Source organism: Mesorhizobium sp. IMUNJ 23232 (assembly GCF_044326205.1).
GTDB lineage: Bacteria > Pseudomonadota > Alphaproteobacteria > Rhizobiales > Rhizobiaceae > Kumtagia.
In genome coordinates, this window is record NZ_JBIRCY010000017.1 from 1 (window position 1) to 55,644 (window position 55,644).

The 55,644-nt window shown below is 64.4% G+C and carries 54 protein-coding genes, 1 tRNA gene, 1 other RNA gene and 2 pseudogenes; 30 read left to right on the forward strand and 28 right to left on the reverse strand.

Annotated features, from left to right (window positions below; all coding sequences use genetic code 11):
* Positions 1-21: 21 nt before the first annotated feature.
* The 7 genes and pseudogenes from ACH196_RS14530 to nhaA form a co-directional block, all read left to right on the forward strand.
* Positions 22-1,686: pseudogene (locus tag ACH196_RS14530) on the forward strand (ATP-dependent helicase C-terminal domain-containing protein); the annotation flags it as partial.
* Positions 1,687-1,761: 75 nt separating this feature from the next.
* The gene (locus ACH196_RS14535) at positions 1,762-2,013 is read left to right on the forward strand and encodes a type II toxin-antitoxin system prevent-host-death family antitoxin (protein ID WP_396647621.1); all 252 of its coding nucleotides are present in this window, start codon (positions 1,762-1,764) and stop codon (positions 2,011-2,013) included.
* On the forward strand, positions 2,010-2,420 hold the full coding sequence (locus ACH196_RS14540; RefSeq protein WP_396647622.1) for a hypothetical protein: 411 nt from the start codon (positions 2,010-2,012) through the stop codon (positions 2,418-2,420). Before ACH196_RS14535 ends, ACH196_RS14540 begins: the two co-directional genes overlap by 4 nt.
* An 86-nt stretch (positions 2,421-2,506) precedes the next feature.
* Positions 2,507-3,832, forward strand: coding sequence for an ActS/PrrB/RegB family redox-sensitive histidine kinase (locus ACH196_RS14545; RefSeq protein ID WP_396647623.1), 1,326 nt, complete (start codon positions 2,507-2,509; stop codon positions 3,830-3,832).
* A 63-nt stretch (positions 3,833-3,895) separates the two neighbouring features.
* Positions 3,896-4,459, forward strand: coding sequence for an ActR/PrrA/RegA family redox response regulator transcription factor (locus ACH196_RS14550; RefSeq protein WP_396647624.1), 564 nt, complete (start codon positions 3,896-3,898; stop codon positions 4,457-4,459).
* Between the two features lie 9 nt (positions 4,460-4,468).
* The gene (locus ACH196_RS14555) at positions 4,469-4,786 is read left to right on the forward strand and encodes a HigA family addiction module antitoxin (protein ID WP_396647625.1); all 318 of its coding nucleotides are present in this window, start codon (positions 4,469-4,471) and stop codon (positions 4,784-4,786) included.
* A 115-nt stretch (positions 4,787-4,901) separates the two neighbouring features.
* Positions 4,902-6,101: a Na+/H+ antiporter NhaA gene (gene nhaA, locus ACH196_RS14560; RefSeq protein ID WP_396647626.1), complete on the forward strand. Its 1,200-nt coding sequence runs from the start codon at positions 4,902-4,904 to the stop codon at positions 6,099-6,101.
* A gap of 119 nt (positions 6,102-6,220) precedes the next feature.
* On the opposite strand, the gene ACH196_RS14565 is transcribed toward nhaA, so the two are convergent.
* Positions 6,221-7,093 carry a hypothetical protein gene (locus ACH196_RS14565; protein ID WP_396647627.1) on the reverse strand — a complete coding sequence of 291 codons (873 nt, stop codon included), beginning with the start codon at positions 7,091-7,093 and terminating at the stop codon, positions 6,221-6,223.
* A gap of 403 nt (positions 7,094-7,496) precedes the next feature.
* Positions 7,497-7,997, reverse strand: a complete 501-nt coding sequence (locus ACH196_RS14570) for an MmcB family DNA repair protein (protein WP_396647628.1) — start codon at positions 7,995-7,997, stop codon at positions 7,497-7,499.
* Between the two features lie 280 nt (positions 7,998-8,277).
* On the opposite strand from ACH196_RS14570, the gene ACH196_RS14575 reads away from it, so the two are divergent.
* On the forward strand, positions 8,278-8,898 hold the full coding sequence (locus ACH196_RS14575; RefSeq protein ID WP_396647629.1) for a L,D-transpeptidase: 621 nt from the start codon (positions 8,278-8,280) through the stop codon (positions 8,896-8,898).
* Between the two features lie 125 nt (positions 8,899-9,023).
* Here ACH196_RS14575 and ACH196_RS14580 read toward each other — a convergent pair whose 3' ends face one another.
* From ACH196_RS14580 to ffs, 4 genes are all read right to left on the reverse strand, one after another.
* Positions 9,024-10,124: a cell wall hydrolase gene (locus tag ACH196_RS14580; protein WP_396647630.1), complete on the reverse strand. Its 1,101-nt coding sequence runs from the start codon at positions 10,122-10,124 to the stop codon at positions 9,024-9,026.
* A gap of 268 nt (positions 10,125-10,392) precedes the next feature.
* Positions 10,393-10,716, reverse strand: coding sequence for a YbaB/EbfC family nucleoid-associated protein (locus tag ACH196_RS14585; protein WP_396647631.1), 324 nt, complete (start codon positions 10,714-10,716; stop codon positions 10,393-10,395).
* A 14-nt stretch (positions 10,717-10,730) separates the two neighbouring features.
* Entirely contained in the window at positions 10,731-12,575 is a 1,845-nt protein-coding gene (locus tag ACH196_RS14590; protein WP_396647632.1) for a DNA polymerase III subunit gamma/tau, read from the reverse strand.
* Between the two features lie 114 nt (positions 12,576-12,689).
* Positions 12,690-12,786: signal recognition particle sRNA small type (gene ffs, locus ACH196_RS14595), an RNA gene on the reverse strand.
* A gap of 137 nt (positions 12,787-12,923) precedes the next feature.
* On the opposite strand from ffs, the gene ACH196_RS14600 reads away from it, so the two are divergent.
* From ACH196_RS14600 to ACH196_RS14640, 9 genes are all read left to right on the forward strand, one after another.
* Positions 12,924-13,307, forward strand: a complete 384-nt coding sequence (locus tag ACH196_RS14600; protein WP_396647633.1) for a DUF2750 domain-containing protein — start codon at positions 12,924-12,926, stop codon at positions 13,305-13,307.
* Positions 13,308-13,523: 216 nt separating this feature from the next.
* Positions 13,524-16,328, forward strand: coding sequence for a [protein-PII] uridylyltransferase (locus ACH196_RS14605; RefSeq protein WP_396647634.1), 2,805 nt, complete (start codon positions 13,524-13,526; stop codon positions 16,326-16,328).
* A 166-nt stretch (positions 16,329-16,494) separates the two neighbouring features.
* Positions 16,495-18,084, forward strand: coding sequence for a murein biosynthesis integral membrane protein MurJ (murJ, locus tag ACH196_RS14610; RefSeq protein WP_396647635.1), 1,590 nt, complete (start codon positions 16,495-16,497; stop codon positions 18,082-18,084).
* Positions 18,085-18,214: 130 nt separating this feature from the next.
* Positions 18,215-19,282, forward strand: coding sequence for a tryptophan--tRNA ligase (trpS, locus tag ACH196_RS14615; RefSeq protein ID WP_396647636.1), 1,068 nt, complete (start codon positions 18,215-18,217; stop codon positions 19,280-19,282).
* 97 nt (positions 19,283-19,379) lie between these two features.
* A complete protein-coding gene (locus tag ACH196_RS14620) occupies positions 19,380-19,871 on the forward strand; it encodes a universal stress protein (protein WP_396647637.1) in 492 nt (163 codons plus the stop codon).
* Between the two features lie 110 nt (positions 19,872-19,981).
* Entirely contained in the window at positions 19,982-20,560 is a 579-nt protein-coding gene (locus ACH196_RS14625) for a NifU family protein (protein WP_396647638.1), read from the forward strand.
* A gap of 244 nt (positions 20,561-20,804) precedes the next feature.
* Complete coding sequence (recR, locus tag ACH196_RS14630; RefSeq protein ID WP_396647639.1) at positions 20,805-21,410, forward strand: recombination mediator RecR; 606 nt, start codon at positions 20,805-20,807, stop codon at positions 21,408-21,410.
* Between the two features lie 61 nt (positions 21,411-21,471).
* Positions 21,472-22,692 (forward strand): lytic murein transglycosylase, encoded by a 1,221-nt coding sequence (locus ACH196_RS14635; protein WP_396647734.1) that lies wholly within the window; start codon positions 21,472-21,474, stop codon positions 22,690-22,692.
* Positions 22,689-23,168 carry a GNAT family N-acetyltransferase gene (locus ACH196_RS14640; protein ID WP_396647640.1) on the forward strand — a complete coding sequence of 160 codons (480 nt, stop codon included), beginning with the start codon at positions 22,689-22,691 and terminating at the stop codon, positions 23,166-23,168. Before ACH196_RS14635 ends, ACH196_RS14640 begins: the two co-directional genes overlap by 4 nt.
* Positions 23,169-23,187: 19 nt before the next feature.
* On the opposite strand, the gene ACH196_RS14645 is transcribed toward ACH196_RS14640, so the two are convergent.
* From ACH196_RS14645 to ACH196_RS14655, 3 genes are all read right to left on the reverse strand, one after another.
* Complete coding sequence (locus ACH196_RS14645) at positions 23,188-24,189, reverse strand: LLM class flavin-dependent oxidoreductase (protein WP_396647641.1); 1,002 nt, start codon at positions 24,187-24,189, stop codon at positions 23,188-23,190.
* Between the two features lie 67 nt (positions 24,190-24,256).
* Complete coding sequence (locus ACH196_RS14650; RefSeq protein WP_396647642.1) at positions 24,257-25,411, reverse strand: AI-2E family transporter; 1,155 nt, start codon at positions 25,409-25,411, stop codon at positions 24,257-24,259.
* 83 nt (positions 25,412-25,494) lie between these two features.
* The gene (locus ACH196_RS14655) at positions 25,495-26,553 is read right to left on the reverse strand and encodes an LLM class flavin-dependent oxidoreductase (protein WP_396647643.1); all 1,059 of its coding nucleotides are present in this window, start codon (positions 26,551-26,553) and stop codon (positions 25,495-25,497) included.
* 232 nt (positions 26,554-26,785) lie between these two features.
* On the opposite strand from ACH196_RS14655, the gene ACH196_RS14660 reads away from it, so the two are divergent.
* Positions 26,786-27,202 (forward strand): DUF6481 family protein, encoded by a 417-nt coding sequence (locus ACH196_RS14660; RefSeq protein ID WP_396647644.1) that lies wholly within the window; start codon positions 26,786-26,788, stop codon positions 27,200-27,202.
* Between the two features lie 161 nt (positions 27,203-27,363).
* On the opposite strand, the gene sugE is transcribed toward ACH196_RS14660, so the two are convergent.
* Positions 27,364-27,678, reverse strand: coding sequence for a quaternary ammonium compound efflux SMR transporter SugE (sugE, locus tag ACH196_RS14665; protein WP_396647645.1), 315 nt, complete (start codon positions 27,676-27,678; stop codon positions 27,364-27,366).
* Between the two features lie 146 nt (positions 27,679-27,824).
* Between sugE and ACH196_RS14670 the strand changes: the two are divergent.
* The 4 genes and pseudogenes from ACH196_RS14670 to truA form a co-directional block, all read left to right on the forward strand.
* Positions 27,825-27,911, forward strand: a pseudogene (locus tag ACH196_RS14670) (type II toxin-antitoxin system VapC family toxin); the annotation flags it as partial.
* 77 nt (positions 27,912-27,988) lie between these two features.
* Positions 27,989-28,924 (forward strand): methionyl-tRNA formyltransferase, encoded by a 936-nt coding sequence (gene fmt / locus ACH196_RS14675; RefSeq protein WP_396647646.1) that lies wholly within the window; start codon positions 27,989-27,991, stop codon positions 28,922-28,924.
* Complete coding sequence (locus ACH196_RS14680; protein WP_396647647.1) at positions 28,921-29,421, forward strand: GNAT family N-acetyltransferase; 501 nt, start codon at positions 28,921-28,923, stop codon at positions 29,419-29,421. The genes fmt and ACH196_RS14680 overlap by 4 nt, the downstream gene beginning before the upstream one ends.
* 3 nt (positions 29,422-29,424) lie before the next feature.
* Positions 29,425-30,192: a tRNA pseudouridine(38-40) synthase TruA gene (truA, locus tag ACH196_RS14685; protein WP_396647648.1), complete on the forward strand. Its 768-nt coding sequence runs from the start codon at positions 29,425-29,427 to the stop codon at positions 30,190-30,192.
* On the opposite strand, the gene ACH196_RS14690 is transcribed toward truA, so the two are convergent.
* Positions 30,144-30,752, reverse strand: a complete 609-nt coding sequence (locus tag ACH196_RS14690) for a transporter (RefSeq protein ID WP_396647649.1) — start codon at positions 30,750-30,752, stop codon at positions 30,144-30,146. The genes truA and ACH196_RS14690 overlap by 49 nt on opposite strands.
* Before the next feature lie 4 nt (positions 30,753-30,756).
* Positions 30,757-31,944, reverse strand: coding sequence for a succinyl-diaminopimelate desuccinylase (gene dapE / locus ACH196_RS14695; RefSeq protein WP_396647650.1), 1,188 nt, complete (start codon positions 31,942-31,944; stop codon positions 30,757-30,759).
* 331 nt (positions 31,945-32,275) lie between these two features.
* On the opposite strand from dapE, the gene ACH196_RS14700 reads away from it, so the two are divergent.
* The 3 genes from ACH196_RS14700 (at position 32,276) to ACH196_RS14710 (ending at position 34,295) form a co-directional block, all read left to right on the forward strand.
* Positions 32,276-32,914 (forward strand): DUF6875 domain-containing protein, encoded by a 639-nt coding sequence (locus tag ACH196_RS14700; RefSeq protein ID WP_396647735.1) that lies wholly within the window; start codon positions 32,276-32,278, stop codon positions 32,912-32,914.
* A 65-nt stretch (positions 32,915-32,979) separates the two neighbouring features.
* A complete protein-coding gene (locus tag ACH196_RS14705) occupies positions 32,980-34,104 on the forward strand; it encodes a GNAT family N-acetyltransferase (protein ID WP_396647651.1) in 1,125 nt (374 codons plus the stop codon).
* Between the two features lie 114 nt (positions 34,105-34,218).
* Positions 34,219-34,295: transfer RNA gene (locus ACH196_RS14710), tRNA-Arg, on the forward strand.
* 47 nt (positions 34,296-34,342) lie between these two features.
* Here the strand turns inward: ACH196_RS14710 and ACH196_RS14715 are convergent.
* From ACH196_RS14715 to mutS, 5 genes are all read right to left on the reverse strand, one after another.
* On the reverse strand, positions 34,343-35,035 hold the full coding sequence (locus tag ACH196_RS14715) for a DUF899 family protein (protein WP_396647652.1): 693 nt from the start codon (positions 35,033-35,035) through the stop codon (positions 34,343-34,345).
* A 107-nt stretch (positions 35,036-35,142) separates the two neighbouring features.
* On the reverse strand, positions 35,143-35,667 hold the full coding sequence (locus tag ACH196_RS14720; RefSeq protein ID WP_396647653.1) for an RES family NAD+ phosphorylase: 525 nt from the start codon (positions 35,665-35,667) through the stop codon (positions 35,143-35,145).
* Positions 35,664-36,026, reverse strand: coding sequence for an MbcA/ParS/Xre antitoxin family protein (locus ACH196_RS14725; RefSeq protein ID WP_396647736.1), 363 nt, complete (start codon positions 36,024-36,026; stop codon positions 35,664-35,666). Before ACH196_RS14725 ends, ACH196_RS14720 begins: the two co-directional genes overlap by 4 nt.
* Positions 36,027-36,242: 216 nt before the next feature.
* Positions 36,243-37,694, reverse strand: coding sequence for a DUF6880 family protein (locus ACH196_RS14730; protein ID WP_396647654.1), 1,452 nt, complete (start codon positions 37,692-37,694; stop codon positions 36,243-36,245).
* Between the two features lie 91 nt (positions 37,695-37,785).
* The gene (gene mutS, locus ACH196_RS14735) at positions 37,786-40,524 is read right to left on the reverse strand and encodes a DNA mismatch repair protein MutS (protein WP_396647737.1); all 2,739 of its coding nucleotides are present in this window, start codon (positions 40,522-40,524) and stop codon (positions 37,786-37,788) included.
* A 200-nt stretch (positions 40,525-40,724) separates the two neighbouring features.
* Here mutS and ACH196_RS14740 point away from each other — a divergent pair, with 200 nt between their 5' ends.
* The 4 genes from ACH196_RS14740 to ACH196_RS14755 all read left to right on the forward strand — a co-directional run bounded on the left by ACH196_RS14740 (position 40,725) and on the right by ACH196_RS14755 (position 45,564).
* On the forward strand, positions 40,725-43,007 hold the full coding sequence (locus ACH196_RS14740) for an NADP-dependent malic enzyme (RefSeq protein ID WP_396647655.1): 2,283 nt from the start codon (positions 40,725-40,727) through the stop codon (positions 43,005-43,007).
* 215 nt (positions 43,008-43,222) lie between these two features.
* Complete coding sequence (locus ACH196_RS14745) at positions 43,223-44,029, forward strand: hypothetical protein (protein WP_396647656.1); 807 nt, start codon at positions 43,223-43,225, stop codon at positions 44,027-44,029.
* Positions 44,026-45,105, forward strand: a complete 1,080-nt coding sequence (locus tag ACH196_RS14750; RefSeq protein WP_396647657.1) for a hypothetical protein — start codon at positions 44,026-44,028, stop codon at positions 45,103-45,105. The genes ACH196_RS14745 and ACH196_RS14750 overlap by 4 nt, the downstream gene beginning before the upstream one ends.
* A gap of 207 nt (positions 45,106-45,312) precedes the next feature.
* Positions 45,313-45,564, forward strand: coding sequence for a DUF982 domain-containing protein (locus tag ACH196_RS14755; RefSeq protein WP_396647658.1), 252 nt, complete (start codon positions 45,313-45,315; stop codon positions 45,562-45,564).
* Positions 45,565-45,568: 4 nt separating this feature from the next.
* On the opposite strand, the gene ACH196_RS14760 is transcribed toward ACH196_RS14755, so the two are convergent.
* Positions 45,569-45,721, reverse strand: a complete 153-nt coding sequence (locus ACH196_RS14760) for a hypothetical protein (protein WP_396647659.1) — start codon at positions 45,719-45,721, stop codon at positions 45,569-45,571.
* Between the two features lie 625 nt (positions 45,722-46,346).
* Between ACH196_RS14760 and ACH196_RS14765 the strand changes: the two genes are divergently transcribed.
* Positions 46,347-46,949 (forward strand): hypothetical protein, encoded by a 603-nt coding sequence (locus tag ACH196_RS14765; protein ID WP_396647660.1) that lies wholly within the window; start codon positions 46,347-46,349, stop codon positions 46,947-46,949.
* 4 nt (positions 46,950-46,953) lie between these two features.
* On the opposite strand, the gene ACH196_RS14770 is transcribed toward ACH196_RS14765, so the two are convergent.
* From ACH196_RS14770 to ACH196_RS14815, 10 genes are all read right to left on the reverse strand, one after another.
* The gene (locus ACH196_RS14770) at positions 46,954-47,745 is read right to left on the reverse strand and encodes an SDR family oxidoreductase (protein WP_396647661.1); all 792 of its coding nucleotides are present in this window, start codon (positions 47,743-47,745) and stop codon (positions 46,954-46,956) included.
* Between the two features lie 2 nt (positions 47,746-47,747).
* Positions 47,748-47,870, reverse strand: coding sequence for a hypothetical protein (locus ACH196_RS14775; protein ID WP_396647662.1), 123 nt, complete (start codon positions 47,868-47,870; stop codon positions 47,748-47,750).
* Positions 47,871-47,903: 33 nt separating this feature from the next.
* Positions 47,904-48,536 (reverse strand): dihydroxyacetone kinase subunit DhaL, encoded by a 633-nt coding sequence (gene dhaL, locus ACH196_RS14780; RefSeq protein ID WP_396647663.1) that lies wholly within the window; start codon positions 48,534-48,536, stop codon positions 47,904-47,906.
* 7 nt (positions 48,537-48,543) lie between these two features.
* Positions 48,544-49,548: a dihydroxyacetone kinase subunit DhaK gene (locus tag ACH196_RS14785; protein WP_396647664.1), complete on the reverse strand. Its 1,005-nt coding sequence runs from the start codon at positions 49,546-49,548 to the stop codon at positions 48,544-48,546.
* Positions 49,541-49,744 (reverse strand): hypothetical protein, encoded by a 204-nt coding sequence (locus ACH196_RS14790; RefSeq protein ID WP_396647665.1) that lies wholly within the window; start codon positions 49,742-49,744, stop codon positions 49,541-49,543. Before ACH196_RS14790 ends, ACH196_RS14785 begins: the two co-directional genes overlap by 8 nt.
* Entirely contained in the window at positions 49,741-50,850 is a 1,110-nt protein-coding gene (locus tag ACH196_RS14795) for an ABC transporter ATP-binding protein (RefSeq protein WP_396647666.1), read from the reverse strand. The genes ACH196_RS14790 and ACH196_RS14795 overlap by 4 nt, the downstream gene beginning before the upstream one ends.
* On the reverse strand, positions 50,847-51,935 hold the full coding sequence (locus ACH196_RS14800) for an ABC transporter ATP-binding protein (protein ID WP_396647667.1): 1,089 nt from the start codon (positions 51,933-51,935) through the stop codon (positions 50,847-50,849). The genes ACH196_RS14795 and ACH196_RS14800 overlap by 4 nt, the downstream gene beginning before the upstream one ends.
* Positions 51,935-52,855 (reverse strand): carbohydrate ABC transporter permease, encoded by a 921-nt coding sequence (locus ACH196_RS14805; RefSeq protein WP_396647668.1) that lies wholly within the window; start codon positions 52,853-52,855, stop codon positions 51,935-51,937. The genes ACH196_RS14800 and ACH196_RS14805 overlap by 1 nt, the downstream gene beginning before the upstream one ends.
* A 4-nt stretch (positions 52,856-52,859) precedes the next feature.
* Positions 52,860-53,732, reverse strand: coding sequence for a carbohydrate ABC transporter permease (locus tag ACH196_RS14810; protein WP_396647669.1), 873 nt, complete (start codon positions 53,730-53,732; stop codon positions 52,860-52,862).
* Between the two features lie 242 nt (positions 53,733-53,974).
* Positions 53,975-55,387: an ABC transporter substrate-binding protein gene (locus ACH196_RS14815; protein ID WP_396647670.1), complete on the reverse strand. Its 1,413-nt coding sequence runs from the start codon at positions 55,385-55,387 to the stop codon at positions 53,975-53,977.
* Positions 55,388-55,644: the final 257 nt, after the last annotated feature.

The following is a 55,644-nucleotide window of genomic DNA, read 5'->3' on the forward strand; positions in this document are numbered from 1 at the left end:
CGGAGATGTGTATAAGAGACAGCGATCCGCCTGTGGCGGGCCGAGCAGGCCGCGTCGCTGGCGGCTTACAACACGCCGGAGATCCTGGAAGCCGACCTGTCGTCGCTGCTGCTCGACTGCGCGGCCTTCGGCATCGCCGACCCGCGCGCGCTGTCCTTCCTCGATCCGCCGCCGGCGCCGGCGCTTGCCGAGGCGCGAACGCTGCTGACCGCGCTCGAAGCGCTCGACGAAAGCGGCCGGCTGACCGAAGCGGGTGCCGCAATGCGAAAGCTCGCGCTGCCGGTGCGGCTGGCGCATATGGTGGCGGAGGCGACGCGCAGCGGCGCCGGGCGGGAGGCGGCGGAACTCGCCGTGCTGATCACCGAACGCGGGCTAGGCGGCGATAGTGTAGACCTGGAAAGGCGAGTTTCGCGGTTTCGCGGCGAGAAGTCGCCAAGGGCGGTGGCGGCGAGGCAGTTGGCGGAGAGGCTGGCGCGAGCGTTACCCTCCCCCTTGCGGGGAGGGTCGCGGAGCAACCCGCTCGGAACGAGTGGGATTGCGACGCGGGGTGGGGTCGGCCATGAAGTGCTCCATCCTGAAGCGACCCCACCCCGTCTCGCGATCTCCGCTTCGCTCCGATCGCTCGCCGACTCTCCCCTCAAGGGGGAGGGTGAAGGGCGCGCGCTACCTGAACCGACCCCCTCCGCCCGCTTCCCGGGCACCTCCCCCTCAAGGGGGGAGGAAAGCGCCGGCACCTTCCTCCTCCTCGCCTGGCCGGACCGGGTGGCGAAGGCGCGCGGCGAGCGAGGGCGCTTCGTGTTGGCGAATGGCAGCGGCGCTATGTTGGACGCCGCCGATCCGCTGGCGGGGGAGCAATATCTCGTCGTCGCCGACCTGCAAGGCAAGGCGCAGAACGCGCGGATCACATCTGCTGCCGCCGTAAGCGAGGCCGACATCCGCGCGATGCTCGGCGACCGTCTCGAGCGCCGGCGAAGCACCGAATTCGACGTGGAGCGGCGGGCCGTGCGGACGCGCGAAAGCGTGCGGCTCGGCGCTGTGGTGCTGTCCGAACAACTCCTGCCGCCGCCGAAAGGCACGGAGGCCGACAGCGCGATCCTCGACGCACTGCGCGAGCATGGGCTGTCGCTGCTGCCGTGGAGCAAGGAGGCCGAAACGTTGCGTGCCCGCCTGGAATGGCTGCACACCAATGTCGGCGCACCATGGCCGGATGTCTCCGACGCGGCGCTGACTGGGACGCTGGAGGACTGGCTTCTGCCCTTCCTCAGCGGCGAGGCGTCGTTCGCCCGTATCGACCCTAGCGCGGCGACGCAGGGCTTGCTTTCGCTGCTGCCGCACGATCTCCGTCGCCGGCTCGACCAGGCAGCCCCAACGCATTATCTAGCGCCGTCCGGCAGCAGCGTGCCGATCCGCTACGACGGCGACACGCCAGTACTTTCGATCCGCGTACAGGAACTGTTCGGGTTGACCAAACACCCGGCGGTCGGCGACGGGAAAGTGCCGCTGACGCTGGAGCTCTTGTCGCCGGCGCACCGGCCGATCCAGACGACGCGCGACCTGCCCGCCTTCTGGAAGGGCTCCTGGGCGGACGTTCGCGCCGACATGCGCGGCCGCTATCCGAAACACGTCTGGCCGGAGGACCCGGCGAATGCCGCAGCCACCAGCCGGGCAAAACCGCGCGGGACGTGATGGAGTTGCATCGGAATATCCGGCTTGCGAGAGACTCAGCATTGCTGTATTTTGCAGCAAATTCAGGATTCCGACATGTCCAGCTTTTCGACCAGCGACCTCAGCAGAAAGTCGGGAGACATCATCGCGCAGGCGTTGCGCGCGCCGGTGACGATCACACAGCGCAACAAGCCGCGACTCGTGCTGCTCAGTGTGGAAGATTATCGTGATTTGCTGGCGCGAGCCGACACGCGCCGGAGTGGCACGATCGAGACGATTTCCGACTCGCTGCTGGCCGAGATCGAGATGGCGATTGCGGACTATGAGGCCGAGGACGGCAATCGGTGACCCGGGATGACCTCAGGACGGGTGCCGTCATCCGATATCAGTTCCTTTGGTCACATGAAGCAGGAAGAGGCGAGACCGAGGGGCGCAAGCCGCGTCCGGCCGCAGTCGGCGTGCGCATCCCCAGACAATCAGGCGATGTCCTCCTGTTGTTTCCGATCACCACGAAGCGTCCGCTGGAGACGCGGTTTGCGGTTGAGGTGCCCGAGACGGAAAAGCACCGCGCTGGGCTCGATGCGTTGACGCGCTGCTGGCTCATTCTCGACGAATACAATGAAGATGCAGTCGGACGGTCGTTCTATATCGACCCCTCGCCACCCCTGGGCCATTTCAGCAAGGCTTTCTTCCTCCCCCTCATCAAGCAATTCGTGGCTCGCGCCAGGAAGGCAACGCGCGTCTCGCGGCTTTGAGATTCAGCGCCGTTATGCGAGCGATCCGGCGCAACAGCGCGCAAGATAGCGCTTGGCGCGGCGACCGGCGGGCGTCATAAACCGGCATGATCAAGTCACTCGCCACGCCCGATTTCGAACAGGCTCACCGGCTTCGGCTGAACACGCTGATCCGCCTGCGCTGGCTGGCGGTGGTCGGCCAGAGCGTCACCGTCGTCGTCGTCGCCTACTGGCTGGATTTTCCGCTACCGGTCAGCCTGTGCTTCGCGCTGATTGCCTGCTCGGCCTGGCTGAACCTTTATCTCACCTTCCGCTATCCCTCCGCCCATCGGCTGGCGCCACGTTCGGCGCTGGCGACGCTGCTGTTCGATTCCCTGCAGCTCGCCGGCCTGCTCTTTCTCACCGGCGGTCTCACCAATCCTTTCTCGCTGCTGCTCACGGTGCCGGTGGTCATCTCTGCGACGACGCTGCCGCTGAAGATGACGGCCGTGCTGGGCGGGCTGGTGATGGCAATGGTGAGCGCGTTGGTGTTCTACCATTTCCCGCTGCCGTGGATCGAAGGCGCGGAACTGACCATCCCGTTCGTCTATGTCGCCGGCATGTGGATGGCGGTGTTCTCGTCTATCACCTTCACCGCCGTCTATGCCTGGCGGGTCGCCGAAGAGGCGCGGCTGCTCGCCAATGCGCTTGCCGCCACCGAACTGGTGTTGCAGCGCGAACAGCATCTCTCGGCGCTCGACGGGTTGGCGGCGGCGGCGGCGCACGAACTCGGCACGCCGCTCGCCACCATCACCGTCGTCGCCAAGGAGATGGAGCGGGCGCTGGGCAACGACCCGAAGTTCCGCGAGGACGTCACCCTGCTGCGTTCGCAGAGCGAGCGCTGCCGCGAAATCCTGAAGCGCCTGACCAGCCTGTCGACCGAAAGCGACGAACATCTGGCGCGCCTGCCGCTGACCTCGCTGATCGAGGAGGTGATCGCGCCACACCGCGATTTCGGCATCGCCATCCGCCTGGAGCCGGGTGAGCGTGTCGGCGAGGAGCCGGTCGGCCACCGCAATCCCGGCGTCATCTACGGGCTGGGCAACCTGGTCGAGAACGCGGTCGACTTCGCGGCGGGCGTGGTCACGGTGCGCTGGCGCTGGGACGACACCGCGGTGATCATAGACGTCGTCGACGACGGGCCGGGCTTTCCGCCGGAAATCCTTGACCGCATCGGCGAGCCCTATATGTCGACAAGGCAGGGCGCCGAGCCTGGCGGCGGGCTGGGGCTCGGCCTGTTCATCGCCAAGACTTTGCTGGAACGCTCGGGCGCCACGCTGTCGTTCTTCAACGCCAACCAGCGCGGCCAGGGCGCGGTGGTGCAGGTGGCATGGAGCCGCGAGCAATTCCTCAGCCGGCGAAGCGCCGCGAACGACATGTACGAGACGGCATGAGGTGGTATTAAGCGCCTAAGAAAGCTATATCTTCCATAGCCAATAAGAAACGGATGGACGCCGATGATCGCCGAGGAAACGCTGCAAGACAAGGCCATAGGACCCGACGCCTCGCTGCTGCTGGTGGATGACGACAAGCCGTTCCTGACGCGTCTGGCGCGCGCCATGGAGGCACGCGGCTTCGCGGTGGACACGGCCGAAAGCGTGGAGGAGGCAGTGGCCAAGGCCAAGGCCGGCGCGCCGGCCTATGCGGTTGTCGATATGCGGCTCGGCGACGGCAACGGGCTGGACGTGGTCGCCGCCATCCGCGAAAACCGCGCCGACACGCGCACGGTGATCCTCACCGGCTACGGCAACATCGCCACGGCGGTCACGGCGGTGAAACTCGGGGCCATCGACTATCTGTCGAAGCCAGCCGACGCCGACGACATCTACGCCGCGCTGACGCGCACCGGCGGCCAGCGCGCCGCGCCGCCGGAAAACCCGATGTCGGCCGACCGTGTCCGCTGGGAACATATCCAGCGCGTCTACGAAATGTGCGACCGCAACGTTTCCGAAACGGCGCGCCGGCTCAACATGCACCGCCGCACGCTGCAGCGCATTCTGGCCAAGCGCGCGCCGCGGTAGGGGCATCTAATGTCTCGTCCCGCAATCCACCCCGGCGAAATCCTGGCTGACGAGTTGGCCGAACTCGGCATTACCGCGACCGAGCTGGCGCGGCACATAGCTGTTCCGGCGAACCGCATCACCCAGATGGTGAAGGGCCGGCGATCCATAACTGGCGACACGGCCTTGCGTCTTGGCCACTGGTTCGGCACGAGCCCGCAATTCTGGCTGAATCTCCAGTCCGCCTACGACCTGCGCATGGCGGAAAACTTGTCGGGTGAAGAAATCCGGGCGTTACCGCGCCGGTCCGGGACCGGCGGAACCGCCACGCCTCACGAACAGCCCTGAGCTCTAGGAGCCATCCCGCCCCGCGCTGTAGCTCGCCTGCAAGAACTTACTGATACCTATTATCGTCGATAGACGGCATTGAGGTTGGAAACCCCAGCGACCGAAGGATAGTGACGTGACCAAATCCAGCGATCGCTCCGTCTCGATCTTCCGCGAATTCCTCGACAGCGAGGCGTCGGGCGGCATCGTCTTGATGGGCGCCGCGTTGCTGGCGTTGATCGTCGCCAACTCGCCGCTTTCGGGCGCCTATTTCGCTGCGCTGAAAACCTATATCGGCCCGCTCAATGTTGAGCATTGGATCAATGACGGGCTGATGGCGGTGTTTTTTCTGCTGGTCGGGCTCGAGATCAAGCGCGAGATGCTCGACGGGCAGCTTTCGACCTGGCCGCGCCGCGTGCTGCCGGGCATTGCCGCGGCCGGCGGCATGGCCGTGCCGGCGCTGATCTATGTCGCGCTCAACCTGCAGAATCCGGAGGCGCTGCGCGGCTGGGCTATCCCCACTGCCACCGACATCGCCTTCGCGCTCGGCGTGCTGTCGCTGCTCGGCAGCCGCGTGCCGGCCTCGCTGAAAGTGTTCCTCACCGCGCTTGCCATCATCGACGACCTCGGCGCGGTGATCATCATCGCCATCTTCTATACGAGCGGCCTGTCGATGCCCTATCTGGCGGGCGCTGCGGCCGTTCTCGCCGTGTTGATCGCGATGAACCGCATGGGCGTGCTCAACCTGGTGCCTTACGCAGTACTCGGGCTGGTGCTGTGGCTGCTGGTGCTGAAATCCGGCGTGCATGCCACGCTGGCGGGCGTCGCACTGGCGCTGACCGTGCCGCTGCGCGTGTCGCCCGGCATCGCGCACGACCTCGAGCATTCGCCGCTGCATAGGATGGAGCATTCGCTGCACGGGATCGTGCCGTTCGTCATCATCCCCTTGTTCGGCTTCGCCAATGCCGGCGTTTCCTTCGCCGGCATGAGCCTGTCGTCCCTGGTCGAACCGCTGACGCTTGGCGTCGCCGCCGGCCTTGTACTCGGCAAACTCGTCGGTGTGCTCGGCACCTCGGCGCTGGCCATAAAACTCGGCCTCGCCGACCTGCCCCGAAACGCGAACTGGACGCACCTGACAGGCGTGGCGCTACTCTGCGGCATCGGCTTCACCATGAGCCTGTTCATCGGCCTGCTCGCCTTCGCCGAGGATCCGGACCTGCAGAAGGCGGTGAAGCTCGGCATATTGGCCGGCTCGCTGGTGGCGGCGCTGCTGGGAACGGCGGTTCTGATGATGGCGCCGGGGGCGGGGGAGGAGCTTGAGGAAGAGGAGCGCTAACAGGCCGGCTTCGCCAACGGATGGGCAACGGTATATTTTGACAGCACTTTTCACCGCCTGACCGCGAAAAAATCCGCGCCGGCCATCGATTCCTGGCTTTTTGGCGTCCGGGCAGCCGTCTAGGACGTGTCCGGCGCCTCCGGCGCCGAAAGGGCAAGCTGGTGCACGGCGTTCAACACCGCGTGCACTTCGTCGGCGGTCTTTCGCCGCCAGCCCGGCGGCCGGCCGGTTTTGAGTGGCAATATTCGGCGGGACCGTGTCGCGCCGGCATGGCCCTGGTTGTCTTGTGCGCCCGCGGCATCGCGGGTTTTGTCCTGAGCGGCCGCCGCACCGCCTGGCTCGCCTCGCGCGACTGCGCCCCCTTGCTGTTCCCGTGCCAGCGCCTCGTCGCGTCGCGCTTTCCAGCGGGCAAACCGTCTTGCCTGGGCCGGCAGGTCGTCCAGCGCCCGGCCAAGCGCATCCAGCCGCAGCATCAGCCGTGCCGTGCTGAGCGGATCGTCCGGCGACGGCGGCGGCGGGAGACGTGCCTCGAAATCGAGCGACGGGAAGCGCTGGGCCGCATCGGCGGATGCGTCGCGGTGTGGGACGCGGAACGGACGTTCGAGCGGATCGAACAGCGACAGGGAAAGCACGCGCGGACGGGCGGCCCCGAGTGGTGCGGCTTGCCGCTCCCCTTCGGCGCGCTCGCCATCGGCATGCGACGGGGTGACGGCGACGCCGGGGCAGCACAGCCAAGGCCCGATGGAGTCCGGCCCGGGCTCGCGCTGCGGCGGCACTTCCACCACCATGCCGCGCGCCGCCGCGATGACCAGCCGCCGGGCGGCGGCCTCGGCCGGTAGCAGCAAGCCGAGCACGAAGCGATGGAGATGGCGGGGCAGGGTCTTTCCGCCGCCAGCATCGCGAAGAGCGGCGCCAGCACGCGCTTCAGCGCCACCAGATTCCGCTCGATCGCCGCATTCCAGTCCTCCACCGCCGCCCCTCCTTTCCAGCACAGGCCGCGAAGATTATCGCTCCGGATGGAAGAAATGTAAATAGTCCTAGGAAAATAATCCTTTAAGCATTGTGCTCGTCCTTACAACAGCTTGGAAAAGCTCGACATTTCAGGAAAGTGGCTAACTGCCTCCGGGCCTTCCCAATTTGGGCGCCAAGCGCGCCGGAATGCATGTCATGCCTGTAAAGCCAAGCGCAATCAGACCTTTAACGGCAAGGCAGGCGGTTCTTGTCGCACCAAGCATGACCAAGGGGCGGAGAGTCAGTTCTTCGAAGGACCTTCCTTTGTCATATCCGCTGCAAGGTGCCAGTTTTCGAACTGCCCTGCCCGACCCCTATCGAAGCCGGTCGTGACCCTCGCACTTCGTGGCGGCGAGATCTGCAATTGGCTTCCCCGGCAATTCCCTACTCGCTCTCGCCCTCCAGCGCCGGCACGGCGACGCCGGCAAGTTCGGCGGCGAGCAGACGGGCGGCGCCGGCGCGGGCGAAACGCAGCATCAGCGCTTTTCGGGTGGCCGCCGCCAGCCGATGTTCAGGCGCCTCGCGAAGAATCTCCGCGCCATAGCCGTCGGAGAGGATGAAGCCGCAATCTTCCGGGAAGATTGCGGCGGGCACGTCCGGGTGCGTGGCGAAGAAGAAGCGGTCGGAGTGCAGGCGGTATTCCGGCCATTTGCGGTCGACCCGAAAATCCTCGACCGAGGATTTTATCTCGATGATCCAGATGTCGCCTTGCCGGGTCAACGCGACGAGGTCGGCGCGGCGGCCGGTGGCCAACGAAATCTCCGGCAGGACATGCGCGCCCATCTCTGTCAGCAAGCGCTGCACGCCGCGCCGCACACGCATAGCGCGCTCGGACTGGCGGCCGTCGATCAGCGGATTCTGCGGCAAGGGCGAGATGATCGGCATGGCCCATAGTACAAAACCGGAACGACGTCGCAAGGGGCTTGACTGAAAGCGTGGAGGTCGGGGCGCCGTACACGTGCAGACCGGACAACAACGCCCCAAAAACTCACGGAACCGTGAAGTATTGTTGCGAAAATGCCATATCAAGCCGCAGACCTGAGCGTTGCTGCGGCATCCGGGCCACACGGCGCTTGGCAGCCATGCACAAAGCTTCCTAGTAGAAGTCGTCGAACACGCGGCCGAATCAGGCCGGGATCGTCACCAGGGGAGCAACGATCTCTTCATGCAGCTCAAGACCCTCGCCGTGCTGGCTGGACTGGCCCTTTCCACCGCGCTGACGGGCTGCAGTTCGATCGGCTCCTTCGAGATTTTTTCGGCCGCTGACTACAGCGCCCGCAACGATGCCGGCTACAGCGTGCCGGCTATTCCGATCTACAAGGTGCCGGCTCAATATCGCCGGCAGATCGTCCGCTACCAGACGGACGAGGCGCCAGGCACGATCATCGTCGATACGGGTTCAAAACACCTGTATTTCGTTCTGCCGGACGGACGCGCCGTGCGCTACGGCATCGGCGTCGGCCGCGAAGGTTTTGAATGGAAGGGCACGGCGCGCGTCGGGCTGAAGCGCGAATGGCCGGTGTGGACGCCGCCCTCGGCGATGATCCGGCGGCAGCCCGAACTGGCCAAATGGCGCGGCGGCATGCCCGGCGGACCGCGCAACGCGCTCGGCGCGCGCGCCCTCTACCTCTACAACAAGGGCGACACCGGATACCGGCTGCACGGAACGCCGGAATGGTGGTCGATCGGCAAGGCGATGTCGTCCGGCTGCGTGCGCATGCTCAACCAGGACGTCATCGACCTCTACAGCCGCGCCGATGTCGGCGCCAAGGTCATCGTCGAATAGGAATTCTTACGCGAACCGTCTCGGCAACAAGGACGTCGCAAGCAGAAAACCGGGCCGCAAAGTCCGGTTTTTTGATTCTGGCGGGCGTGACGTCACACCTCCAATGCAGATGCAATTCCGTCGGTTCAGTTGAAGCCCATCGCCGGCCGGTCCTGGCCGGAGATCATGGCGCCGATGGCGTCGGCGTCGTCGGCATCGACCTCGAAGGACGCGGCCGTCACGGTAGCCGGTTCTGGCGCGGATGCGGCAAGCGCCGGAGCGCCGGTGGTCCAGCCATCGGCGCGCGCCGCCTCGGCCACTTTCCGTTCGGATGTCGGCACGGCGTCCGTCACCGCCGGCAGAACCGGATCGGCCGGCGCCGGCGCATCGGGGAACGGCGCGGCGGCGTTTGCTTTCGCCGACGGGGAAGGCCCGTCGATCGCCATGGCGACGGCCACGGGTTCCGCCTGTTGCGCGGCGGCGGGCGGCGTAGGAGCGTCCGCTGGCTGCATTGCCACGGCGACCGGCTGGTCGGCGGCCGGAGCGGGGATGGTCGCGGGCTTCGGCGCCACGCGGGCCATCGCCACCTGCGCGTCGTCGCCGCGCGAACTCATCATGGCCGTGGAACGCCCGCTGGCGGCTGGGCGCGCCCGCGCCGCGGTCACCGGCTTGATGTTGGCCTGCGCCACCATCACCACCGGCTGGGCCCGTTCCGGCGGCAGCACCACCGGCTCGCCCTTGCGGCCGCGCTTCTCGTAGAAGGCGTTGCCGCCGGCCACCACCGTGTAGTGCATGTTCTTGTATGGGAATTTCAGGCCGGCCGTGTGGAAGAACATGGCGTTCTTCACTTTTGGATGCCGCTCGCCCTTCAGCACAGCGTCGGCGGCGGCCTCGACATCGGGCAAGGCTTTCGAGTTCATCTTGCGGGTCATCACGCCCGGCGCGAACTGGCGCGGCTGGCCGACCACCTCGCAGATCGTGTCGCCGTATTTGCCGGAGCGCACGCGATTCATCACCACGGTGCCGACTGCAACCAGGCCGTCTCGGCTGGAGCGATTGCTCTCGAAGAACATCGCCCGCATCAGGCACTCCTTCTCGCGGGCGGAGTAGCCGTGATACCCGGCCGGCATCACCATCGACCTGACGCTGCCCGCCAGATCGCCCGTCTGGCTGCAAGCCGAGATCAGCAGGGGGAGGATTACGGCCACCAAAACGACCGACACGCGCTTGCGCGCGCTCACTGACATGCCCTCATCGTCGCTCCGGCGGCTGTGTGTACGAATGGCAACACTGTGCAATTTTCGGGCGAAATGATGACTTTTACGTTTCCAATTCGTGATCGGCAGCGTGACGCGGGGTCGTTCAGCCGAATCGGCAGCCAGTTTTCTCCTTTCAATTCAGCAATTTAAATAAAATTAACCACAAATGCCGGAAAGCCAGATCATCACGTCATGATGGCCGGCGCCTGCTGGATTTCTGCACGAATCAGCCCAGACCGGTGGGTGATTCTGGCGATCAGAACGGCAGCTTGAAGCCCGGAGGCAGCGGCAGGCCGGCGGTGAGCGCGGCGGTCTTGTCCTTCATCGCCGCCTCGACTTTTGCCTTGGCGTCATTGTGGGCGGCGAGGATGAGATCCTCCAAAATCTCGACATCGTCCTCCTTGAACAGCGAAGGATCGATCTTCAGCGATTTCATCTCGAACTTGCCGGTCAGCGTCACCGCGACCAGCCCCCCGCCGGCCTGGCCGGTGGCCTCCATCTCGGCGATCTCTTCCTGCATGGCCTGGAATTTGGCCTGCATCTCCTTCGCCTTGCCCATCAGGCCGAGCAGATCCTTCATGATGGAAAATCCTTTCAGTTCTCGTCGTCTTCGACCGTCGGGTCGGGGGAAATGTCTGCGTCGCTCCCGGCGTCCGGCAGATCCTGGGCGTTGGGAATGCGCACGTCGATGACCTTGGCGCCGGGGAAACGCGCCAGGATGGCTGCGACCGCCGGCTCCTGGCTGGCGTCGAGGAAAGCCGTTTCGCGCCGCGCCGCCTCTTCCTCGGCCAGCGTCCTGCCGCCTTCCTCGCGCGACAGCGACACCAGCCAGTTGCGACTGGTCCAGGTCTTGAGCTTGTTGCTGAGGTCGGTGGGTAAAGTTTTCGGCGCGTCCGGCGTCAACGTGATCTGCAGATGCCCCGGCTCGATGCGGACGGGGCGGACGCAACGACGAACCAGCACCTTGAAGGCCATGTCGCGATTGGCGTCGGCGAGGGCCGCGATGTCGGCCAGCGAGCGCACCGGCACGGCGTCCGGTTCTGCCTTGACCTCGGCGATGGGCATCGGCTGAGGCTGTTCAGCTTCCGGCTCGCGCTCGACCAGCCGCGCCACCGGCCCGCCATTGGCGCTCTGCGGCATGCGTGCCAGGGCCGCCGGGGCGCTGGACATGGCGGCCGGTACGGCGCGCGCCATCGCCGAAGCGCTGGAACCACTTGGCATCGGCGGTCGAGGCAACCCGCCATTGCCGGGAGCCGGCGTGGCTCCGTCCAAAAATTTCATCGCCTCGTCCAGCGTCGGCAGGTCGGCGGCATGCGCCAGCCGGATCAACACCATCTCTGCCGCCGCCACCGGGCGGTTCGACGACTGCACCTCGGGAATGCCCTTCAACAGCATCTGCCAGGCGCGCGACAGGACCTTGACCGACAGCGCTTCGGCGAAGGCAGCGCCGCGCTTGCGCTCGTCCTCGGTCAGCGAGGCGTCGCTGGCGGCACTCGGCACGAAGCGCAGCCGCGTCACGAAATGCGTAAATTCGGCGAGGTCGGTCAGCACCGTCGCCGGATCGGCGCCGGTGTCGTATTGCGCGCGGAACTCGGCCAGCGCCAAGGGCATGTCGCCTTTCATGACATGCTCGAACAGGTCGATGACACGCGCGCGGTCGGCAAGGCCCAGCATGCCGCGCACGGTCTCTGCAGTCACCGCGCCGGCGCTGTGGGCGATCGCCTGGTCGAAGATCGACAGCGAATCGCGCACCGAGCCTTCAGCGGCGCGGGCAATCATGGCGAGTGCGGCATCCTCGACCTCGATCGCCTCCAGCCCGGCGATTTTTCCGAGATGCGCAACCAGCATCTCGGCCCCGACGCGGCGCAGGTCAAAACGCTGGCAGCGCGACAGCACCGTGATCGGCACTTTGCGAATCTCGGTGGTGGCGAAGATGAATTTGACGTGGGGCGGCGGCTCCTCCAGCGTCTTCAGCAGGCCGTTGAAGGCCTGCGTGGAGAGCATGTGCACCTCGTCGATGATGTAGACCTTGTAGCGGGCCGATTGCGGCGCGTAGCGCACCTGCTCGATGATCTCGCGGATATCGTCGATGCCGGTGTGGGAGGCGGCGTCCATCTCGACCACGTCGACATGGCGGCCTTCCATGATCGCCTGGCAGTGCTGGCCGGGGATGGCGAGGTCGACGGAGGGCTGGTCGACCGTGTCCGTCTTGTAGTTCAGGGCGCGGGCGAGGATGCGGGCGGTGGTGGTCTTGCCGACGCCGCGCACGCCGGTCAGCATCCAGGCCTGGGCGATGCGGCCGGACGAAAACGCGTTTGTGAGCGTGCGCACCATCGGCTCCTGGCCGATCAAGGCGGAAAAGTCGGCGGGACGGTACTTTCGCGCCAGCACCCGATAGGCGCCGGCTTTTCCCGTCTGCTCAAGTCCGGCGTCGCTCATCCGAAGGTCGGTCTCCGCTGGCCGCCTGCGCAGCCGTTTCGCTCAGCGCGAGTTTCGCCCGCGCGGCATCGCTCCGTCAACGCCGTGACGGCAGAAGTCGAAGCTTAAAGGAGGGTGGGAGGCTGGAACAATGACCCGTTCCGGGCTCGTTAGGGCTGCTTCCTTCCGGACCTGACCCGGTTGGCGAGTGGCGCGTCCACCACCAACCTCCCGAGGCTCATATCGGGGATTTGGGGTGAGAATGCAAGGGTCGCAATGATTTCACCAAGGCTCCCGACTCTTGCTAGAGATGAGCACGGACGGTTGGATGCGCGGCAAACGAGGCGTAGCCAGTTGTGAGGCGGAGCGATGAACCAGAAGAAAATTCGGGCTGTGATGTCACTGCCGGCACCGGAGAGATATTCTCATTTCATCAAGGTAGCGGCAGACAGACGTTTGGTCTGGGGGCTTTGGTCCGACGGATGGGCACTTCACCAGACCGATGACGACGGCACGATCGTTTTCCCGATCTGGCCTGAGAAAGTCTACGCGGAGCTTTGTGCGACCGATGAATGGTCGCATTTCGAAGCGGGCGAAATTGATCTCGACGATCTCTTCGACGAACTCATTCCGCGACTGCGGGACGACGGCAAGCTCGTTACGGTGTTCCCCGTGCCAGGTGTCGGCGGTATCGTGCCTGCCCTTGAAGTCTTGGAAGCAGACCTGCGCAACGAGCTGAGCAGGATCGAATAGGCTCCCGGAAATCATGATAGATGGAGAGTTGGTTTGCTGGAAGACAAGAACAGGCGGACCGCGGCCGCCTTTCCATCTTCCGACTGGTCATACGCTGCTGAGAAGCGTCACATTCGCCCGCTTTCTTCAGCCTCTCGCAATGCTTTCGGGCGATACCCACCTGTCGCAAAACAGTTTATAGACCGCCGCGACCGCCGTGAGAAACTACGCTGCCCGATGACGAAAGTGCCCCTGAAGCTGGAAGAGCTGGTCGACGCCACCCAGCTTCGCCACGACCTCACCGCCCTGACCGCGCCCAGTTCGGGCGACGGCTCGACGGCTGCTGTTCGCGCGCTGGTGCTTGGTGCGCTGAAGGACCGCATCGCCGCCGGAAAACGCCTCGCCGAGCGTCTTCTGATGGAGGATGGCAGCGGCACAGCCTGCGCGCAGCGGCTGTCGCACCTGATGGACGAGGTCATCCGCGTCCTCTACGATTTTGCCGCCACCCACGTCTACCGTGCGAAAAACCCGTCATCGGCCGAACGCATGGCGATCGTCGCGGTCGGCGGCTATGGCCGCGGCACGCTGGCGCCGGGGTCCGACATCGACCTCTTATTCCTGCTACCCTACAAGCAGACTCCCTGGGGCGAGCAGATCGTCGAATACATGCTCTATATGCTGTGGGATCTCGGCCTGAAGGTCGGCCACGCCACCCGCAACATCGACGATTGCGTGCGCCTGTCGCGCTCCGACACCACAATCCGCACCGCCATCCTTGAGGCGCGTTTTGTCTGGGGCGAGCAGGCACTGTTCGACGAGTTGCTTTCGCGCTTCGACCGCGAGGTGGTGAAGGACACCGGCCCCGAATATGTGCAGGCGAAACTCGGCGAGCGCGACGAGCGCCACGCCAAGGCCGGCGAAAGCCGCTATCTCGTCGAGCCCAACATCAAGGACGGCAAGGGCGGGCTGCGCGACCTGCAGACGCTGTTCTGGATCGCCAAGTACTTCTACCGTGTGCGTTCTGGCGAGGAACTGGTGAAGGCCGGGGTCTTCACCCGCGCCGAATACAACCAGTTCCTGAAGTGCGAGGATTTTTTGTGGGCGGTGCGCTGCCACATGCATTTCCTCACCGGCAAGGCCGAGGAACGGCTACATTTCGACATCCAGCGCGATATCGCCGAACGGCTGGGCTACACCAGCCATCCCGGCATGTCGGCGGTCGAGCGCTTCATGAAGCACTATTTTTTGATCGCCAAGGACGTTGGCGATTTAACCCGCATATTCTGCGCGGCGCTTGAGGAAGAACAGGCCAAGCATGTGCCGGGCTTCAACCGCATTTTTTTCACCTTCTCGCGGCGCAAGCGCAAGCTGGCTGGAACCGGCGACTTCATCGTCGACAACCACCGCATCAACGTCGCCGATCAGGACGTTTTTACGCGTGACCCCGTCAATCTGCTGCGGCTGTTCTGGTTCGCCGACCGGCATGGGCTTGAGTATCACCCGGACGCGCTGAAGCTGCTGCGCCGCTCGCTCGACCTGGTCGGAAAGGGGCTTCGCCGCGACCCCGAGGCCAACCGCATCTTCCTTGACATATTGACCTCGGACCGCAACCCCGAGCTCAATTTGCGCCGCATGAACGAGGCCGGCCTGCTCGGCAAGCTGATCCCGGAATTCGGCCGCATCGTCGCGATGATGCAGTTCTCCATGTATCATCACTACACGGTCGACGAGCACCTGCTGCGCTGCATCGGCGTGCTTTCCGAGATCGAGCGTGGAGACGGCGAGAAATTGCATCCACTGTCACACAAGCTGATGCCCGGCCTGATCGCGCAGCGCGAAGTGCTCTACGTCGCCGTGTTGCTCCACGACATCGCCAAGGGCCGGCCGGACGACCATTCCGAGGCAGGCGCCAAGATCGCGCGCCGCATCTGCCCGCATATGGGCCTGTCGCCGGAAGACACCGAGACGGTCGCGTGGCTGGTCGAAAACCACCTGCTGATGTCGATGACCGCGCAGACGCGCGACCTCAACGACCGCAAGACGATCAGCGACTTCGCCGACGTGGTGCAGTCCGTCGAGCGGCTGAAGCTGCTGCTCATCCTCACCATCTGCGACATACGCGGCGTCGGCCCCGGCGTGTGGAACGGCTGGAAGGGGCAGTTGCTGCGCACCCTCTACTACGAGACCGAGTTGCTGCTCACCGGCGGCTTCTCCGAAGTCTCGCGCTCGCTGCGCGCCCAGGCGGCGCGCGACCGGCTGGCCGAGGCGCTCTCTGGCTGGAGCGAGAGAGCGCGGACCAAGCTGGTCAAGCTGCACTACGAAAATTATCTCCTCGCCGTCGCCGTCGACGATCAGGTGCGGCATGCCGAATTCATCCGCGCCGCAGACCAGTCCGGCAAGAAGCTTTCGACCATGGTCAAGACCCACGGCTTCGAGGCGGTGACCGAGATCACGGTGCTGGCGCAGGACCATCCGCGCCTGCTGTCGGTAATCGCCGGCGCCTGTGCCGCGGCCGGCGCCAACATCGTCGACGCGCAGATCTTCACGACATCCGACGGACGGGCGCTCGACACCATCCTGATTTCGCGCGAGTTCGACCGCGACGAGGACGAGCAGCGGCGCGCCGAGCGCGTCGGCGGGCTGATCGAGGACGTGCTGTCGGGAAAAAGCTGGCTGCCGGAGATCATCGCCAAGCGCGCCAAGCCGAAGCGTGGATCAAAAGCGTTCCGCATCGAGCCGCGCGTCGACATCCGCAATACACTGTCGAACCGGCTTTCCGTCATCGAGGTGTCGTGTCTCGACCGGCCGGGCCTGCTGTCGGAGATCACCGGTACGCTGTCGGACCTGTCGCTCGACATCGCGTCGGCCCACATCACCACCTTCGGCGAGAAAGTGATCGACACGTTTTATGTCAGCGACCTGACCGGTGCGAAGATCGAGAACCCCATGAAGCTCCAGGCCATCCGCGCGGCTCTGGCGGCCACGCTGGAGGGCAAGGCGGCCAAAGCCGCCAAGACGGACGAGCGGGCCGCGGCGGAATGAGGAGCGGTAGCGACGACGCCCTCTCCCCCCTCGAGAGGGAGATGTCGCCGAAGGCGACAGAGGGGGTAACCTCAGAAGGCACCTCAAGTAAGTCGCGCACTGCCGCACCGACCCCACCCCCGGCCTACGGCCGGACCCTCCCCTCATGGGGGAGGTCGGTCCGCACATGAGCCTCGTCAAGAAATTCGCCACGGTCGCGTCCGGCACGCTGATGAGCCGGGCGCTGGGTTTTGCGCGCGAGATGCTGATGGCGGCGGCCCTCGGCACCGGGCCGATCGCCGACGCCTTCAATGCCGCTTTCCAGTTCCCCAACACGTTCCGCCGGCTGTTCGCCGAGGGCGCGTTCAATGCCGCTTTCGTGCCGCTATTCGCCAAGGAGATCGAAGCCGGCGGCATCGATGGTGCGAAACGCTTTTCGGAGGAAGTGTTCGGCGTGCTGTTCACCACGCTGGTGGCGCTGACCATCCTGATGGAGCTGGCGATGCCGCTGCTGGTGTCGACCGTCGTGGCGCCCGGCTTCTCCGGCAATCCGCAAAAGCACGACCTCACAGTGGCGCTGGCGACCATCATGTTTCCGTATCTGATGTGCATGTCGCTGGCCGCGATGATGGCCGGTATGCTGAATTCGCTGCGCCGCTATTTCGCGGCGGCCGTGGCGCCGGTGTTTTTGAACATCATCCTGATCGGCGTTCTGGCCTATGCTTGGCATGAGGGCATGGGCGGCCTGGACATCGGCTACGCGCTGGCCTGGGGCGTGCTCGCCGCCGGGCTGGTGCAGCTTGCCATCGTCTGGGTGGCGGTGCGCCATGCCGGCGTGTCGATCGGCTTCCGCCGTCCGCATTTCACGCCAAATGTCAGGCGCCTGCTGGTGCTGGCCTTCCCGGCGGCGATCACCGGCGGCATCACCCAGATCAACCAGTTGATCGGCACGGCGATCGCCTCCGGCAAGGAAAGCGCCGTCTCCTCGCTCGCCTATGCCGACCGCGTCTACCAGTTGCCGCTCGGCGTTGTCGGTATCGCGGTGGCGATCGTGCTGCTGCCTGAACTGGCCCGCGCGCTGAAGGCCGGCAATCTGCAGGAGGCGTCCAACCTGCAGAACCGTTCGGTGGAATTCACGCTGTTCCTGACGCTGCCGGCCGCCGCCGCGCTGCTGGTGATTTCCGAGCCGATCGTGCGGCTGCTCTACGAGCGCGGCGCCTTCGCCGCCACCAACGGCACGCCGGTGGTCTCGGCGATCCTCGCCATCTTCGGCATGGGCCTGCCGGCCTTCGTGCTGATCAAGGCGTTCACCCCCGGCTATTTCGCCCGCGAGGACACGCGCACGCCGATGATTTTTGCCGCCATTTCGGTCGGCGTGAACATTGCCATAGCGCTTACCCTTTTTCCTTCGATGGGCGGCGCTGGCATCGCCACCGCGTCGGCCATCGCCGGCTGGGTCAACGCCGCGCTGCTGCTCGGCGTGCTGGTGCGGCGCGGCCATTGGGGCCGCGACGCCGGGCTGATGAAACGCATCCCGCGGCTCCTCATCGCCTCGGCGGTCATGGCAGGCGCGCTGTATTTCGCCGCCCGCTGGCTTTCCGGCAGCCTCGGTCCCGGCTCGCCCTTCTACGAGCAGGCGGTGGTGCTCGGCGCGATGGTCGCCGGTGCGATGGTGCTCTATTTCGTCACCGTCTTCGCCATAGGCGGCGCGGATATCGGCATGATCAAGCGCAGCGTGAAGCGATCCGGAACCAGGGCCGAGCCGCCAGTGGAGTGATCACGCGGCGCGCGGGCCGCTCATTACCGAGCCGGCAGCCTCTTGCTCTTCGCCCATCGTTCCGCCATAAGCCCGTCTCGATTTTCGCCGCGCGCGAAACGGCCCTCCACAAGCCACGAGGATTTTTTAAATGACCGCCTTCAAGCCGCTCGTCTTCTCGGGCGTCCAGCCAACCGGAAATCTGCATCTCGGCAACTATCTCGGCGCCATCAAGAAGTTCGTCGCGCTGCAGGATACGTCGGACTGCATCTACTGCGTCGTCGACCTGCATTCGCTGACGGCCCAACTCGTCCATGCCGACCTGCAGGACCAGACGCGCCAGATCACGGCCGCGTTCCTGGCGTCGGGCATCGATCCGAAAAAACACATCGTCTTCAACCAGAGCCGCGTCATGCAGCACGCCGAGCTCGCCTGGATCTTCAACTGCGTCGCCCGCATCGGCTGGATGAACCGCATGACGCAGTTCAAGGACAAGGCCGGCAAGGACCGCGAGAACGCCTCGCTCGGCCTACTCGCCTATCCGAGCTTGATGGCGGCCGACATCCTCGTCTACCGCGCCACCCATGTACCGGTGGGCGAGGACCAGAAGCAGCACCTGGAACTGACCCGCGACATCGCGCAGAAGTTCAATAACGACTTCTCCTCCCGCATTGCCGAGCTCGGCGTCGGGGTCGAGATGCAGGTTGGCGAGGAGACGGTGAACGGCTTCTTCCCGATCACCGAGCCTGTCATCGGCGGGCCTGCCGCGCGCATCATGAGCCTGCGCGACGGCTCCAAGAAGATGTCGAAGTCGGACCCGTCCGACCTGTCGCGCATCAACCTGACCGACGATGCCGACACGATCTCCAAGAAGATCAGGAAGGCCAAGACCGACCCGGAAGCGCTGCCGAGCGAGGTTGACGGTCTCGCCAGCCGGCCCGAGGCCGAAAACCTCGTCGGCATCTATGCGGGGCTGGCGGAGATCGGCAAGGATGCGGTGCTGCGGGAATTCGGCGGCCAGCAGTTCTCCGTCTTCAAGCCGGCGCTTGCCGATCTGGCGGTCGAAAAACTGGCGCCTATCGCCTCCGAGATGCGTCGCATCTCGGCCGACCACGCCTATGTCGACAGCGTGCTGCGCGATGGCGGTGAGCGGGCGGGCAAGCTTGCCGAGACGACAATGAAGACGGTGCGTGACATCATCGGGCTTTTGCAAGGCTGAGCGGATTGGTCCTTGGCCCATCCGGCGCCGCTTGCCGCAAGGCTGCGGCGGTGGCAGATTGCGGCCGTTCGGCCGGAGCCTCGTGAGGGGGTAGCGTATGGTCTCGAAACGTCTCAGCCGGGAAGCCGGCCATCGCCGAAAATTCCTCGCCGTCGTCGACGAGACGCCGGAGTGCGAGCGTGCCGTCGCCTATGCCTCGATGCGCGCCAAATCGACGGGCGGGGTCGTCGTGCTGCTCTACGTCATCGAGCCCGGCGATTTCCAGCACTGGCTGGGGGTCGAAAAGATCATGCGCGAGGAAGCACAGGCCACCGCCAACGCCGCGCTCGATATGCATGCCACAAAGGTCCGCACCAGACTCGGCATAGAGCCGGAACTGGTGGTGCGCGAGGGCAAGCCGACCGAACAGATCCACCAATTGATCGAGGACGACCAGGACATCGCCATACTGGTTCTCGCCGCCGGCGCTTCCAAGGAGGGTCCCGGACCGCTCGTCGCCTCGATCGCCGGCAAGAACGCGGCGTTTCCCATTCCGGTCACCGTGGTGCCGCAGAATCTTTCGGATGAGGAAATAGCCAGCCTCACTTGATCGATCCCGGCGCGATTTCCATTTGAGGACCAGGGCAAATGCGGCTTGTACCCGCCGATGAATAAGCCTATTTAGAACTATTCCAAAGAATGACGCACGGAGATGCGGCGATGTTCATCCAGACCGAGGCGACCCCCAATCCCGCCACGCTGAAATTCCTGCCCGGCCGCGAGGTCCTGGCGGAAGGCACCGCCGATTTCCGCGACGCCGCCGCTGCGCGTGAAGCCTCGCCGCTGGCGGGCCGCCTGTTCGACATCAATGGCGTCACCGGTGTGTTCTTCGGCTACGATTTCGTCACCGTCACCAAGGCCGACGGCCCCGACTGGCAGCATCTGAAACCGGCGATCCTCGGCGCCATCATGGAACAATTCATGTCCGGGCAGCCGGTGATGACCCGCGCCGCCCAGGCGCTCGGCGACGCCGCCGAGACCGGCGACGAGTTTTATGACAAGGCAGACGAGGAGATCGTCATCACCATCAAGGAACTGCTGGAGACGCGCGTGCGCCCGGCTGTGGCCCAGGACGGCGGCGACATCACTTTTCGCGGTTTCGAGAACGGCACCGTCTTCCTGAACATGAAGGGCGCCTGCTCGGGCTGTCCGTCCTCGACGGCGACGCTGAAGCACGGAATCCAGAACCTGCTCCGCCACTTCGTGCCGGAAGTCCAGCAGGTCGAGCAGGTATCCTGACCGTCGGCCGGACGGCCGTCTTCTCTTTCACCTATCCCTTGTCCCCTCCGCGGAAACGCGGAGGGGATTTTGATTTCTACCGCCCGGCGTGTGTCCGGATGATTTCGCGCGGCGGTGATGCGCATTGACCTCCAATAGGTCGGCTCCACGCCCCAAAGGTGTATCGCGCCAATCCGGAACCTGGTGAGGCCGGTGGTATGCGACCTGCATTCGCATGAAGCGGTAGTTGTTATATGGGTGCTCCATGTCCAAGCGAATCGCCGGTCCCGAGATCGAACGCCTGATCCAGCTTCTGGCAAAAGTGCCGGGGCTGGGGCCGCGCTCGGCCCGCCGCGCCGCGCTGCACATGATCAAGAAGAAGGAACAGTTGCTCGCGCCGCTGGCCGGCGCGATGAGCGAGGCGGCGGAGAAGGTGCGCATCTGCTCGACCTGCGGCAATGTCGACACCGTCGACCCCTGCATGATCTGCTCCGACCCGCGCCGCGACAGCACGACCATCGTCGTGGTCGAGGATGTCTCCGACCTCTGGGCGCTGGAACGGGCGGCGGCGCTCAATGCGCAATATCACGTGCTTGGCGGCACGCTGTCGCCGCTGGACGGCATCGGCCCGGACCAGCTCAACATCAAGGGGCTGGTTTCGCGCGTGGCGACCGGCGGGGTGACGGAGATCATCCTCGCCGTCAACGCGACCGTCGAGGGCCAGACCACGGCGCATTATCTCACCGACCAGCTTTCCGGCTTCGGCGTTAAGGTCACGCGGCTCGCGCATGGCGTGCCGGTCGGAGGCGAGCTCGATTATCTCGACGAGGGCACACTTGCGGCGGCCCTCAAATCGCGGACTGTGTTTTGACACGAATGGGCTGTAGGCGGCTCGGATGACCTATAGGGCGTCGATCTTTACAGCAATCGCGATGGTGTGGACCCTCGCTGCCGCCAGTCTTTCGATAACTTCTCTCGCCTCCGCCGCGAAAATCGACGACCAGTTCCGCACCTGGCTGGAAAACGACCTGTGGCCCGACGCCAAGGCGCAGGGCGTGTCAAAACAGACCTTCGACGCAGCCTTCAAAGGCATAAGACCCAACCTGAAACTCCCCGACCTCGTCATGCCCGGCGAGAAGGCGAAAACGCCGAAGAAGCAGCATCAGGCAGAATTCGGCTCGCCAGGAAATTATTTCGCCGAAAAGACCATCGGCGCGGTGACGTCCGGCGGACGCGCGCGGGCCGGCAAACATGCCAAGACGCTTGCCGCCGTGGAGAAGCGTTACGGCGTGCCGGGCGAGGTGGTGCTTGCCATCTGGGGCCGCGAATCCGGCTTCGGCGCGGCGAAGATGCCCTACGACGCGTTCGAGGTGCTCGGTACGAAAGCCTTCATGGCGACGCGAAAGGAGATGTTCCGCAAGGAGGTGCTGGCCGCGCTGGTCATCGTCCAGCGCGGGCTGGCCTCGCGCGGCGCCATGAAATCCTCCTGGGCCGGCGCGCTCGGCCAGCCGCAGTTTTTGCCGACCTCCTTCGTCGACCATGCGGTCGATTTCGACGGCGACGGAAGGGCCGACATCTGGAACTCGGTGCCGGACACGCTGGCGTCGATCGCCAATTACCTCGTCCACTATGGCTGGGCGAGGGGCCGCGACTGGGGTTTCGAGGTAACCGTACCGGAGCGCGTTTCCTGCGCGCTGGAAGGGCCGGATCAAGGCAAGAAGATCAGCGACTGGGTGAGCATGGGGATTGCGCGCGCCGGCGGAAGACCGTTTCCGGCCTCCGAGCTTCGTGCCGAGGGTTTTCTTGTGATGCCGGCAGGCCGCGGCGGTCCGGCCTTCATCGTCACGCCGAATTTCTATGTGCTCAAGGAATACAACGAGAGTGACCTCTACGCGCTGTTCATTGGCCATGGCGCCGACCGCATCGCCGGTGGAGACCGTACCTTCGCCGGCCGGTGGGGCAAGGTCGGGGGCCTCTACCGCTCGGACATTGCGGACTTGCAGAAGGCGCTGGAAGCCAAGGGCTATGACGTTGGCGGCGCCGACGGCCTGCCCGGCTTCAAGACGCGGCGTTCGATTGGCGACTGGCAGGCCAAGAGCGGCCGGGCTATTACCTGCTTTCCCGATACGGACCTGGTCGAGGCATTGCGTTGATCGACCGGCGCGCCTGGCGCATGCGCAAACTGCTGGACGGCGACCAGCCGGCGCCGCGCTGGCCCGCGGGCATCGACGTCCGCACGCTCAAAACACCCGCCGACGCAAAAGCCGTGCACGCGCTGCTGATCCGCGCCTATGAGGGCGACGAGGACATCTTTCCGTCCGCCGAGGATTGGTGGGCGCGGTTTTCCGGCGATCCCGAATTCGATGGCGACCTCTGCTTCCTGGCCTTCGATTCCAAAGACGGGCTGGCGGGCGTGGCTCTCTGCTGGACGAGCGCTTTCCTGAAGGACCTCGCGGTGCGCGCCGACATGCGAAGGCGCGGACTGGGCGAAGCACTGCTGCTTCACGTCTTCTCGATCTTCCGGGCGCGTGGCGCGACGCATATCGATCTCAAGGTCGAACTCGACAATGCCGAAGGCATGCGCCTCTACCAGCGCTGCGGCATGGTGCGCGTCCCGTGGGAGGGATGAGCGCCTCGGCGTCACGACCTCAAGCCGCTTTCGCCATCTCCCCGTGCACGCCGGCAAGAATCTCGAACGAGCGTTTTCGCGCAGCGTGGTCGAATATCTGCGCCGTCACCATCAGCTCGTCCGCGCCGGTGCGGCGGATGAAGGCCTCGAGGCCCCGGCGCACGGTCTCCGGCCCGCCGACAATGGCGCAGGACAGCGCCTGAGTGAGCATGGTCTTCGCCATCGCATCGAGCGTCTCGAAGTAACCCTCGACCGGCGGCGGCAGCTTGCCCGGCCTGCCGGAGCGCAGGTTCACGAAAGCCTGCTGCAGTGAGGAGAACAGAAGTTTTGCCTCGGCATCCGTCTCGGCGGCGACGACGTTGAGGCCAAGCATGAGGCGCGGGCTTGCCAGATGTTCCGACGGCTGGAACTGCGTCCGGTATATGTTGATCGCGCTCTCCATCTCGGCCGGCGCGAAATGCGAGGCGAAGGCGTAGGGCAGGCCGAGGATGGCGGCGAGCTGCGCGCCGTAGGTGCTGGAGCCCAGGATCCACACCTTCACGTCCTCGCCTTCTCCCGGCACGGCACGCACATGCTGCGTCGGCTGCGCCGGCCGGAAATAGCTCATCAGTTCGACCACGTCGTTTGGAAAGCCATCGACTCCGGCTTCCAGATTGCGACGCAGCGCGCGGGCCGTCGCCATGTCGGTCCCAGGGGCTCGGCCGAGGCCCAGATCGATGCGGCCCGGAAACAGCGCCGACAACGTGCCGAACTGCTCGGCGATGACCAGCGGCGAATGGTTTGGCAGCATGATGCCGCCGGCGCCGACGCGGATCGTTTTCGTCCCCGCCGCGACATGGCCGATGACCACCGCCGTGGCCGCGCTGGCGATGCCCGGCATGTTGTGATGCTCGGCCAGCCAATAGCGCTCGTAGCCCAGCGCCTCGGCGTGGCGGGCAAGGTCCAGCGTGTTGGCGAGCGATTGCGAAACGCCACTACCTTCCGGCACGGGCGACAGGTCGAGGACGGAAAGCTTGGTCATGACGGGAATCCGGTCTTGGGCTCCGGATATAGGCATGCGCGCGAGCTCGCGCAAAGGCTGTCCCGCTTTACCTGTCGGCCACGACCGGCGCCGCCGCTTCGTCCTCCGCCGCCTCGATCGTCTGCTGCGCGGCCAGAAAATTGCCGACATGGCGCAGGCTGTCGAAATGGTCGCAGAAGACCTTGATCACCACGAGGATCGGAACCGCGATCAGCGCGCCGACGAAACCCCAAAGCCAGGACCAGAACGCCACTGCGATGAAGATCGCCACCGCGTTGATCTCCAGCCTGCGGCCGACCACAAGCGGCGTGACCACCTGCCCTTCAATGACATTGCACAGCACGACGAAGGCCGGCGCGAGCAGCGCATAAGACAGGCTGTCGAAGGTGATGATCGAGATCGCCGCGACCAGCAGGATGGTGGTGGCCGCGCCGATATAGGGAAGGAAATTGAGCAGCATCGCCGCCACACCCCAGACCAGCGGCGTCGGCATGCCGATCGCCCACAGGCCGAGCCCGACCGCCAGCCCGAGCCCGGCATTGATCAGCGTGACGGTGAGCAGGTAACGGGAAATCTCGCGCTCGACGTCGTAGACGACGCGCAGCGCCCGCTTCTTCTCGCTCATGCGCGTGAAGGACTGAACGATCTTCTCGTAGAACAGCGTGCCGGAGGCCAACAGGAACAGCGACAGCACGAAGGTGATGGCGATCGTCGTGGTGCCCGACAAGAGATTGCCGGCCGCCTGCGAGACGATGCCGGGCTGCGCCACCACTACCTTTTGCAGGCCGGGCTCCTGCGTCGTCTCCGCCGCGCGGTCGACCTGGTTCAGGATTTCCAGCAGCCGCTCGAATGGGTGCCTGAGCTCGGTCAGCCTTTCGCTGAGTTTTCGGCCGATCGCCGGCCAGTCATTGGCGAGCGCAATCACCGGGCCGCTCATGAAATAGCCGATTGCCGCCACGGCAGCGACCGTCAGGAACACCAGCATGGTGGCGGAGACGAATTCCGGCACACCGTGGCGGCGCAGCAGGCGGACGATCGGCGTCAGCATCAGCGCCAGCATGAAGGCGAGGGTGACCGGCATGAAGAAATCGCGGGCGAAATACAGCGCATAGACCAGCGCGAACAGGAAGATGCCGATCAAAAGCGAGCGCATCAGCCGTGCATCCGAGGCCGCACGCGCCATGTCCGGCACATCGTTGCCGGAAGAGATCTGTTCTGACATCCGAGCCCCCAAAGGCACGCGCGCAAACGAGATGCGCGCTGTGCCCCGCAAAACGCGGCAGGAGCGTTTCAGGTTCCCGGTGCTTAGCCGGCGGCGCCTGCCAGCGCCGGGGTTGCGGCTGTCTCGCGGCGCACGAGCGGGGCGACTTTTGTGCCGTACAGTTCGATGGCCTTCATGAGCTTGTCGTGCGGCATCAATCCGATCGCCATCTGCAGAAGGAACCGGTCGTTGCCGAAGATCCTGTGCATGGCGACGATCTTCTCCGCGACGGCCTCCGGATCGCCGACGAACAGCGCGCCGTCCGGCCCGCGCGAGGCGTCGAATTGCGCACGATTGGTCGGCCCCCAACCGCGCTCGCGGCCGATGCGGTTCATCACCTCGGCTTGCGGGCCGTAGAAATCGTCGGCGGCCTGTTGCGTCGTTTCGCCGACGAAGCCATGGACGTTGATGCTGGTGGCCAGTGTCTTAGGATCGTGTCCGGCCTGCGTCGCGGCGCGGCGGTAGAGGCTGAACAGCGGCGCGAAGCGGGCAGGCTCGCCGCCGATGATGGCCAGCGCCAGCGGCAGGCCGAGCACGCCGGCGCGGGCGACCGAATTGGGCGTCCCGCCGACCGCAATCCAGATCGGCAGCTTCTCCTGGTATGGGCGCGGGTAGACGCCGCGGTCATTGATCGGCCCGCGCAGCCGGCCCGACCAGGTGACCTGCTCGCTGTCACGCAGCTTCAGCAGCAGGTCGAGCTTTTCGGTGAACAGCTCGTCGTAGTCGCCGAGGTCATAGCCGAACAGCGGGAAGGATTCGATGAAGGAGCCGCGGCCAGCCATGATCTCGGCGCGTCCGCCGGAAATCAGGTCGAGCGTGGAGAACTGCAGGAAGACGCGAACCGGATCGTCGGACGACAGCACGCTGACGGCGCTTGTCAGCCTTATGCGTTTGGTGCGTTCGGCGGCGGCGGCCAGCGCGACGGCCGGCGCGGAGGCGATGTAGTCGGGCCGGTGATGCTCGCCCAGCCCGAATACGTCGAGCCCGACCTGGTCGGCAAGCTCGATCTCCTCGATCAGATTGCGCATGCGCTGGTGCGGCGAGATTTTCCGCGTCGCCGAATTGGGATCGAGGTCGGCGAAGGTGTAGAGGCCGAGTTCCATGGGAGCGTCTTCCGGCTGAGAAAGGATTCGCCCTCACTTAGTCATCGACCGGCCCAGCCACCAGTCGCGACTTGCTGAACAGTCCTTCTCGCTACCGCGACGGCAGGGCGGGCCGTTTCATGGCTGCAACAGTGCGTATTTTCATGGGTGGCATACGCGATTGGCGCTTGATCTCGCCACAATCGTGCGTATGTAAGCGGCGCGTATCGACTGATCATATCGAAGGCGACACTTGGCACTCTACAGGGAAAAAGACATCTTCGAACGCCGCGGCGCGGCGAACGAGGCGAAAAGAGCATTGCTCGAACGGTTCAAAGCGCGGCCGGCGGAAAACGATCCGCAGGTGCTTGCGCGCAAGGCGGAGCGGCAGGCTATCCTTGACGCCCGCGAGAAGCGGGCGATCGAGAAGGAAAAATTGCGCAAGGAGCGCGAGGCGCTCGAGGCTGCCGAACGGGCTCGCCGCGAGGCCGCGGAGGCAGAGCAGCGCAGGATCGAGGAAGAGCGGCTCGCCGCAGAAGCCAAGATCCGCGAACAGCAGGAAATCGAGCGCGTCGCGCTTGAACTCGCCGAAGAGGCGGAGCGCAAGGCAAAGCGTGACGCACGCTACGCAGCGCGCAAGCAGCGGAAGCGCGGCGGCCGCACCAGCTAAGCCTTTCGAGGCTCCCGGAAATTTCAAGGGCCGGGGCGCAATCGCGCCCCGGTTCTTTTGGCTTATCCGGTGATAGGCGCCGACAACGTTATGTGGCAGGTGGCCTCGTCACGATTTCGGCCGTGCATAGCGGACTTTCCAACCCTGCCCGCTGCCGAAAACTAGGCTACCAGCTTCAGCCCGACGATGCCGGCGACAATCAAGCCTATGCAGGCAAGCCGCATGGCGGTCGCGGGCTCACCCAGCAGCCAGATGCCGAGCATCGCGGTGCCGACCGTGCCGATGCCTGTCCACACCGCATAGGCGGTGCCGACCGGCAGCGTCTTCAGCGCAAGGCCGAGCAGTCCGAGGCTGACGATCATGCTCGCCACCGTCAGCAACGACGGCGTGAGGCGTGTAAATCCGTCGGTATATTTGAGGCCGATGGCCCAGCCGATCTCGAACAGGCCGGCGAAGAACAGCAGAATCCATGCCATGGGAAAACTCCTTATGGCGGGCCGTCCCGACCGAATTCTTCTGGAAATGCAGGGCCGTCCCTGCGCCCGACCCATATAGGACCTGGCGATACGGCGAACAATGCTGGCAACGCATGGCTGATCGGCACGAGCGGCAAGGCAGGTGCCATGGCGCGACGCTCGCCACCCGCGCCATCCGCGACTTCGACGGGCTTGACCTCAAGCTCGTAAACCCGTTTGAAGCACTGGCCTGACGGATCGTTGCCGCGACCGGGGCGCAGGAAGCATCTGGCGATCGGTCTTCCGAGGCAGCCGGCAACGCGGGAACCGCATGACTCTGCGCATCATCTTCATGGGTACGCCGGATTTTTCGGTGCCGACGCTGAAGGCGCTGGCCGAGGCCGGCCATGAAATCCTGGCCGTCTACACCCAGCCGCCGCGGCCGGCCGGCCGGCGCGGGCTGGAGCTGAAGCCATCGGCGGTGCAGCGCGAGGCGGAACGCCTGGGTATCGCGGTCCGCTGCCCGGCCTCGCTGAAGACGCTGGCCGAACAGGAGGCCTTTGCGTCGCTCCGCGCCGACGTCGCCGTGGTCGTCGCTTATGGTTTGCTGTTGCCGCGCGCCATCCTGGAGGCGCCGAGGCTGGGCTGCTTCAACGGTCATGCTTCGCTGCTGCCGCGCTGGCGGGGCGCCGCGCCGATCCACCGCGCCATCATGGCCGGCGACGAAGCGACCGGCGTGATGGTGATGAAGATGGAGGAAGGGCTGGATACCGGCCCGGTGGCCGCCTCGACGCGCATACCGATCGGCCCCGACATGACCACCGGCGAGTTGCATGACCGGCTGAGCGAACGCGGCGCCGTGATGATGGTCGAGGCGATGGCCGAACTGGAGCGCGGCTGGCTGGTGCTGACGCCGCAGTCGGAGACGGGTGTCACCTATGCGAAAAAGATCGACAAGGCCGAGACGCGCATCGACTGGTCGCTGCCGGCGGAAGACGTGCACAACCGCATACGCGGGCTGTCGCCCTTCCCCGGCGCATGGTGCGAATTCGCGGCCGGCGCAAAGACGGAACGGCTGAAGCTGCTGCGCTCGAAAGTTTCCGATGGCGAGGGCGCGCCGGGAACGCTCCTCGACGACCAGCTGACCATCGCTTGCGGCAGCCAGGCGGTGCGTCTCGTCGAAGTCCAGCGCGCTGGCGGGCGTGCCGTCGAAGCGCAGGAATTCCTGCGTGGGGCAAAACTGACGGCCGGAGACAAAATGTCATGAGCGGCGTGGCCATCAGGACGGCGCAAGCCGCCGACCGAAGCGCCATCCAGGTCCTCGTCGAGCGCGCCTTCCGCCAGCCGCTCGAAGCCGATCTCGTCGACCGACTCGCCGCGGACGGCGATATTGTCCTGGAACTGGTTGCGGAAAAGGATGGCGACGTTGTCGGTCATGTCCTGTTCTCGCGATTGATGGTCGAAGGCGATGGCGCGTCCTTCGCGGCTGTGGCGCTGGCGCCGCTCGGCGTCGATCCCGACGCGCAGCGCACCGGCATCGGCGTGGCGCTGGTCGAGGAGGCCCTCCGCCGACTCCAGGCCGGCGGCGAAAAGCTTTCCGTCGTGCTCGGCGACCCAGCCTACTACAGTCGGTTCGGCTACCGGCGTGGCCCGGCGGAGGGATTTTCCAGCGACTACCAATGCTATGCGCTGCAGGCGCTGGCTTGGGGAGAGGCGCCGACGACCGGCCGGCTGGTCTATGCCGCGGCCTTCGCGGATCTCTGAGCCATGCCGCGCTACCGGCTCGACATCGAATATGACGGGACGCCTTATGCCGGCTGGCAGCGGCAGGACGGGCCGCGCTCCGTGCAGGCGGCGATCGAGCAGGCGATCCGGAAATTCTGCGGCGACACTGTCAGCCTCCGTGCCGCCGGGCGCACCGACGCCGGCGTGCATGCCACGGCCCAGGTCGCCCATGCCGACCTGACCAGGGACTGGCCGGCCGATACGGTGCGTGACGCGATCAACGCGCATCTGCATATGGCCGGCGACGCGGTGGTCATTCTCGCGGCCTCTGTCGTGGAACTCGACTTCGACGCCCGCTTTTCCGCGACCGGCCGGCGCTATCTCTACCGTATCCTCAATCGCCGCGCCCCGGCTGCGCTTGAAAAAGGCCGTGCCTGGTGGGTGCCGAAACCGCTCGACGAGCGCGCAATGCACGATGCCGCGCAAAGGCTGGTCGGACGGCACGACTTCACCACCTTCCGCTCCGCGCAATGCCAGGCGGACAGCCCCGTGCGAACGCTGGACCGGCTCGAGGTCAGCCGCGACGGCGACATCATAGAGGTGCGGGCAGAGGCGCGCTCGTTCCTACACAACCAGGTCCGTTCGATGGTCGGTTCGCTGAAGCGCGTCGGCGAAGGCGGCTGGAGCGCCCACGACCTCGCCGCCGCGCTCGCCGCCCGCGACCGCGCCGCTTGCGGCCAGGTGGCGCCGCCGGACGGGCTTTATCTGGTTGGCGTGGAATACGGGACCGAAAGCCCCAACATTCCCTGAAGCGTGAAAAGCACGACCAGCGAAGCGACGAACATGGCGGCGAAGACGGCGGTGCCGATTGCCGCCCCCTTGCCGACGGCAGCATTGGTCAGCCGCCAGCCGAGCACCAGCGAGGCCGTGTAGAGCAACAAGGAGAATAATATCGCCGCATCATTCGCTGAAGGCGCAATGAGCTTGAGGATCGCGACCGGCAGCATGAGCCAGACGAGCACGACCGAGCCCCAATTGGAGGCGACGACATAGGCGACAAAACGATCGCCGAGACCGGCCGGCCTGGCGGCCAATGCAAATGCAATGAGCGGCAAGAGCCAGGTTCCCAGATCGACCACCGCCAGCCTGACGACCACGCCGAAACGCGAGATCGTGCCGATGTCGCCTGCCAGTTGATCGGCGACGGAGACCCAGCCAAGGGCCATCGCCGGCAGGGCGACCACGATGGAGAAAAAGGAATTCCAGAACCCGTCAACGCTGAGATCGAGCAGGCGCAGCCCGTCCGCCTTGCCCAGCAGCAGGCGCCAGGCTCCGGTCAGGCTGCGTTGAATTTCCTCGGCCGGAAGCATTTTTTCATCCGAACCAGTCTTGCAGGAAGCGCTGGTAGATCCGCGTCAACGTCTCCAGGTCGGCCAACGCCACACGCTCGTCGACCATGTGCATGGTCTTGCCGACCAGGCCGAACTCCACCACCGGGCAGAAATCCTTGATAAAGCGTGCATCCGAGGTGCCGCCGGAGGTCGACAGCGCCGGCGTCCGGCCGGTCACCGCGCCAATCGACGCCGACAGCGTGCCCACGAGCTTGTCGTCGCGTGTGAGGAAGACGTGGCTCGGCCGGTCGCGCCAGACAAGCTCGAAATCGATACGCTCCTTGCGGCCGGCCCGGTACTTTTTCCGCCCGGCGGCATTGTCAAGGCGGTTGTGGATCTCGGCCTGCACCGTTTCAGCGGTCCACGTATCGTTGAAGCGTATGTTGAAGACCGCCGTCGCCTTTGCCGGAATGACGTTGGACGCCGGGTTGCCGACATCGATGGTGGTGATCTCCAGATTGGTCGGCTGGAAATCCTTCGTGCCCTTGTCGAAGACCGGAACCAGCAGGGCGTCGACCAGCGACATCAGCCCGCGCACCGGATTGTCGGCCAGATGTGGATAGGCGACGTGCCCCTGCCTGCCGTTGACGGTAATGACGCCGGAAATCGAGCCGCGCCGGCCTATCTTGATCATGTCGCCCAGCGCATCCGGATTGGTCGGCTCGCCGACGATCGCCGCGTCCCAGGTCTCGCCACGCCCCGCCGCCCAGTCGAGCAGTTTTGTCGTGCCGTTGATCGACGGCCCTTCTTCGTCGCCGGTGATCAGCAGCGAAACCGAACCGCGCGGTGCGCGGCCTTCGGCAATCTCGCGCGCCACGGCCGCGACGAAACAGGCGATGCCGCCCTTCATGTCGACCGCGCCGCGTCCATACATCTCGCCACCGCGCACTTCCGCGCCGAAGGGCGGCAGCGTCCAGGCCGCTTCATCGCCGACCGGCACCACGTCGGTATGGCCCGCGAACATCAGATGCGGCCCGTTGCCCGACCGCCTTGCATAGAGGTTCTCGACATCCGGCGTACCGTCTTCCGAGAAGGTCGGCCGGTCGGTCGAAAAACCCAACGGCGCGAGCATTTCGGCCAGCGCCGACAGTGCTCCACCCTCGGCCGGCGTCACGGACGGGCAGCGGATCAGCGTCGCAAGGTTTTCGGCGGGGTCGGTCGGCAGTGTCATGCGGAACAAATCATCGTATTGTCGGGCGGCAAAGTCAGTGCGGCTTCGCTATGCGCAAGTCAACGAAAAGCAAGGACATTTTACGGCGAGGCCCGATCGATGGCCGGCACTGGACCTGCCGAGGCTCCATCCCCTCGCCGTTCTGCCCGCACGAAAACAGGCGGCGCGCCGGTGTTACTTGCCGTATGGCGTTGATCACGGCCTCGGCTCTTGCCGTTAAACCAACCGGAAACCATAAATACGCAAGGCGCGGCCGGCATCCGGCAGTTCAATCATTCGGCAAGCGACAAGCGCTAGCGTTCGGTGCACCTTCGGAGAAAGAGTGGACGCCATGCTGGACAAGGTTGAAAGACCATCTGTCGGCACGCCTTTGTTGACCATGGACGAAGCGCGCCTCCGCGAGCCCGGCGACGGCGCGCTGGCGATGTTGCGCGGCTGGGTCGAATCCTACCTGATGCGCGGCCATGCCGATCTTGGACGCACCGGCGCCGTCTGCCCCTTCACCAAGCAGGCCGCGAAACTCGACCTCGTGCGCCTGGCCATCTGCGAAGCAGGCCCTGACGGCGAGGAAGAGGCCTTCACCATCATCCGCAAGGGGTTCGCCGATCTCGAAGCCATTCCCTGCAAGCCATCCATGCGCCATTTCCGCACCGTGATCGTCGGCTTTCCCAATTGCGGATCGCCGGAAGGCATCGACATGCTGCAACGCGTGCAGCGCCGGCACAAATTCTATTCGCTCGCCCGCTTCCGCATGATCGGCTTCATGCATGCGACGAACGATGCGCCAGGCCTGTGGAACCCAACATTCCGGCCGTTGCGCGCGCCGCTGCCGGTGCTCGCCATCCGCCACCTGGTCGAACAGGACGCGCCTTTCGCCGCAAGGCACAAGCTGCTGCTCGTCCCGTATCTGCTGCGCTTCCCGATCGCCGGGCCGAAGCGTCTCATCGCTTTTATGCGCGGCGGCGGGTGAATACGCTTGGCATACTGGCGGCTGGAGCAGCAGCGAGTGGCGATGCGCGCCCAACCGGGCGCGCCATGAGCTTTGCGCATGGCATCGAGATCGTAGCGACACGCGAAGCCTTCGAGGCGCTGCGTCCCGAATGGGATGCCCTCTTCGATCGCGCGGCGCTGCCGCAGCAACTGTTCCAGAGCCATTCCTTCCTCAGCCATTGGGTGCGGCATTACCTCGACCGCTCGATGACGCTCCACATCATCGCCGGCAGGCAGGACGGCCGGCTGATCATGGTGTGGCCGCTGGTCAAGCGGCGGCGGGCCGGGCTCACCATCCTGCAATTCATGGGCAGCCCGGTGGCGCAGTTCGGCGACATTCTGCTCGATCCCGAAAGCGACGCCGATGGGCTGGCTGGCGCCGGATGGACAGCCGTCGGGGGTTCCGGGGCCGATCTGTTCTTCGCGCAGAAGGTGCGCGAGGATTCCACCTTCTTCCGCCTGTCAGGCAGACATCAGCCGGCGATCGTCGAAAGCCAGCGGGCGCCGTTCGCCGACCTCGCCGTCAGGGTCTGCGCCGACGGGCCCGGCAGCGCCTATTCGCCGCGCGACCGCTCGGCCTATCGCCGCCGGCTTAAGCGTCTTGCCGAGCACGGGGAACTCGCCTTCGGCGCCGCGATGCCGGGGCAAGAGGCGGCGGCGATGGCACGCCAGGCGATTGCCTTCAAGCTGGATCAGTTGAAGCGCCATGCGGTCCTGTCGCCGACGCTGTCCGATCCGCGGTTTTCCACCTTCTTCGCCGACTGCGCCGTCGATCCGGCCTCGTCGCTGCGCATCTCGACTCTCAAGCGCGCCGGACGGCCGATCGGCATCGACCTGTCCTTCGACTGCAAGGGCAAGAGTTTCGGCCATGTGATCGCCAGCGACCCGGATTGCGAGCACGAAGGCGTCGGCGGGCTCTTGATCCATCATGTCTTCGCCGCCGCGAGGCAGCGCGGCGCCAGCATCTTCGACATGATGGCGCCCGCCGATCCCTACAAGCTGCGCCATGCCGACGGCCAGACCGGAATCCAGGACCAGGCCTTCGCCTTCACGTTGTGCGGCCGGATCTATCACGAGGCCGTGCTGAAACATGCGCGGCCCTGGGCGAAAGCGCTCGTGAAGAAACTGCCCGCCGGGCTGGTGCGGCAGTTTGCCGGTACGGCCCGCTAGTCGCATGCCGCCAGCTCGCATAAACCATGCCTTGTCCTGGTATCAATGGCGATCGGGCTTGGCTTGTGCGCTCCCATCGCGCTAGATGAACCCGCAATGCCCAAAGTGGGCGCCGCGCTCGTAGCTCAACCGGATAGAGCACCGGACTTCGAATCCGTAGGTTGCAGGTTCAAATCCTGCCGAGCGCGCCAACCCCCTCGCGACCGACGCAGCCACGGATACAGCATGGACTGCCCTCTCAGTCGTAGTCCACCTTCGGATACCATTTCGGGTCACGGCCGGCGGGCGTGGTGTCCAGCACGTTCCACAGCACGGTCATGTCCGGGGCGCCGCGCGGATCCTGGTCGGGATCGGCGGTGTCGCCCAGCTCTTCGCTCCAGAAATGCCTTATCCTGCCGTCGCGCCTGGTGAAGACCTGATAGCCCGGAATGTCGCCCTTCTCGGTCCAGCTATGATAGTCGCGGCCGAACTCTTCGGTCGTGTCGCGATAGATCGGCAGATTCTTCCAGCCGCGTTCCTGCTTGAACGCGGTGAGCCTGTCGATCGGCGCGCGCGCCACCACGGCCAGAGCCACGCGCTGCCTGATGTCGGCGGCGTTGGCGGCGAGATTGCCGAGGAAGGCCGTGCACATCGGACATGGACGTTCCCGTTCGGGCCCGAACATGAAGTTGTAGACGACCAGCGTGTCGTGGCTGCCGAACAGGTCGGCGAAATGCACGGGTCCGCCCTCACCCTCGAACCCATAATCCTTCAGGACTTCGCCGCCCGCCGGCAGGGCGCGCCGCATCTCCGCGACGCGCTCGATATGGCGCCGAAGTTCAATCTCCTCGGCCAGCAGCCTGGTGCGCGCCTGCCGGTACTCCGCGCTTTCGTTGGGCACGCGGTAGCCGCTTGCTTCGGCGAGTTCTTTCGCAGGTTTCAGTTCATACATCGGAATCCTCCGTCGCTTGCATTCATCAAGGACGTGTCAGGAACCGCAAAACCGACAATTCGTTGCGGACGATTTTCTCGAGCCTGCGAGGTGCTGGCAAACCGGCGTTATGACTTTTCCCACGACAGCATATCCCTCGGCAAACGCCCGGAAGGATCGTGAACCGTGACACGCCAGGGCAGGTCGCGTCCCCATTTCCACAGCACGAGATTGCGCATGTCGGGCCGCGTGCCGCGTGCAAAGGAGGGCACGACGATGCCGGCCGCGCCTCCGGCGATCAGGTCCTGCGACACTTTCCACGAGGTGGGCTTTCGCCGTTCGGCGGCATCGAATGCCCATGCGCAAGCCATATCATCAAGTGAAACGCCCGCGGCGCTCCGGCCCTCGTCGGTCGTCAGGTCGACGATATTCTCGCAGTCGACCTCGTAGAGGCAGATCGTCAGCGGCTCGAGCTTCGCCGCGAAACCCTGCGACGCCTCGATCACCGCGCCTTCGATCGTCAGCCCGAGATAAAGCGCCGGAATACCCCTCGGATTGAAGCGGCCGCCGTGGACTTTTGCGCCATCGCCGGAAAGCGGGGCAAATGACCATTTCGGATTGTGAGCGCGATAACAGTCGCCGGCAAACCTCAAGCAAAACCGCCCATCGCGAGGTGGTCGAGATAGTCGCGCACCGCGGTGGCCTTGCCGTCCTTGACCAGGCTTTCCGCCGTGCGCCCGCCGAAGGCTGGGATCGGCTCAGCGCGATACCACGCCATAGCCTGCTTCTCGCCGCCGGCCCAGCCGGTGATACGCGCGATGATTTCCAGCATCTCCGTTATCCTCGCCTGGGTTTTTGCCGCCGTCAGGCGGCTGGTGCGGCGCAGTGTTTCGGGCGCCAGTCCGACCGTCTCGGCGAACTGGCCCTTCGACATGCCGAAGCGCTCCACGACCTGGTCGATCTCGACCGCCCCGTCCTCGGCGAACATGCCCGCAGTATGGCCGAAACCCATCTCGGCGGGCGTCGGCGCCAGATAGGGCGTGACACTTTCCTCAAGCCCGGCGGGACGATGTTTTTTGCGAAGCACGGCCATTGCCACACCATTTGGCACTAAAGTACGCCTAATTATGCGTCAAACTAGGCATGCCGTCAAGCCGCTCCCTACGAGCTGCCAACCAGGCCAGTGGGTGATGGGTGCCTGATCAGCAACGGCAATCCCAGCTGTTTTCTATACCTTCGGCGCCACCGCCCAGAAACCGGCCTTGCGCCCATGGGTCTTCCGCAGCGAGGCGCGGTAGGCGGCATGCGGATCGATACCGGCCAGTCGCAGATCTGCGGCGGCAGCCGGCGCCAGCGCATCGAGCCTGGCGAGATGGCGGGCGCCAGCCCCATAGGCATTGGATTTCGCACGCGCCAGAATGTCATCCAACAGGGCGCGATAGAGCACCGTCGCGGCGGCCGGACGCTCGTGCTCCAGGATTTCGGCTGCCGGCGCAAGAAAGTCGTAGTGCCTGCCTTCCCAATTCCGGCGGTGCTCGATCACCAGCCGCGCGGCGCGATCGAGACGCGGCCATTTGAGAAAGAATTCCAGCGCGAGATAACGCTGCTTCGATCCGGACGCGACATCGAAGGCGCGGTCCAGCGTGTCGAATTCCTCGAAGTCGCCAAGGCGTTCGACATATTCGCGCAACGCGCCGGCATCCAGGGTGGCCTCGAAGCAGGTCCAGCGCAGCTTCTGCGCGGCAGGTTTGTCTCCTTGCGCCTCGATGATGCGGGCTTCGACCATACTGCGGGCGACTGTGCCCGGTTCGCGAGTCCCGGTGCCGTCGGCCAGATCGCTCATGCGCATGTAGCGGATTACCGGACGGCTTTTCCTGCGAATCCAGTCCAGCGCTTCCTTCAGCCGGCCCGCCTCCAGCAACCTTTCGGCAATGGCGATGGTGTCCTGTGCATGTTCCGGCTTGGAAGCTTCCAGGGCGATCAGGCCGTCGAGGTCGCCGAGCTTTTCGGCCATGACCTGTCTGACGTCACGGACCTGCCGCGCCAGCGCCTGGCCTTTCCAGTCCCGGTCACCCTTCGTCGCGGCGTCGAGCTTCTGCTGCCTTCCGGCAAGCTGCTCGTCCCAGCGCCGCAGGGCAGGCTTGTCGAGATGATCGGCGACGGCACGAGAAACCGCCAGCAGATAACCATATGAGTTGTCGCCCAGTGCTGCCATGATCCTGTCGGCCAGGTATTCCTTGTCAGGCGCCGCGATCCGTGCGGTGATATCGCCAATCGACTCGACCATGCCGGCGTAGAGTTCCTGCACCTGCCCGCGCGAATCGTCGATCCGCTCGAACACGGACTCGCTCGTCGAAAGGAAGCGGAGCAATCTGTCGACCGCCATTGCCGGCGAGGCCGGCGCCAGTTCGCCGACGATGCTGCCAACGGTGGCCGCAAGATCCTGCTGGAAGGGCTTAACCTTCTCCCAGTCGATAAAGCTCCGGGCGCGCTCCAGCGCCGAGAGCCGCTTGTCGATCAGCTTAGCGACGGCATCCGGCCCCTTGGTCGCGGCGAGCGCCGCATTGACCAGCTTGCGGAAGGGCGCGCTGCGCGCCGCCTCGTCGAGAACAAGCCGCGCAAGCCTCTCGGTTCCGAGCTCGGACAGTTTTTCGACATTCAACGAAGGCGTGCGCGCCATGACGTCTCTGTTCTCCACAAGGCTTGGCGTTTCCCCGAATCCGGGCACCACTGGATACGAAACAGCCTGTCGCCCTCTTCGCAAATTCACCTTACCGGGCCGCTTCCTTCAGCCGATACAGCGCCTCCAGCGCCTCCTTCGGGGTCATGTCGTCGGGGTTGAGCGCGACCACCGCCTCGCGCAGCCGATCGGTTTGTTGCGGTTTCGGTGTAGCCTCCCGCCTTGCTGCCACCGAAAACAGCGGCAAATCGTCGACCAGCCGGTTGGCCTTGCCGGACGTCTCGCCGCTCTCCAGTTGGTGCAGCACGTCGCGGGCGCGGTCCACCACGGCGGGCGGCAGGCCTGCCAGCCGCGCCACCTGGATGCCGTAGGAACGGTCGGCGGCCCCCTTGCCGACCTCGTGCAGGAAAATCACCTCGCCTTCCCACTCCTTCACCCGCATGGTGACATTGTGCAGCCGTGCCAGCTTGTCGGCCAGCGCCGTCATCTCGTGGAAATGCGTGGCGAACAGCGCCCGGCAGCGGTTCTTCTCATGCAGATATTCCACCGCCGCCCAGGCGATCGACAGGCCGTCGAAGGTAGCGGTGCCGCGGCCGATCTCGTCCAGAATGACCAGCGAGCGTTCGCCGGCCTGGTTGAGGATAGCCGCCGTCTCGACCATCTCGACCATGAAGGTCGAACGACCGCGCGCCAGATCGTCGGAGGCGCCGACGCGGGAAAACAGCCGGTCGACGACGCCGATATGGGCATGTCCCGCCGGCACGAAGGAGCCGGTCTGCGCCAGAATGGCAATCAGCGCATTCTGACGCAGGAACGTGGACTTGCCGCCCATGTTCGGGCCGGTGAGCAACCAGATCGCGCCGAATTTTCCGCCATTAGCCGGCGAAAGATCGCAATCATTGGCGACAAAGGGCTGGCCGGACGACCTGCGTAAAGACTGCTCGACCACCGGATGGCGGCCGCCATCTATGTCGAAAGTTAGGCCGTCATCCACCACCGGCCGCGTCCAGTTCTCGTCGATCGCCAGCGTGGCTAGTGCCGCCGAAACGTCGAGCACCGCAAGCGCCTGAGCGCCGGCGCGGATTTTCTCCGCGTGGCCGACCGCCTCGGCAACGAGATCGTCGAACACGGCGAGTTCGATCTGTAGCGCCCGGTCGGCGGCGTTGACGATCTTCGTCTCCAGGTCGGCGAGTTCCGTCGTGGTGAAACGCATGGCGCTGGCCATGGTCTGGCGATGGATGAAGCGGGCGCGCAGCGCGTCGCTCCCGGTCATCGCCGCCTGATGGTTGGCCGTCACCTCTATGTAATAACCCAGCACATTGTTGTGCCGGATTTTCAGCGAGCGCACGCCGGTCTCGTCGATCAGCCCGCGCTCCAGCCCGGCGATGACTTTTCGCGATTCGTCGCGCAGCGCCCGCATCTCATCGAGTTCCGCGTCCCAGCCGGCGCGCACGAAGCCGCCGTCGCGTTTCAGCAGCGGCATCTCGTCGGCCAGTGCCCGCGCCAGGCGGGTGGCACAATCGGCCGGCAGCGCGCGTATCGCCTCCAGTGCCGCGGCAATTTCCGCCGGCGGCTCGGCTGGCGCCAGCAGGTCGCCGATCTCCGCGGCAGCCTGCAACCCGGCGCACAGCGCGCCGAGATCGCGAGGCCCACCGCGATTCAGCGCCAGCCTCGTCAGCGCGCGCGGCATGTCGGCAAGGCCTTTTAGCGCTGCGCGCAAGCCGTCGCGCAGATCGGGCTCGCCGATCAGCCACGCCACCGAATCCAGCCGCGCATTGACCGCGTCGGGCGCCGTCAGCGGCGAGGTCAGCCGGTCGGCCAGCAGCCGCGCACCGGCCCCCGTCACCGTGCGGTCGATCGCCGAAAGCAGCGAGCCGTCGCGGCTGCCGGACAGCGTGCGCGTAAGCTCCAGATTGGCGCGGGTCGCCGCATCGATGAACAGCGTCGAGCCCGCCGTCTCGCGCTCGGGATGTCCCAGCGGCGGCCGTTCCGCCTTCTGCGTCTTCTCGACGAAGGCGATGATGCCGGAGATCGCCGACAGTTCGGCGCGGCTGAAGCTGGCAAAACCGTCGGGTGTCGCCACCTGGTAGAACCGCGCGATGCGGTCGGCGGCACTCACCGAATCGAACAGGCTCGGCGGCTGCGGGCTCGCCATGCGCCCCAGAACGTCGAAGACCGGCTTCAGCTCGGGGTCGCGGAACACGGGATCGGCGACGATCAGCTCGCGCGGATCGACCCGAAAAATGTCGGCGAGCAGGCGGTCCGGCGCGCTCTCGGCCACCCGGAACAGGCCGGTCGACAGTTCCAGCCAGGCCAGCGCAAAACTGCCGCCGGCGCCGTCGCTTCGCGCGCCGCCCTTGACCCGCCCCAGCGCCATCAGGAAGCTGGACTCGGCCGGCGAAAGCAGCCTGTCCTCGGTGATGGTGCCGGGCGTCACCAGCCGCACCACGTCGCGCTTCACCACCGACTTGCCGCCGCGCTTCTTCGCCTCCGCCGGATCCTCGATCTGCTCGCAGACGGCGACGCGGTGGCCGAGCCCGATCAGCTTCTGCAGATAGTCGTCGGCCGCGTGGACCGGCACGCCGCACATCGGGATGTCGGCGCCGGCGTGTTTTCCGCGCTTGGTCAGCACGATACCCAGCGCGCGGCTCGCCACTTCGGCGTCGTCGAAGAACAGCTCGTAGAAATCGCCCATGCGGTAGAACAGCAGCGAATCCGGGTTCGCCGCCTTGATCTCGATATACTGCTCCATCATCGGCGTAGGCGCCGAGCCCCCTCCCGCTTGCGGGGAAGGGCCGGGGCCAGCGGCATAGGGCGTTGCAGTCTCCATCACCGTCCCGATCTTCGGTGAAGGCGAACCCCCACCCCTGCCCCTCCGCACCAGGGAGAGGGAACTTTCGCATTGCGCAAAAACGCTTTCATCCCTGCTTGGCGCTTTACGACCGCCGAGTGTAGCCTTAATCCAAAACACTCCACAAAAAGAAGCATCGGGCCGTGCAACGCGGCCTTCGGGAAGGAAACACGTTTCACATGGCCTCGAAGAAAGCCGACAACGGACCCTCCGTCAGCGCGCAGGAGGCGCTCGACTTCCATGCCATGGGCCGGCCGGGCAAGCTGGAGATCGTGCCGACCAAGCCGATGGCCACTCAGCGCGACCTCAGCCTCGCCTATTCGCCGGGCGTCGCGGTCCCCGTGAAGGCCATCGCCGAGGATCCCTCCCGCGCCTTCGACTACACGTCGCGCGGCAACATGGTCGCCGTCATCTCCAACGGCACCGCCATTTTGGGCCTCGGCAATCTCGGCGCGCTTGCCTCGAAGCCCGTCATGGAAGGCAAGGCGGTGCTGTTCAAGCGTTTCGCCGACGTCGATTCCATCGACCTCGAGGTCGACACCGAGGACGCCGAGACTTTCATCAACGCCGTGCGCTATCTCGGCCCCTCCTTCGGCGGCATCAACCTAGAGGACATCAAGGCGCCCGACTGCTTCATCATCGAGCAGAAGCTGCGCGAGGTGATGGACATCCCGGTCTTCCACGACGACCAGCACGGCACCGCGATCATCGCCGCCGCCGGCCTGATCAACGCGCTGCAGATCACCGGCCGCGACATGAAGACCACAAAACTCGTCTGCAACGGCGCCGGCTCCGCCGGCATCGCCTGCGTCGAGCTGATCAAGTCGATGGGGTTCGCCCCGGAAAACGTCATCCTCTGCGACACCAAGGGCGTGGTCTACCAGGGCCGCACCGAAGGCATGAACCAGTGGAAGTCGGCGCATGCGGCAAAAACCGACGCGCGCACCTTGGCCGACGCCATGGACGGCGCCGACGTCATCTTCGGCCTCTCCGCCAAGGGGGCGCTCACCACCGCGATGATCCAGTCCATGGCAAAAAACCCGATCATCTTCGCCATGGCCAATCCCGATCCCGAGATCACGCCGGAGGAGGTCGCGGAAATCCGCACCGACGCCATCATGGCGACCGGCCGCTCCGACTATCCGAACCAGGTTAACAACGTGCTCGGCTTCCCCTACATTTTTCGCGGGGCGCTGGACGTGCGCGCCACCACCATCAACGACGAGATGAAGGTCGCCGCCGCCAAAGCGCTCGCCGACCTCGCCCGCGAGGACGTGCCGGACGATGTCGCCGCCGCCTACCAGGGCATGCGGCCGAAATTCGGCCCCAACTATATCATCCCCGTGCCCTTCGACCCACGGCTGATCTCCGCCATCCCCGTGGCGGTCGCCAAGGCTGCGATGGATTCCGGCGTGGCGCGCCGGCCGATCGTCGCCCTCGACCGCTACGCCCAAGAACTTTCCGCCCGCCGCGACCCGATCGCGTCGACCTTGCAGCGCATCTACGACCGCGTCCGCCGCCAGCCGAAACGCATCGTCTTCGCCGAGGGCGAGGAGGAGCAGGTGATGCGCGCCGCCGTCGCCTATGCGAACCAGAAACTCGGCACCGCGATCCTGGTCGGCCGCGACGAGGTGATCAAGGAGAACGCCCGCAACGCCGGCGTCGATTTGAACAAATCCGGCATCGAGATCATCAATGCCCGCCTGTCGCGCCGCAACACCGTCTATGCCGACCATCTCTACGAGCGCATGCAGCGAAAAGGGTTTCTGTTCCGCGACTGCCAGCGGCTGATCAACAACGACCGCAACCACTTTGCCGCCTGCATGCTGGCGCTGGGCGACGCCGACGGCGTGGTCACCGGGGTGACGCGCAACTATTCCACCGTGCTCGACGACATCAGGCGCGTCATCGACGCGAAACCCGGCCATTGCGTCATCGGCGCCTCGATCGTGCTGTCGCGCGGCCGCACAGTGATCGTCGCCGACACCGCCGTGCACGACATGCCCAACGCCGAGGAGCTAGCCGACATCGCCGAGGAAACCGCCGGTTTTGCCCGCCGCATGGGCTACGAGCCGCGCGTCGCCATGCTCGCCTACTCCACCTTCGGCCACCCGCCGGGCGAGCGCTCCGAGCGCGTGCAGGAAGCGGTCAAAATCCTCGACAGGCGCCGCGTCGATTTCGAATATGACGGCGAGATGGCCGCCGACGTGGCGCTGAACCATCGGCTGATGCGCGAGCAATACCCCTTCTGCCGCCTCTCAGGCCCCGCCAACGTGCTGATCATGCCGGCCTTCCACTCCGCCTCGATCTCGACCCGCATGCTCCAGGAACTCGGCGGCTCCACCGTCATCGGCCCGCTGCTGGTCGGCCTGAACAAGCCGGTGCAGATCGTCAGCCTGAACGCCAAGGATTCGGACATCGTCAACATGGCTGCGATCGCGGCGTATTCGGCGGGGAGTTGAGGCGTGATCTGTCCAGCTTATCTGCGATCTCTTCGGCACGACTACCGAGGAGTGAGGCCGAAATTAGACCATAAGGACTCCAGAGCCGTCGTATAGTCGCGCATCCGCGACGACCTTGATCCGAAAGCATGCGTGCACGGTTGCATCTAAGACGGTATACAATAACGTCCTAACGTACTATGTTCGTGCTTTGATGACTCGGTGCATTGCTGAACATGGTTGTCACAGCCTCCCCTCTATCCCGCCTCAATGAGTTTGTAGCCAAGCAGGAGGCGGTATCCGACACCCTGCCTTTTATTCACCTGACCAACACGTACAAATTCGACAAAATAGCTGCTTCTGATATTATTAAGACAGAGCGATGCAGGTATTTTAAAGAGGAACTAATATACCTATTTTATGGTCGACCTGCTTACAGAATTAAAAAAACCCTTAATGGAAATCTCCCATTTGATTGGCCTGTGGCTTTAATATTTGACGAAAGGATAATTGCTAAAAAGATTTCGAGATTGTACCCGTTTGATACAGGTGGCTTTTTTATAAAAAAGTATGAACGATTTTTTGATAAGGCTAGTACAATTGGCGACTTTAGCCTTGAACCTACTCTGGAAACAATTTTAAGGGTTGTTTCTGCGTTTTATCAGAGTAATTATGAGTACTTTACCGGAGCAAGCCGAAAGAATGTTGATATCGCCATTGATCAATTCGAAGCTATCGGACTGCACGAAATGGCGCGACAACCCGCGGATCCAGAGGCGTCTTCGCGGGTGCCTCCAGATGAGCGCGCGTCATCCATAGAGGCTCAACTGGAGGAGGATCTCGCACTCAGCGGTGCGCTGCGTGCAGTAGTTTGCCCGTTACGTCTCATGGAAGTGTCGAGATGGGTTGCGGCACTCAACCGATGGAGTCCGACTGTTATCGAACCTTACTCCGTTCATAACGCCGTCCATCCTGAATTTTTTGCCGGCGTTGTTTATAGCAAGGTCGAAAGCGCTTTGCGACAGCTAGGTTATCTACAATGATGAGACTATCCGCCATACATGTTAGCGACAACAATTTCCCATTGATTGGAACGCCAATATTTTCTAACGGCGACGGCAATTTGTACTTTCAAGTATCAAATGATGGACGAAATATTGATAGTTTCGCCTCGGTAAGGTCGCTACCTCGCGACAGACTACTTTACACCGGCGTTAACCATGAGAAAAGAGATGTAGGAAGTAAGATCTTGTACTGCGTTGCAATATCAAAAGAGTGGTCTTGGCTCGGTGATAGAGACCGCATAAGGAAAGATATTTTGGAGCCCCGATATGCTTCTGTGGTAAAACAACATCCTTTTTTGCATATGGAGCTGGGATATATTTTGAATGACGTGGGTATCGTTAACGAAGCGGCGAAGAAGGGCGCAGCAAAAATCGCTAGGATCGCCCCGAGCATTGCGCACGCTTGGAAAAGAAACTGCGGACTACATCCAGATGTTATTGATAGCATTGATCAAATAATTGCTTCGAACACTCCGTCGACAACGGAATTGGTGGCAATACGCGTGAGTCTTCCCGAAGTGGTATTCGCGGCCTTGGATTCAGCCGCTATCGCCATCGGAAAGAGGCGCGCCGTCATGGTCCGAGATACGCTCTCACGCCATCGGGAGGAAATGCGAGCCCCAGAATTTCTCGACAAAGTGGTCAATTTCTCCAGGTCCTTACAAGAGGACGAATTTATTGGGCGCCGCTTTTGGAGCGACGAAGCTCTTCAACATCATCTCTTAGGGGATGCTTTCTCATCCAAGCCACACCTTAATAGCCGAATATTCTTCAAAGTTGCAAAGACCTTTGAATTTTCTAGATCTACTCTGAGGTTATTTGAAAGAGAGCAGGTACTCCTCTTCAAGATTTGGAATGAGCAAGGATTTCTTTTAAGATTTTTCAATGTCGAGGAGTTCTATGGTTATTCTATATTGTATATGGTTGATAGACATGTGGGTCTCTTCAGAGAACGGCTTATAAAAGAAAGAGATCGCCGCTTCGATTTTATTCGCGATGACTTAAGGGATCAACTAGGAGGTAATCTCGTCGGGCGATCCCAGACGGTTCTTTGATTGATGGTACTCCGTGAACATGCTCCCACGGCGGATTTTTCCGCCCCGTGGCGACTATTCGTGCTGTCAGAATGCACCGTTGCCCGTCTTGTGGTCAGGCGGGCTCAGGGGGCGCCTGGCGACATTCGAAGCGGCGTCCGCCCTACGAATTCCTGGCGCCACCCTTTTCCCTCGCTTCCGCACTGCAACAGGCGTAAGACGCCGGCCATGGAAAACAATCGCTTCGAGACGCCCGTCACCGTCAAGTCCTCGCAAGGGCCTGACAGGGCCCTGAACACCGCCCGCGAGGCGACCGACTATCTGTTGAACAACTGGACCGGCAAGCGCGGCCCGAAGCATCGCGAGGCGCTGCAGGCCTGCCACGATGCGCTGGCCGGCACCAAGCCGGCGATGACGGCGCGCCGCGCCTTCGTCGCCGCGGCGCGCGAGGCGTCCGTGCTGGTCACCGACAAGGTCTGAACAGCTACTCGGCCTTCTCTTCCTCGGTGCGGGGCTCGGCCTCATCCGTCTCCGACTGCTTCTTGGCGGCCTTGGCGGCCAGCTTTTCCGCCTTCTTGGCGGCCTTGATGCGCTCGCGTTCCTTGCGTTCGTGATTGTAGTTGGGCGGCCTCGGCATCGGCTTCTCCTTTTTTGTTGCGTGGCCCCCTGCCTAAGACCTTAGGCCGGCGAACACAACCTCAAGCGCAAAAGCTTGCCGCAGCGGGCGTAGGGCGCCGGCGGTTTTCCGAAAACGGTGCCTAAAACGGGGATGAAAAATGCGCCGTTTTGAAGAAATATTTTTGAGCGCGCCGGCCTGGCCTCGCCAACCCATTGAAATCGCTCGCAGGCGATTCCGCATCGCAGCCGCCTTTTGACAAAAAACGGCGCTGGCTATCCCCCTCGCCAAAAACGCGCGCATACTTTTCGCCAGTTTCTCCCGCCGGGAACGCTTCCGGAGTCGTTTGAAAGCGGGGAGGAACCGGCGCCTCCGTCATGCTGCCGACGAAGCGGCATGGCCGGGGAGGCCGCGTCCGAAGGTTCCTCCCTCGACACTACGGTCGGGGCGCACTGGACGAGTGCTTAAGACCGGGCCAGCCGAGGCGAAAATGCCGGAGCCGGAGCAAGGCGAAGCGGAACGGACGAGGCCAGAAATCGCCGGACGGGCGGCCGCGAGGTCGCACAAAATTTAGATGAGCGACCCCGCGGCCGCCCGTCTTCCCGACCCTCACCAACCCGGCCAACAAGCGCGGGAGCGCGAACCCATGCCCAGACGCAAGAACCCAGAGACCGAATTCGTCACCGAGGCGGACGTCGCCAGCCTCACACCCTTCGAAAGGCGGTGGATGGAAAAGCTGCTCGACGTGCGGCCGATCGGCGATCCGCCGCGCGGCATGACCGAAGAAGAATATTTCGCGCCGAAACCCTACACGCCCTACGACTGGGACGACCCCGATATTTCCGACACGTTCGAATATGAGGTGATGCCGGAGGGGTATCCGAGCTTCCGCATCGTGCATTCGCCGCGTAGCGAATACCAGAACGACGCGCAGTATGAAGCGGGGCGCCGTGACAAGGAGGGTTTTTATTACTTCCTCGGCATTTTTCTCGGTCTCTCGCAAAGGGCCGCCACCTGCATCGGCCTGCACAAGACCTGTACGCGCGAGGCCTGCCGGCGGGCACGCAAATGCGCCTCGCGCCGCGCCGAGGACGACTGGACGGTGTTCCCCGGACCGATGATGCCGCCCTGCTGCAACACCACCGAGCGCACCGCGCTGGTGCGCCACATGGTCAACATCAAGCTCGAGCAGCACAATGAGTGGGTGCTGGCCGGGCAGGCCGAAGCCGACGAAGGCGGCGGACGATGACGCGCTACCGCAGCGACGTCGCCATCACGCCGCCGTCGACGGTCAGCACGGCGGCGTTGACCTTGTCCATCTGCGCGAGGTGCAGGAACACGTCCGCCACGTCCTCCGCCATCACCTCGACGCCGAGCAGGTTGCCGGACATGTATTCCTTCGGCGTCATGCCGCGCGCGGCGGCGCGTTCCAAAATCATCTGGTCGGTCATCAGGCCGGTGCGGATGCGCCCGGCATTGACGCCGGCGACACGAATGCCTTCGCCGCCGTGGTCCACCGCATATTGCTTCATCAGCGCCATGGTGGCGGCCTTGGGAATGCCGTAGGGCCCAAAATCCTTGCCGGGATTGACCGACTGGTTGGAGATGTTGAACAGGATCGTGCCGCCGCCGCCCTGGGCGCGAAACAACCGCACGGCCGCCTGGCAGACATGCTGGTGGCCGAAGAAGTTGAGATCAAAACTTCTGCGCAGCGCTTCCATCGGCAGGTCGGCGATCGCCCCCTGGTCGGCCGATCCGGCATTGGAGACCAAGAGGTCGAGCCCGCCGAGCTGCTCGACGATCTTTTCGAACGCCGCCTCGACCGATGCGCGGTCAGTCACGTCGCAGCGCAGCGCGAAACCCTCGATCTCGGCGGCCAGCGCCTGGAGTGCCTCCTCGTTGATGTCGAGGCAGGCGACTGTCGCGCCCGCGCCGGAAAACGCGCACGCCACGGCGCGGCCGATGCCGCTCGCCGCCCCCGTCACGGCGACCCGTCGCCCCTCCAGCGGGCGAGTCAGAAGATTTGCCGGCGCTGCGCTCGCCATGATCACGCAGCCTGCTTCAGCGACAGGTCGCGGAACAGCACGTATGCCCGCTCCACCGTCTCGGTGTCCGCCGGACGGCCTTGGCTCCAATCTTTGCCGCCCTTGATGTCGTGGAGATCTGCCATTTTCTTGTCCTTCGTTTCTGGTCGCGGCCGGGATCAGGCCCTGGCGACGAAATCGCGCATCGCCTTGAGGATCAGCGAGATCGAGATCGCTCCGGGATCGGGGTGGCCAATGCTGCGTTCGCCCAGCGAGCGCGCCTTGCCGGTGGTGGCGATCATCGCCTTGGACGCCTCAACGCCCTGCAGCGCGCCATCGACTGCGGCGGCCGTCGCTGCCTCAAGCCCTTTGTCGGATGCCGCCCGCGCCGCGCGGGCGGCCGGAGCAAGCGCGTCCACCATGGTCTTCTGGCCCTCCATAACGCCTCCGCGCTTCAGCACGGCGGCAAGCCCATCCTCGAGGAACGCGGCAAAGCTCGCCCCGTCGATGCTGCCGCCGGCAAAACCCTTGGCGCCGGAGCGGAACAGCGTGCCGAACACCGCGCCCGCCGCGCCCCCCGTGTTCGACAGGATTGCCATGCCGATCGTCTTGAAGGCGGCATCGACGCTGTCCGGCTCGGATGCCTTGAGCGCTTCGAGCGCGGCCTCAAAACCGCGCCGCATGCCGATGCCATGGTCGCCGTCGCCGATGGCGAGGTCGGCGTCGGTCAAGATTTCGGTCTGGTCGATCAGCGCCTGGCTGACCGCGACCAGCATGTCGCGGGCGCCGGCCGCGTCGAGCGTTTTTGCCATGGCCGCCTCACATCCGCGAATAGCCGAGGGATTCGGCCGGCATGTCGAGATAGTGCTTCAGCTCGTCATCGAGCTTGAGCAGGGTGACCGAGAAGCCGGCCATCTCTTGCACGGTGAGCCAGGTGCCGACATCCGAGCGATGCACCTCGATGCCTTCGCGATCGAGGATCTGGCGGATGCGGCGGTTGACGATCAGCATCTCCATCATCGTCGTGGCGCCGAGATTGTTGATCATCAGCGCGACCTCGTCGCCGCGCTTGAACGGCAGGTCCGACAGGAGTTTCGCCATGAGCTGGTCGGTGATCTCGTCGGCCGGCGCCATCTTCTGGCGCGACACGCCGGCCTCGCCATGCGCGCCCATGCCGATCTCGATCTCCTCGTCAGCGAGTTCGAACGCCAGCTTGCCGGTCTCGGGAATGGAGCCGGCGGCGACCGCGACGCCGATCGAGCGGACATTGGCGACCGCCTTGCGCGCCACGCGCTCGACTGCGTCCAGCGTGTCGAGTTCAGACGCGGCGGCGCCCGCGATCTTGATCATGAAAATGTCGCCGGCGATGCCGCGCCGGTCATGCGTGCGCTCCGGCGGTGCGGCGGCGACATCGTCGGTGACGCGCACGGTGCGCACCTCTATGCCGTCCTCCTCCAGCAACTCGACCGCCATGTCGAAGTTCATATTGTCGCCGGCATAGTTGCCGTAGAGGAACAGCACGCCCTTGCCGCGGTGCACGGCCTTTGCCGCTTCGTAGATGATGTCCGGCGAAGGCGCGGCGAACACTTGGCCGCACGCGGCGCCATCGCCCATGTTTTTCCCAACGAAGCCGTGGAAGACGGGCTCGTGACCGCTGCCGCCGCCGATCAGCAGCGCGACCTTGCTCTCGGGCAGGTCGGTGCGGACGATCGCCGCGTGCTTATCGAGCTTGCGGACGCGGCCGTCATTGGCCAGCACCAAGCCCTCCAGCATCTCGGCTACGACCTTCTTGGGATCGTTCAGGATCTTCTTCGGATTAGCCAATTTTCTCCTCCTCTTCCTGTCGCCGCGCATCGGGCACATGATCCAGGATCATGAACAGGATCACGCCGGCAAGCAGCACTGGAAAACCGAATACAAAAAGCCCATGCAGGAAAGGCTGGCACAGCATGGCGAAGCCGATCAGGATCAGCGCCGAGGCCAAGCGATAGAACCAGTTCTTGGTGAGGTAAGCGCTCATCGTGCCTTGCCTCCCAAATGCGAGACGCGCGCGCCGGTCTCGGCGTCGAACAGATAGCCGGCGCCGTCGGCGATGCGGAACGAACAGGCGTCGCCCTGTTTGAAGAGCATCTCGGATGGCACGACCTTGCGGAACGAGCCCGCGTCGGCGTTGACCTGCACCGCGCGTTCGAAGCCGCGGTTGTCCACCGCGTAGACCGAACCGGCATTGGCGTCGGCCGCGTCATTCGCGCCGACTTCGATGTCCTCCGGCCAGACGCCAAACAGCAGCTTGCGGCCTGGCGCCAGCCGCGCCTCGCCGAAGGCGGAAAGCGGTATCTTCTGCGCCCCGCCAGGCAGCACGCCCCAGCCATCCGCCACCGTCGCGCTGAAGAACGCCATGGACGGACTGCCGATCAGCTTGCCCACGCCCATGTTGGCCGGCAGAGCGATGATCTCGTCGATCGTGCCCGTCTGCTGGATGACGCCGCTCTCAATGATCGCCAGGCGGTCGGCGATGGCGATCGCACCGTGATAATCATGGGTGGCATAGAGCATGGTGGAGCGGTGCTGGCGATGGATTTGCCTGAGTTCGGCACGGAGGCCTTCGCGCAGCTTCAGGTCGAGCGCCGAAAGCGGCTCGTCGAGCAGGAACATCTTTGGACGGCGCACCAGTGCCCGTGCGATGGCCACACGCTGGCGTTCGCCGCCGGACAAAGTGTCCACGTCACGGTCGAGCAGATGCGAGATGCGCAAAAGCTCGGCGGTGCGGCCGACGCGCGTCCTGATCTCGGCCTCGTCCTCGCGGTAGGTCGGCGACCGCAGCGCAAAGGCGATATTGTCCTTCACGTCCAGCACAGGCAGCAGGTTGAAACCTTCGAAAACGATGGAAACGTCGCGGCCTGACGGATCGATGTCCGTGACGTCGCGTCCGGCCAGGAAAACTTTGCCGGCTTCGAGACTGAGCGAGCCAGCGGCCGAGAGCAGGGTCGAGCTTTTGCCCGCGCCCGTCGGGCCGAGCAGAGCCATGATCTCGTTATCGGGCACTTCTAGGTCGAGGCCGCGCAGCGCCCGCTTGGCGCCGTAGGATTTCTTCAGCCCTTCCAGTCTCAGCATTGGGACGCTCATGCCGCGTCCCCCGTCACGCGCCGGCCTGTCTCCGCGTCGAAGAACAGAAGTCCTTCCGGCACGAAATGCACCGCCTCGGCTGGCGTCGTCCGGTTCGGCCGCTTGTCGACGCCCTGATAGGCGTTGCCGCCGATCGAGAAATTGAAGAAGCGGTCGCGGCCGACCGAGAATACATCGTCCACGGCAAGGGAGGAGGCGATCGGGACGCCTGGCTCGACCAGATGCACGTTGAGCGGCCGCACGCCGAGCTTCAGTTTTCGCCGGCTGGTGACTGCCCATTGCGGGATGCGGTTGCGGGCGGGGGTCAGCGTGACGCCGCTGTCGCCGAGCCTCAGACCGCCGTCCACCGGCACCAGATCAATCAGGTTCATGGATGGCGAGCCAATGAACTGGCCGGCAAAGACATTCTCCGGCTCGAAGAAGATGCGGTCGGGCTCGCCGACCTGAACGATGCGCCCGTCGCTCATCAGCACAATGCGGTCGGCCAGGCTCATCGCCTCGCGCTGGTCGTGGGTGACGTAGATGGTGGTGACGTCGAGTTCTCGCTGGAGATGGCCGAGTTCCCAGCGCATCTCCTCGCGGAACTGCTCGTCGATCGCAGACAGCGGCTCATCGAGCAGGAGCACGGCCGGCTCACGGATGACGGCGCGCGCCAGCGCCACCTTCTGGCGAGCACCGGGCGGCAGGGATGCGGGATAGCGGTCGAGGTCGGCGGCGAGCCCGAAAATCCCGACGACCCAGTCGAGCTTGCGGGCGATCTCGGCGCGAGGCACGCCGCGTGCCTTGAGCGGGAAGACGATGTTCTCGCGGATCTTCAGATGCGGGTAGAGCGAGACGAACTGGAACACCATGGCGATGTTGCGCTCGCTGGCCGACATGTCGTTGACGCGCCTGCCGTCGAACAGCACGTCGCCGGACGTCGCCTTCACCAGCCCGGCGATGCAGCGCAGGGTCGTCGTCTTGCCGCAGCCGGACGGGCCGAGATAGACCACGAACTCGCCGTTCCTGACCGTCAGGTTGACGTTGTCGACCGCCTTGAAGCCGGCGAAGTCGATTGTCAGATTCTTGAGTTCTATCTCGGCCATCAGTATTTCTCGCCCATCTTGCCGAGATGGCGGACCAGGATCATCGACAGGCCGATGATGATGAACAGCAGCATGACCGCCAGTGCCGAAGCTTCGCCGGTGTAGAAATAGCTGAAGGCGGTTTTCGCCACAGCAAACGACACGGTCTCCGTGCTCGACCCCGGCCCGCCGCCGGTGAGCGCGAAGAACAGGTCGTATTGCTTGAAGCTGTCGATCAGCCTGAGGATCAGCGCGATGAACAGCACCGGCGCCGACATCGGCAGGGTGATGCGGAAGAATTTGTAGGCCGGACTTGCGCCGTCCACTTCCGCGGCCTCGTAGATGGTCTCCGGAATGCCACGGAAGGCGGCGGTGGCGAGCAGAATGATGAAGGGCGCCCACATCCAGGTGTCGGCAATCGCCGCAGCCCATAGCGCCGGTGTCGTCTGGCCGAGCCAATCGACCTTCGACAGGCCGACGACGGTCAGCAGATAGTTGATGACGCCCCATTCCGAATTCAGCATGTAGCGCCACAGAAAGCCGACGACGACCGGTGACAGCATCATCGGCATCATCAGCAGCGTGAACACAACGTCGCGGCCGCGAAAATTCTTCTGCAACTGGTAGCCGACGAAAATGCCGATCAGCATCTGCATGGCCACGCAGATGAACACGAATTTGCCGGTGAAGACGAAGCGGTCCCAGAGTTCGGGGTCGGAGAGCAGGAAGGTGTAGTTCTTCAAACCGACCGGTTTCATGCCGGCGGCGGGCCGCAGCGCCGAGAAGTTGAAGAAGGAATAATAGATCAGCGAGAAGATCGGGTAGGCGACCATGAAGATCAGGATCGCCAAAGTCGGCGACAGGAAGCCGAAGATCATCAGCCGGCCGGAGGACCGCTTCTTCAGCTCGGCCTGGCGCTTGTCGTGGGAAGCGGCGCTCATCGTCTCACCTCCGCCCCAGCACGCCGAAGGTCATGCCCATCAGCAGGTGTTTTCGGATCAGGTAGAAGAAGATCAGCACGGGGATGATCAGCACCACGCCGGCGGCGCAGATCTGAGTCCATTCGATGCCGGTGGCGCCGGCCGCCGACGAGATCTTTACGGGCAGCGTCTTGGCCTGCGTGGTGGTCAGGATCGAGGCGAAGGCGAATTCGTTCCAGGCAAAGATGAAGCAGAAGCCGGCCGAGGCCGCTATGCCGCCCTTGACCATCGGCAGCACGAGGCGCGTGAAGGCATACATGCGCGAATAGCCGTTGACGATGGCGATCTGCTCGACCTCGCGCGGCACGCCGTCGAAGAAACCCTTCATGATCCAGGTGGCGAGGCCGACATTGGCGAAGATGGCGACGAGGATCAGCCCGGTGCGCGTGTCGGCGAGACCTAGCCGCGCGAACATCAGGTGATAGAAGACAAGCACCGCCACCGGTGGCAGCATGCGGGTCGACAGCACGAAGAACATGAAGTCGCCCTTGCCCCTGAAATTGAAGCGCGAGCAGACATAGCCGGCGAGTGTGCCAAGGAAGACGGCGAGGAAGGTGCCGACCGTCGAGACCAGCACGCTGTTGACCAGCGAATCGAACACGCCGACGGCCGAGGCGCTGCCCGCCGCCGCGCCGACGCCGAAGACGCTCTGGTAGCCGGAAAAGTCCGGCGTGAAGAGCAGTTTCGGTGGCATCGAGAACAGGTCGACGCGGCTCTTCAGCGACGAGAGGATGAGCCAGAAGATAGGGCCGAGATTGTAGAAGGTGTAGGCGATAAGCAACAGCAGGAGCAGCCACCGGCCGGCGAGGTCTATGGCTGAGGTCTTGGATGTGCTCATCGAAGCAGTCCAGTTGACGATTGTGAGCCGGCGGTGCGGCCGGCTTACCCTCCCCCTTGTGGGGAGGGTCGGCGAGCGATCGGAGCGAAGCGGAGAACCGCGAGACCGGGTGGGGGTGACCTTAACTGCTCACACGAAGAGAATGTCGAGCACTTCATCAGCAACCCCCACCCCGCGTCAAAATCCTCGCGTGCCGCTCAGCTTTCTCCGCGACCCTCCCCACAAGGGGGAGGGTAAGGGGATCATTCCACCGGAACGACCTTGTCCTGGCCGACCGGGGAAATCTCCTGGTCCGGCACTTCCGGGGTCTTTTCGCCACGCTTGATCTCGTAGCCGGCGCGCTCCAGCGTGCGCTCGTTCTTCTCGGCGGCGTCCGAAAGCGCCTGCTGCACCGTCTTGGTGCCGGCAACCGCGTTCGAGACTTCCTGCTGCAGTTCATCCAGCAGTGCCGGATATTCCGGCAGGTGCCAGTAGTCGTTGAGGTAGGCAAGCGCGGTCGAGAACTGCCGGTTGTAGGAGTTCAGGCCCTGCCAGTCCGGGCTTTCCAGCACGGATTTCAGGCCGGTCTGGCAGACGGCGGCGTAGCGCTTCTGCTGCTCGGGCTGGAAATACCATTCCATGAATTTTTCGAGTTCCGGCAGCTTCTTAGAGTATTTGTTGATGCCCATCCCCTGGCCGCCAACGGAGAACTGGCGGCGGAATTTTCCGTCGCGGCCGACAGCGCCCGGAAGCACGGCGAAGGCGGTCTTGTCGGCGAACTTGTTCACCTTCGGATCGGCGTTTGAGCCGTTGAAGTAGAACCATTGCATGGCCATGGCGAGTTGGCCCTGCTGGAAGGCGGCATTGACCTCGTCAAAACCCCAGTTGCCGGAGCCGGGAGGACCGAACTTGAACATGTCGACATAGGCCTGCACACCGTCGACCGAGGCCGGCGAGTCGAGGTAGCCCTTCACTTCCATGGTGGCGGGATTGTAGAGCTCGCCGCCGAACGACCACAGGAACGAGTTGGACGCAGTGGTGGCGAAGTCGTAGTCGCGGCCGCCCATCTGGCCCCAGCCGTAAAGACCCTGGTCGGGCCGGGTGAAGAACTCGGCGATCTCCTTGGCGTCCTGATAGGTCTGCGGAACCGCGAGTTCCTTGCCGTATTTCGCCTTGAAGGCTTCCCTCTCCTTCGGATCCTCGAACAGGTCCTTGCGGTAGGTCAGGCCGTAGGCGTCCTGGTTGGCCGGCAGGCCGTAATATTCGCCAGAGCCGTCCGGATATTCGCCGTAGCGCGACAGCGAGGCCGGCGGGAAGATGTCGGCCTTCAGATAGCTCGACTTGTCGAAAATGTCGTTGAGCTTGACGGCGTGGCCGGCGAACTCGGCGGTCGACTGGCTGTCCCACATGGCGAAGTCGAAGGCGTCGCCCTGGATCGCGAATTCCGAGGCGATCTTGTCGTGCCATTGCGGTCCGTAGGGAACCAGCGCCGGCACGATCTTCACCGACTTGTCCGGATAGTCCTTGGCGATATCCATCAGCGCGTCGGCGCAGGTGCCGGCGTGCCAGACGAAGGTAAGCGTGGTCTCGGCGCGGGCCAGTCCGGCGCTCGCGGCGATCGCCGTGACGGCGACTGCAGCGGACGCAAGCAAGCGCGCGCGCTTGGCGTTGTTCATGATGCTCCTCCAGTGTTTCGCGGGCAACCGAGGTAGCTGCGAACTCTCTTCGCCCCGTCTCCTGCCCTTTCCAAACGCTAGTCAGCCTCGTTAAAAATATCAACATAAAACTTATATTTTCTCACTTTTTTTGTTACGTATGATCGAGAATGGTCGGACGAAACTCCCGAGTCATATGATGTTACGATCCCATGAAGCATTTGCCTTGATCAGGAATGCCACGCTTTATCTGATGGTTAGGCGAATCTTGACGATTT

Excerpts from the sequence above, each read along its gene's own strand:
- ACH196_RS14805 (WP_396647668.1), bottom strand. The coding sequence starts at position 52,855 with ATGAGCGCCGCTTCCCACGACAAGCGCCAGGCCGAGCTGAAGAAGCGG.
- ACH196_RS14705 (WP_396647651.1), top strand. The coding sequence starts at position 32,980 with ATGAGCTTTGCGCATGGCATCGAGATCGTAGCGACACGCGAAGCCTTC.
- ACH196_RS14740 (WP_396647655.1), top strand. The coding sequence starts at position 40,725 with ATGGCCTCGAAGAAAGCCGACAACGGACCCTCCGTCAGCGCGCAGGAG.
- ACH196_RS14575 (WP_396647629.1), top strand. The coding sequence starts at position 8,278 with ATGCAGCTCAAGACCCTCGCCGTGCTGGCTGGACTGGCCCTTTCCACC.
- dapE (WP_396647650.1), bottom strand. The coding sequence starts at position 31,944 with ATGACACTGCCGACCGACCCCGCCGAAAACCTTGCGACGCTGATCCGC.
- ACH196_RS14690 (WP_396647649.1), bottom strand. The coding sequence starts at position 30,752 with ATGCTTCCGGCCGAGGAAATTCAACGCAGCCTGACCGGAGCCTGGCGC.
- ACH196_RS14750 (WP_396647657.1), top strand. The coding sequence starts at position 44,026 with ATGATGAGACTATCCGCCATACATGTTAGCGACAACAATTTCCCATTG.
- ACH196_RS14775 (WP_396647662.1), bottom strand. The coding sequence starts at position 47,870 with ATGGCAGATCTCCACGACATCAAGGGCGGCAAAGATTGGAGCCAAGGC.
- truA (WP_396647648.1), top strand. The coding sequence starts at position 29,425 with ATGCCGCGCTACCGGCTCGACATCGAATATGACGGGACGCCTTATGCC.
- ACH196_RS14570 (WP_396647628.1), bottom strand. The coding sequence starts at position 7,997 with ATGCCGATCATCTCGCCCTTGCCGCAGAATCCGCTGATCGACGGCCGC.
- murJ (WP_396647635.1), top strand. The coding sequence starts at position 16,495 with ATGAGCCTCGTCAAGAAATTCGCCACGGTCGCGTCCGGCACGCTGATG.
- ACH196_RS14590 (WP_396647632.1), bottom strand. The coding sequence starts at position 12,575 with ATGAGCGACGCCGGACTTGAGCAGACGGGAAAAGCCGGCGCCTATCGG.
- ACH196_RS14730 (WP_396647654.1), bottom strand. The coding sequence starts at position 37,694 with ATGGCGCGCACGCCTTCGTTGAATGTCGAAAAACTGTCCGAGCTCGGA.
- ACH196_RS14700 (WP_396647735.1), top strand. The coding sequence starts at position 32,276 with ATGCTGGACAAGGTTGAAAGACCATCTGTCGGCACGCCTTTGTTGACC.
- ACH196_RS14790 (WP_396647665.1), bottom strand. The coding sequence starts at position 49,744 with ATGAGCGCTTACCTCACCAAGAACTGGTTCTATCGCTTGGCCTCGGCG.
- ACH196_RS14800 (WP_396647667.1), bottom strand. The coding sequence starts at position 51,935 with ATGGCCGAGATAGAACTCAAGAATCTGACAATCGACTTCGCCGGCTTC.
- ACH196_RS14765 (WP_396647660.1), top strand. The coding sequence starts at position 46,347 with ATGCCCAGACGCAAGAACCCAGAGACCGAATTCGTCACCGAGGCGGAC.
- ACH196_RS14585 (WP_396647631.1), bottom strand. The coding sequence starts at position 10,716 with ATGAAGGATCTGCTCGGCCTGATGGGCAAGGCGAAGGAGATGCAGGCC.
- recR (WP_396647639.1), top strand. The coding sequence starts at position 20,805 with ATGTCCAAGCGAATCGCCGGTCCCGAGATCGAACGCCTGATCCAGCTT.
- ACH196_RS14650 (WP_396647642.1), bottom strand. The coding sequence starts at position 25,411 with ATGTCAGAACAGATCTCTTCCGGCAACGATGTGCCGGACATGGCGCGT.
- ACH196_RS14725 (WP_396647736.1), bottom strand. The coding sequence starts at position 36,026 with ATGGGTTTCGGCCATACTGCGGGCATGTTCGCCGAGGACGGGGCGGTC.
- ACH196_RS14535 (WP_396647621.1), top strand. The coding sequence starts at position 1,762 with ATGTCCAGCTTTTCGACCAGCGACCTCAGCAGAAAGTCGGGAGACATC.
- ACH196_RS14760 (WP_396647659.1), bottom strand. The coding sequence starts at position 45,721 with ATGCCGAGGCCGCCCAACTACAATCACGAACGCAAGGAACGCGAGCGC.
- fmt (WP_396647646.1), top strand. The coding sequence starts at position 27,989 with ATGACTCTGCGCATCATCTTCATGGGTACGCCGGATTTTTCGGTGCCG.
- ACH196_RS14605 (WP_396647634.1), top strand. The coding sequence starts at position 13,524 with ATGACGAAAGTGCCCCTGAAGCTGGAAGAGCTGGTCGACGCCACCCAG.
- ACH196_RS14550 (WP_396647624.1), top strand. The coding sequence starts at position 3,896 with ATGATCGCCGAGGAAACGCTGCAAGACAAGGCCATAGGACCCGACGCC.
- ACH196_RS14815 (WP_396647670.1), bottom strand. The coding sequence starts at position 55,387 with ATGAACAACGCCAAGCGCGCGCGCTTGCTTGCGTCCGCTGCAGTCGCC.
- ACH196_RS14600 (WP_396647633.1), top strand. The coding sequence starts at position 12,924 with ATGAACCAGAAGAAAATTCGGGCTGTGATGTCACTGCCGGCACCGGAG.
- ACH196_RS14810 (WP_396647669.1), bottom strand. The coding sequence starts at position 53,732 with ATGAGCACATCCAAGACCTCAGCCATAGACCTCGCCGGCCGGTGGCTG.
- ACH196_RS14620 (WP_396647637.1), top strand. The coding sequence starts at position 19,380 with ATGGTCTCGAAACGTCTCAGCCGGGAAGCCGGCCATCGCCGAAAATTC.
- dhaL (WP_396647663.1), bottom strand. The coding sequence starts at position 48,536 with ATGGCAAAAACGCTCGACGCGGCCGGCGCCCGCGACATGCTGGTCGCG.
- ACH196_RS14655 (WP_396647643.1), bottom strand. The coding sequence starts at position 26,553 with ATGGAACTCGGCCTCTACACCTTCGCCGACCTCGATCCCAATTCGGCG.
- ACH196_RS14715 (WP_396647652.1), bottom strand. The coding sequence starts at position 35,035 with ATGTATGAACTGAAACCTGCGAAAGAACTCGCCGAAGCAAGCGGCTAC.
- ACH196_RS14580 (WP_396647630.1), bottom strand. The coding sequence starts at position 10,124 with ATGTCAGTGAGCGCGCGCAAGCGCGTGTCGGTCGTTTTGGTGGCCGTA.
- ACH196_RS14795 (WP_396647666.1), bottom strand. The coding sequence starts at position 50,850 with ATGAGCGTCCCAATGCTGAGACTGGAAGGGCTGAAGAAATCCTACGGC.
- trpS (WP_396647636.1), top strand. The coding sequence starts at position 18,215 with ATGACCGCCTTCAAGCCGCTCGTCTTCTCGGGCGTCCAGCCAACCGGA.
- ACH196_RS14770 (WP_396647661.1), bottom strand. The coding sequence starts at position 47,745 with ATGGCGAGCGCAGCGCCGGCAAATCTTCTGACTCGCCCGCTGGAGGGG.
- ACH196_RS14680 (WP_396647647.1), top strand. The coding sequence starts at position 28,921 with ATGAGCGGCGTGGCCATCAGGACGGCGCAAGCCGCCGACCGAAGCGCC.
- ACH196_RS14645 (WP_396647641.1), bottom strand. The coding sequence starts at position 24,189 with ATGACCAAGCTTTCCGTCCTCGACCTGTCGCCCGTGCCGGAAGGTAGT.
- mutS (WP_396647737.1), bottom strand. The coding sequence starts at position 40,524 with ATGGAGACTGCAACGCCCTATGCCGCTGGCCCCGGCCCTTCCCCGCAA.
- ACH196_RS14635 (WP_396647734.1), top strand. The coding sequence starts at position 21,472 with ATGGTGTGGACCCTCGCTGCCGCCAGTCTTTCGATAACTTCTCTCGCC.
- ACH196_RS14625 (WP_396647638.1), top strand. The coding sequence starts at position 19,982 with ATGTTCATCCAGACCGAGGCGACCCCCAATCCCGCCACGCTGAAATTC.
- ACH196_RS14555 (WP_396647625.1), top strand. The coding sequence starts at position 4,469 with ATGTCTCGTCCCGCAATCCACCCCGGCGAAATCCTGGCTGACGAGTTG.
- ACH196_RS14755 (WP_396647658.1), top strand. The coding sequence starts at position 45,313 with ATGGAAAACAATCGCTTCGAGACGCCCGTCACCGTCAAGTCCTCGCAA.
- ACH196_RS14745 (WP_396647656.1), top strand. The coding sequence starts at position 43,223 with ATGGTTGTCACAGCCTCCCCTCTATCCCGCCTCAATGAGTTTGTAGCC.
- sugE (WP_396647645.1), bottom strand. The coding sequence starts at position 27,678 with ATGGCATGGATTCTGCTGTTCTTCGCCGGCCTGTTCGAGATCGGCTGG.
- ACH196_RS14545 (WP_396647623.1), top strand. The coding sequence starts at position 2,507 with ATGATCAAGTCACTCGCCACGCCCGATTTCGAACAGGCTCACCGGCTT.